Annotated in this window: 59 protein-coding genes and 2 riboswitches (2 of these 61 cut by a window edge); of the genes, 53 read left to right on the top strand and 6 right to left on the bottom strand. The window is 45.9% G+C overall.

The window, feature by feature from the left end; genetic code table 11:
* From BLHYD_RS09190 to BLHYD_RS09155, 8 genes are all read left to right on the top strand, one after another.
* A protein-coding gene (locus tag BLHYD_RS09190; protein WP_005946117.1) for a sugar ABC transporter substrate-binding protein crosses the window boundary here: on the top strand, positions 1 to 292 show its 3' portion. 761 nt of this gene lie to the left of the window's left edge; only the last 292 of its 1053 coding nucleotides appear in the window; the start codon falls outside the window, past its left edge; it ends in the stop codon at positions 290 to 292.
* Between the two features lie 73 nt (positions 293 to 365).
* Positions 366 to 1865, top strand: a complete 1500-nt coding sequence (locus tag BLHYD_RS09185) for a sugar ABC transporter ATP-binding protein (RefSeq protein ID WP_005946116.1) — start codon at positions 366 to 368, stop codon at positions 1863 to 1865.
* 2 nt (positions 1866 to 1867) lie between these two features.
* Positions 1868 to 2839: an ABC transporter permease gene (locus BLHYD_RS09180; RefSeq protein WP_005946115.1), complete on the top strand. Its 972-nt coding sequence runs from the start codon at positions 1868 to 1870 to the stop codon at positions 2837 to 2839.
* 25 nt (positions 2840 to 2864) lie between these two features.
* A complete protein-coding gene (gene hydA / locus BLHYD_RS09175; protein WP_021844721.1) occupies positions 2865 to 4271 on the top strand; it encodes a dihydropyrimidinase in 1407 nt (468 codons plus the stop codon).
* 3 nt (positions 4272 to 4274) lie between these two features.
* Positions 4275 to 5165 carry a bifunctional 4-hydroxy-2-oxoglutarate aldolase/2-dehydro-3-deoxy-phosphogluconate aldolase gene (locus BLHYD_RS09170; protein ID WP_050769851.1) on the top strand — a complete coding sequence of 297 codons (891 nt, stop codon included), beginning with the start codon at positions 4275 to 4277 and terminating at the stop codon, positions 5163 to 5165.
* A gap of 116 nt (positions 5166 to 5281) precedes the next feature.
* Positions 5282 to 6040, top strand: coding sequence for an IclR family transcriptional regulator (locus BLHYD_RS09165; RefSeq protein WP_021844723.1), 759 nt, complete (start codon positions 5282 to 5284; stop codon positions 6038 to 6040).
* 141 nt (positions 6041 to 6181) lie between these two features.
* Entirely contained in the window at positions 6182 to 7126 is a 945-nt protein-coding gene (locus tag BLHYD_RS09160; protein WP_242857476.1) for a sugar kinase, read from the top strand.
* A 673-nt stretch (positions 7127 to 7799) separates the two neighbouring features.
* A complete protein-coding gene (locus BLHYD_RS09155; protein WP_005946035.1) occupies positions 7800 to 9842 on the top strand; it encodes a HelD family protein in 2043 nt (680 codons plus the stop codon).
* A 140-nt stretch (positions 9843 to 9982) separates the two neighbouring features.
* Here the strand turns inward: BLHYD_RS09155 and BLHYD_RS09150 are convergent, their stop codons facing one another.
* Together BLHYD_RS09150 and BLHYD_RS09145 are read right to left on the bottom strand one after the other, a co-directional pair.
* Positions 9983 to 10648 (bottom strand): HAD family hydrolase, encoded by a 666-nt coding sequence (locus tag BLHYD_RS09150; protein WP_005946031.1) that lies wholly within the window; start codon positions 10646 to 10648, stop codon positions 9983 to 9985.
* Positions 10649 to 10663: 15 nt separating this feature from the next.
* On the bottom strand, positions 10664 to 11137 hold the full coding sequence (locus BLHYD_RS09145) for an Rrf2 family transcriptional regulator (RefSeq protein ID WP_005946029.1): 474 nt from the start codon (positions 11135 to 11137) through the stop codon (positions 10664 to 10666).
* Positions 11138 to 11314: 177 nt separating this feature from the next.
* Here BLHYD_RS09145 and BLHYD_RS09140 point away from each other — a divergent pair, with 177 nt between their 5' ends.
* The 4 genes from BLHYD_RS09140 (at position 11315) to BLHYD_RS09125 (ending at position 13127) form a co-directional block, all read left to right on the top strand.
* On the top strand, positions 11315 to 11596 hold the full coding sequence (locus BLHYD_RS09140; RefSeq protein ID WP_196795156.1) for a hypothetical protein: 282 nt from the start codon (positions 11315 to 11317) through the stop codon (positions 11594 to 11596).
* Positions 11557 to 12069, top strand: coding sequence for a DUF362 domain-containing protein (locus tag BLHYD_RS09135; protein WP_196795155.1), 513 nt, complete (start codon positions 11557 to 11559; stop codon positions 12067 to 12069). Before BLHYD_RS09140 ends, BLHYD_RS09135 begins: the two co-directional genes overlap by 40 nt.
* Positions 12070 to 12112: 43 nt before the next feature.
* Positions 12113 to 12610: a flavodoxin family protein gene (locus BLHYD_RS09130; protein WP_005946025.1), complete on the top strand. Its 498-nt coding sequence runs from the start codon at positions 12113 to 12115 to the stop codon at positions 12608 to 12610.
* 133 nt (positions 12611 to 12743) lie between these two features.
* Positions 12744 to 13127 (top strand): PALP domain-containing protein, encoded by a 384-nt coding sequence (locus BLHYD_RS09125; protein WP_050769850.1) that lies wholly within the window; start codon positions 12744 to 12746, stop codon positions 13125 to 13127.
* Between the two features lie 77 nt (positions 13128 to 13204).
* Here the strand turns inward: BLHYD_RS09125 and BLHYD_RS09120 are convergent, their stop codons facing one another.
* Positions 13205 to 14554, bottom strand: coding sequence for an MATE family efflux transporter (locus BLHYD_RS09120; RefSeq protein ID WP_040350290.1), 1350 nt, complete (start codon positions 14552 to 14554; stop codon positions 13205 to 13207).
* A gap of 395 nt (positions 14555 to 14949) precedes the next feature.
* Between BLHYD_RS09120 and BLHYD_RS09115 the strand changes: the two genes are divergently transcribed.
* The 26 genes from BLHYD_RS09115 to BLHYD_RS08990 all read left to right on the top strand — a co-directional run bounded on the left by BLHYD_RS09115 (position 14950) and on the right by BLHYD_RS08990 (position 36486).
* Positions 14950 to 16611: an ABC transporter substrate-binding protein gene (locus BLHYD_RS09115; protein ID WP_005946017.1), complete on the top strand. Its 1662-nt coding sequence runs from the start codon at positions 14950 to 14952 to the stop codon at positions 16609 to 16611.
* Between the two features lie 318 nt (positions 16612 to 16929).
* Entirely contained in the window at positions 16930 to 17934 is a 1005-nt protein-coding gene (locus tag BLHYD_RS09110; protein WP_005946015.1) for an ABC transporter permease, read from the top strand.
* The gene (locus tag BLHYD_RS09105; protein ID WP_005946013.1) at positions 17915 to 18787 is read left to right on the top strand and encodes an ABC transporter permease; all 873 of its coding nucleotides are present in this window, start codon (positions 17915 to 17917) and stop codon (positions 18785 to 18787) included. Before BLHYD_RS09110 ends, BLHYD_RS09105 begins: the two co-directional genes overlap by 20 nt.
* Before the next feature lie 9 nt (positions 18788 to 18796).
* On the top strand, positions 18797 to 19726 hold the full coding sequence (locus BLHYD_RS09100; protein WP_005946011.1) for an ABC transporter ATP-binding protein: 930 nt from the start codon (positions 18797 to 18799) through the stop codon (positions 19724 to 19726).
* Positions 19716 to 20348, top strand: a complete 633-nt coding sequence (locus BLHYD_RS09095; protein WP_005946009.1) for an ABC transporter ATP-binding protein — start codon at positions 19716 to 19718, stop codon at positions 20346 to 20348. The genes BLHYD_RS09100 and BLHYD_RS09095 overlap by 11 nt, the downstream gene beginning before the upstream one ends.
* 57 nt (positions 20349 to 20405) lie before the next feature.
* The gene (locus tag BLHYD_RS09090) at positions 20406 to 20693 is read left to right on the top strand and encodes a DUF8180 domain-containing protein (protein ID WP_005946007.1); all 288 of its coding nucleotides are present in this window, start codon (positions 20406 to 20408) and stop codon (positions 20691 to 20693) included.
* Positions 20694 to 20962: 269 nt separating this feature from the next.
* Positions 20963 to 21733, top strand: a complete 771-nt coding sequence (locus BLHYD_RS09085) for a class I SAM-dependent methyltransferase (protein ID WP_005946005.1) — start codon at positions 20963 to 20965, stop codon at positions 21731 to 21733.
* Between the two features lie 2 nt (positions 21734 to 21735).
* A complete protein-coding gene (locus BLHYD_RS09080; RefSeq protein WP_005946003.1) occupies positions 21736 to 22713 on the top strand; it encodes an ABC transporter permease in 978 nt (325 codons plus the stop codon).
* The gene (locus BLHYD_RS09075; RefSeq protein WP_005946001.1) at positions 22713 to 23525 is read left to right on the top strand and encodes an ABC transporter permease; all 813 of its coding nucleotides are present in this window, start codon (positions 22713 to 22715) and stop codon (positions 23523 to 23525) included. The genes BLHYD_RS09080 and BLHYD_RS09075 overlap by 1 nt, the downstream gene beginning before the upstream one ends.
* Positions 23526 to 23538: 13 nt before the next feature.
* Complete coding sequence (locus BLHYD_RS09070; protein ID WP_005945999.1) at positions 23539 to 25116, top strand: ABC transporter substrate-binding protein; 1578 nt, start codon at positions 23539 to 23541, stop codon at positions 25114 to 25116.
* A 20-nt stretch (positions 25117 to 25136) separates the two neighbouring features.
* Positions 25137 to 26114 carry an ABC transporter ATP-binding protein gene (locus tag BLHYD_RS09065; RefSeq protein ID WP_005945997.1) on the top strand — a complete coding sequence of 326 codons (978 nt, stop codon included), beginning with the start codon at positions 25137 to 25139 and terminating at the stop codon, positions 26112 to 26114.
* A complete protein-coding gene (locus BLHYD_RS09060; RefSeq protein WP_005945995.1) occupies positions 26101 to 26856 on the top strand; it encodes an ABC transporter ATP-binding protein in 756 nt (251 codons plus the stop codon). The genes BLHYD_RS09065 and BLHYD_RS09060 overlap by 14 nt, the downstream gene beginning before the upstream one ends.
* A gap of 182 nt (positions 26857 to 27038) precedes the next feature.
* Positions 27039 to 27275, top strand: a complete 237-nt coding sequence (locus BLHYD_RS09055) for a hypothetical protein (RefSeq protein WP_021844880.1) — start codon at positions 27039 to 27041, stop codon at positions 27273 to 27275.
* Positions 27276 to 27310: 35 nt separating this feature from the next.
* Positions 27311 to 27844, top strand: a complete 534-nt coding sequence (locus BLHYD_RS09050; RefSeq protein ID WP_005945991.1) for an FmdE family protein — start codon at positions 27311 to 27313, stop codon at positions 27842 to 27844.
* Positions 27845 to 28028: 184 nt separating this feature from the next.
* A complete protein-coding gene (locus BLHYD_RS09045) occupies positions 28029 to 28607 on the top strand; it encodes a DJ-1/PfpI family protein (protein ID WP_021844881.1) in 579 nt (192 codons plus the stop codon).
* Between the two features lie 290 nt (positions 28608 to 28897).
* Entirely contained in the window at positions 28898 to 29170 is a 273-nt protein-coding gene (locus tag BLHYD_RS09040) for an ArsR/SmtB family transcription factor (RefSeq protein ID WP_005945987.1), read from the top strand.
* Positions 29171 to 29340: 170 nt separating this feature from the next.
* Positions 29341 to 30732, top strand: coding sequence for a dihydrolipoyl dehydrogenase (gene lpdA / locus BLHYD_RS09035; RefSeq protein ID WP_005945985.1), 1392 nt, complete (start codon positions 29341 to 29343; stop codon positions 30730 to 30732).
* Positions 30733 to 30764: 32 nt separating this feature from the next.
* Complete coding sequence (locus BLHYD_RS09030; RefSeq protein WP_005945984.1) at positions 30765 to 31139, top strand: hypothetical protein; 375 nt, start codon at positions 30765 to 30767, stop codon at positions 31137 to 31139.
* Positions 31139 to 31432: a 4Fe-4S dicluster domain-containing protein gene (locus BLHYD_RS09025; protein WP_005945983.1), complete on the top strand. Its 294-nt coding sequence runs from the start codon at positions 31139 to 31141 to the stop codon at positions 31430 to 31432. Before BLHYD_RS09030 ends, BLHYD_RS09025 begins: the two co-directional genes overlap by 1 nt.
* Positions 31425 to 32282 carry a putative zinc-binding protein gene (locus BLHYD_RS09020; protein ID WP_005945982.1) on the top strand — a complete coding sequence of 286 codons (858 nt, stop codon included), beginning with the start codon at positions 31425 to 31427 and terminating at the stop codon, positions 32280 to 32282. The genes BLHYD_RS09025 and BLHYD_RS09020 overlap by 8 nt, the downstream gene beginning before the upstream one ends.
* Positions 32275 to 32685, top strand: coding sequence for a putative zinc-binding protein (locus BLHYD_RS09015; protein WP_005945981.1), 411 nt, complete (start codon positions 32275 to 32277; stop codon positions 32683 to 32685). Before BLHYD_RS09020 ends, BLHYD_RS09015 begins: the two co-directional genes overlap by 8 nt.
* Positions 32678 to 33088 (top strand): putative zinc-binding protein, encoded by a 411-nt coding sequence (locus tag BLHYD_RS09010; RefSeq protein ID WP_005945980.1) that lies wholly within the window; start codon positions 32678 to 32680, stop codon positions 33086 to 33088. Before BLHYD_RS09015 ends, BLHYD_RS09010 begins: the two co-directional genes overlap by 8 nt.
* 124 nt (positions 33089 to 33212) lie before the next feature.
* Positions 33213 to 34139, top strand: a complete 927-nt coding sequence (locus BLHYD_RS09005) for a lipoate--protein ligase (RefSeq protein WP_242648371.1) — start codon at positions 33213 to 33215, stop codon at positions 34137 to 34139.
* Between the two features lie 399 nt (positions 34140 to 34538).
* Entirely contained in the window at positions 34539 to 34694 is a 156-nt protein-coding gene (locus tag BLHYD_RS17520; protein ID WP_005945977.1) for a hypothetical protein, read from the top strand.
* Positions 34695 to 34910: 216 nt separating this feature from the next.
* Complete coding sequence (locus BLHYD_RS08995) at positions 34911 to 35393, top strand: hypothetical protein (RefSeq protein ID WP_021844891.1); 483 nt, start codon at positions 34911 to 34913, stop codon at positions 35391 to 35393.
* Between the two features lie 100 nt (positions 35394 to 35493).
* Entirely contained in the window at positions 35494 to 36486 is a 993-nt protein-coding gene (locus tag BLHYD_RS08990) for a choloylglycine hydrolase family protein (protein ID WP_040350288.1), read from the top strand.
* 82 nt (positions 36487 to 36568) lie between these two features.
* Here the strand turns inward: BLHYD_RS08990 and BLHYD_RS08985 are convergent, their stop codons facing one another.
* Together BLHYD_RS08985 and BLHYD_RS08980 are read right to left on the bottom strand one after the other, a co-directional pair.
* Positions 36569 to 37774 (bottom strand): FprA family A-type flavoprotein, encoded by a 1206-nt coding sequence (locus BLHYD_RS08985; RefSeq protein ID WP_005945972.1) that lies wholly within the window; start codon positions 37772 to 37774, stop codon positions 36569 to 36571.
* A 371-nt stretch (positions 37775 to 38145) separates the two neighbouring features.
* Positions 38146 to 38802, bottom strand: a complete 657-nt coding sequence (locus BLHYD_RS08980) for a GNAT family N-acetyltransferase (protein ID WP_021844893.1) — start codon at positions 38800 to 38802, stop codon at positions 38146 to 38148.
* Between the two features lie 118 nt (positions 38803 to 38920).
* Between BLHYD_RS08980 and BLHYD_RS08975 the strand changes: the two genes are divergently transcribed.
* From BLHYD_RS08975 to BLHYD_RS08905, 15 genes are all read left to right on the top strand, one after another.
* On the top strand, positions 38921 to 39739 hold the full coding sequence (locus BLHYD_RS08975) for a MerR family transcriptional regulator (RefSeq protein WP_005945969.1): 819 nt from the start codon (positions 38921 to 38923) through the stop codon (positions 39737 to 39739).
* Positions 39740 to 39887: 148 nt separating this feature from the next.
* Positions 39888 to 40010, top strand: a riboswitch (molybdenum cofactor riboswitch).
* A 488-nt stretch (positions 40011 to 40498) separates the two neighbouring features.
* Entirely contained in the window at positions 40499 to 40981 is a 483-nt protein-coding gene (gene moaC / locus BLHYD_RS08970) for a cyclic pyranopterin monophosphate synthase MoaC (RefSeq protein ID WP_005945968.1), read from the top strand.
* Positions 40956 to 41945: a GTP 3',8-cyclase MoaA gene (gene moaA / locus BLHYD_RS08965; RefSeq protein WP_313901930.1), complete on the top strand. Its 990-nt coding sequence runs from the start codon at positions 40956 to 40958 to the stop codon at positions 41943 to 41945. Before moaC ends, moaA begins: the two co-directional genes overlap by 26 nt.
* A 2-nt stretch (positions 41946 to 41947) precedes the next feature.
* Positions 41948 to 42442: a MogA/MoaB family molybdenum cofactor biosynthesis protein gene (locus tag BLHYD_RS08960; RefSeq protein WP_005945966.1), complete on the top strand. Its 495-nt coding sequence runs from the start codon at positions 41948 to 41950 to the stop codon at positions 42440 to 42442.
* Positions 42439 to 42885, top strand: coding sequence for an MOSC domain-containing protein (locus tag BLHYD_RS08955; RefSeq protein ID WP_005945964.1), 447 nt, complete (start codon positions 42439 to 42441; stop codon positions 42883 to 42885). The genes BLHYD_RS08960 and BLHYD_RS08955 overlap by 4 nt, the downstream gene beginning before the upstream one ends.
* Positions 42886 to 42955: 70 nt before the next feature.
* Entirely contained in the window at positions 42956 to 43885 is a 930-nt protein-coding gene (locus BLHYD_RS08950) for an ABC transporter substrate-binding protein (RefSeq protein ID WP_005945962.1), read from the top strand.
* 19 nt (positions 43886 to 43904) lie between these two features.
* On the top strand, positions 43905 to 44591 hold the full coding sequence (locus BLHYD_RS08945; protein ID WP_005945961.1) for an ABC transporter permease: 687 nt from the start codon (positions 43905 to 43907) through the stop codon (positions 44589 to 44591).
* Positions 44578 to 45285 (top strand): ATP-binding cassette domain-containing protein, encoded by a 708-nt coding sequence (locus BLHYD_RS08940; RefSeq protein ID WP_005945959.1) that lies wholly within the window; start codon positions 44578 to 44580, stop codon positions 45283 to 45285. Before BLHYD_RS08945 ends, BLHYD_RS08940 begins: the two co-directional genes overlap by 14 nt.
* Positions 45286 to 46518, top strand: a complete 1233-nt coding sequence (locus BLHYD_RS08935; protein ID WP_260784502.1) for a molybdopterin molybdotransferase MoeA — start codon at positions 45286 to 45288, stop codon at positions 46516 to 46518.
* A gap of 14 nt (positions 46519 to 46532) precedes the next feature.
* Positions 46533 to 48458: a molybdopterin biosynthesis protein gene (locus BLHYD_RS08930; protein ID WP_005945953.1), complete on the top strand. Its 1926-nt coding sequence runs from the start codon at positions 46533 to 46535 to the stop codon at positions 48456 to 48458.
* A gap of 11 nt (positions 48459 to 48469) precedes the next feature.
* Positions 48470 to 48910, top strand: coding sequence for an MOSC domain-containing protein (locus BLHYD_RS08925; RefSeq protein WP_005945951.1), 441 nt, complete (start codon positions 48470 to 48472; stop codon positions 48908 to 48910).
* A gap of 58 nt (positions 48911 to 48968) precedes the next feature.
* Positions 48969 to 49053: riboswitch (ZMP/ZTP riboswitch) on the top strand.
* 76 nt (positions 49054 to 49129) lie between these two features.
* Positions 49130 to 50392 (top strand): formate dehydrogenase accessory sulfurtransferase FdhD, encoded by a 1263-nt coding sequence (locus tag BLHYD_RS08920; protein ID WP_005945948.1) that lies wholly within the window; start codon positions 49130 to 49132, stop codon positions 50390 to 50392.
* Positions 50393 to 50545: 153 nt separating this feature from the next.
* A complete protein-coding gene (fdhF, locus tag BLHYD_RS08915; protein ID WP_005945946.1) occupies positions 50546 to 53380 on the top strand; it encodes a formate dehydrogenase subunit alpha in 2835 nt (944 codons plus the stop codon).
* A gap of 47 nt (positions 53381 to 53427) precedes the next feature.
* Positions 53428 to 55191 (top strand): 2Fe-2S iron-sulfur cluster binding domain-containing protein, encoded by a 1764-nt coding sequence (locus tag BLHYD_RS08910; protein WP_005945944.1) that lies wholly within the window; start codon positions 53428 to 53430, stop codon positions 55189 to 55191.
* Positions 55192 to 55211: 20 nt separating this feature from the next.
* Positions 55212 to 55382: a DUF362 domain-containing protein gene (locus BLHYD_RS08905; protein ID WP_005945942.1), complete on the top strand. Its 171-nt coding sequence runs from the start codon at positions 55212 to 55214 to the stop codon at positions 55380 to 55382.
* Positions 55383 to 55453: 71 nt separating this feature from the next.
* On the opposite strand, the gene feoB is transcribed toward BLHYD_RS08905, so the two are convergent.
* Positions 55454 to 57290, bottom strand: partial view of a ferrous iron transport protein B gene (feoB, locus tag BLHYD_RS08900; protein WP_005945940.1) — the 3' portion only. Its footprint extends 242 nt past the window's final position; the window shows 1837 of its 2079 coding nt (coding positions 243–2079); its start codon lies beyond the right edge, outside the window — the gene reads right to left on this strand; the stop codon is at positions 55454 to 55456.

The raw sequence follows: 57290 nt of genomic DNA, 5'->3' as shown, positions 1-57290 counted from the left end.
ATTGGGAGCTGCTCAGGCATGTGAAGCCTTGGGAAAAACAGATATTAAGATTGTAGGTGCGGATGGAGAGATTGATGTTTTATATGAGATCAGAGATGGAGAACAGATTATCGCTACATCGGTGGCAGATTTGGAAGCGACTACAAATAATGTAATTGAGACGATAGCGGACTTGGAAGCAGGAGAAAATGTGTCCATGTTCCATGAGATGCCGTATATTATGATTACAAAAGAAAATGTGGATGAATGGATTGAGAAAACAGAGTCTTACCTGAAAGAAAATGGTGAGTGATATTTGACGCTGTATCTGGCTGCTTTGTATAGCGCAAAGCAGCCAGAAATGAAAAAAGGGAAAGGAGCAATTTATGGCTGAACAGGAATTGGCAGTTCAAATGGTTAATATTAGTAAATATTTTGGTGGAATCTGTGCGGTCCATAATGCTAATTTGACAGTAAAAAAAGGAACAATCCACGCACTTTTGGGAGAAAACGGCGCTGGAAAATCGACTTTAATGAAAATGCTTTGCGGCCTGTTAAAATGCGATGAGGGAAAAGTGTATCTCTTTGGCAGAGAATCAAAAATTAAATCGGTGATGGAAGCACAGGTGCAGAAATTGGCGATTGTTCCTCAGGAATTGGCATTGGTTGAGTATTTTACGGTTGCAGAGAATATTTATCTGGGAAGAGAACAATGTAATAAGTTAAAAATGATAGATCGACAGCTTATGTTCGAGGAAACAGAGAAGGTTTTAAGGGATCTAAAAATTGATTTGGATGTCAGAGCAAAAGTAAGCAGCCTAAGTGTTTCCCAAAAACAAATGTTAGTGATTGCAAAAGTCTTGTCTTTAAATGCAGAAATTATCATCATGGATGAGCCTACTGCGAGGCTAGGGAAACAGGAGATTGACGATTTCTTGAAATATATGAAGTATCTGAGGAGCCAGGGAAAAACAATTATATACATATCTCATAAATTAGAGGAAATTTTTGAGATATGTGATGAAATTACGGTTTTGAGAGATGGGGAAGTTATCGCTACTTATCCAGTTGCTGAAATTACTCAGGAACAGTTGATTAAAGACATGGTGAATCGTAACTCAGAAAGCTTGGACATCCGAAAAGAAACAAAAATATTAGATGAAGTAATTTTGCAGGCAGAACATGTAAGTTGCGACAAAATGGTGAAGGATGTAAGTTTTGCTCTGCACAAAGGAGAAATATTAGGGTTTTACGGTCTGGTAGGTTCGGGGCGCACGGAGATGATACGCGCTCTATTGGGAATTGATCCTCTAAAGAGCGGAGTTGTCACCTATAAAGGAAAACAAGTGCGTTTTAAGAATATCAGAGAATCTATGAAAGCAGGCTTGGTACTAATTCCCGAGGAAAGAAGAAAACAGGGTTTAGTTATGAATATGTCCATTCGAAAAAATGCTTCGCTGACGAAACTGAAAAATTTCAGTCGATTAGGATTTATCGATCAGAAAAAAGAAAAAGAGAGCATTTTAAAATCAAAAGATAATCTTCAGTTAGCTTGTGCGAGCATAGAAAATTCAGCCGGAAGTCTAAGTGGAGGAAATCAGCAAAAAGTGGTACTGGCAAAATTTATAGACATGCCTGTGGACATTTACATTTTTGATGAACCTACGAGAGGAATTGATGTCGGTGCAAAAAGTGAAATTTATTCTCTGATCGAACGGATTTCGGGAGAAGGAGCTTCAGTTATTATTATTTCTTCAGAGATTCCGGAGGTTCAGTCTATTTGCGACAGGATTGCGATTATGAAAGAGGGCGAGGTTGTCAAAATCTTGCAGCCAGATGAATTCCGGAATGCCGAAACCATTCTGAAATATTCAATAGGAGGATAATTATGTTAAAGACAGCGGTAAAGGATAAGAAAATAAGAATTTCAGAGTATGCTACGAAGTATGGCACGATTTTATTTTTGATATTCATGTTTATTGTGTTTTCTGCATTACAGCCATCTACTTTTCTAAGCCTTGGTAATCTATTGACAATTCTGCGCCAGATCGTAATTCTGAGTATCTTAGGGACGGGGCTAACAGTAGTAATGATTACTGGAAGAATTGATTTGACCATTGGTTATGCGGCTAGCTTTCTGGGAATTGTAGCTGGGGCTTTGATGGTTGATTTTGGCGTTCCCGTATGGCTTACTGCTATCATTACTCTGATTGTAGGAGCCATTCTTGGCAGCTTGAGTGGTGTGGCTGTTGCGTTTATAGGAATTCCTGATTTCATTGCGACGTTGTCCATTGGATTTTTGATTTCTGGAGTGAATCAAGCATATACAAAAGGGCATCCCATTTCCGGTATGCCGGAAGAATTTGGAGTTTTTGGAGCACAGTTTTTTATGGGAATTCCAACGTCCATCTTCTTCATGATTATTTTTCTAATTATCGTTTTTGTTCTTCTTAATTATACGAGATTTGGCAGGCATGTATATGCAATTGGAGGAAATGAAGAGTCTACAATGATGTCTGGTGTCAATGTTAAGAAAAATCTGATCTGGTCTTATGTTGTCAGCGGAATCGGAGCAGGCTTAGCAGCGTTGATTTTGTCTTCTCGTTTGGGAACTGCACATCCAACGGCGGGTGATGACTATCTGATGGAGGCTTTAGCAACGGTATATGTAGGCGGTACGGCTTTTAAAAATGGAGAGTTTAATATTGCAGGAACTTTTGTGGGAGCTATGATTATAGGTGTCCTCACGAATGGACTGACATTGTGTAATGTACAGTACTATAATCAGGATATTGCAAAGGGACTCGTCATATTCTTGGCAGTTACAATCACGTCGATTCAGAAAACACGGAAAAAATAGAAATAGAAGAAAAAGGAGGAAGCAAATGGGAATTTTAATAAAAAATGGGACTATTTTGACAGCAGAGAACGAATTTAAAGCGGATATCTTGGTGGAAGGAGAAAAGATTGTCGCAATCGGGGAACATCTTCATGCAGATGCAGAACGAGTGATACAGGCTGAGGGGAAATATGTATTTCCTGGGGGAATCGATCAACATACACATTTTGAAGCTTTGTGTAATTCTGGTGACAGAGATACTGCGGGCTATGAGACGACGAAGGCGGTGATTGTTGGAGGGACGACGACGATTATTGATTATGCGCCTCAAGACCCAGGGTGTGGATTGATTGAATCTGCCTTGCATCGAATTCATGTACGTGCAAAAGGGAAAACGTGTGTGGATTTTGCATTACATTCTCTGATCACAGAAGTGACAGATTCTATGTTTGAGGAGATCAAAGAGCTTCCCAAATATGGAATTGCCAGTATTAAGGCTTTTATGGCTTATATTGGTTCCCCTCTGCATGTGGATGACGGCACTTTAGTAAGAGTTATGGAAGAGAGCAAAAAGGTAGGAGTAACTGTTTTTGTACATGCAGAGAATGGAGAAATTATAAAAATGCTTCAGACAGAATGTGTGAAGGCAGGAAAAACAGAACCCAAATATCATGCAGTATCCAGACCACCAATGGTAGAGACTGAGGCTACAAAAAGGGCAATTTATCTCGCAGAGCAGATAGATACGCCGGTATTTATTGTACATATTTCTTGTAAAGGAGCAGCGGATGCGGTGGCAGAGGCCAAGGCAAAGAGACAAAGAGTTTATGGAGAAACTTGTACACAATATCTGACCACGACAAAGGAAAAATTGGATAACCCTGATTTTAATGAAGCGGCAAAATATGTTTGCTCTCCCGCTTTGAGAGATGAACAGGAATTAAAGGCTATGTGGCAGGGGGTTCGTGACGGGATTTTAAGCGCGATTGTATCGGATCATTGCGGTATTGATTTAGCTGAAATGAAGCAGGAGGGCAGGAATAATTTTGTGGATATTCCCAATGGAGCTCCTGGCGCAGCAGATCGTATTAATATGATTTGGACCAATGGTGTTGCTCAGAATAAGATTTCAAAGCAGAAATTCGTAGAGGTATGTGCGACTCTTCCAGCTAAGATCAATGGTATATATCCCAGAAAAGGGACGATTGCAGTTGGCTCTGATGCAGATATTGTCATCTTTGATCCGACGTACAGAGGGACAATCCGCTTGGAAGACAATCCCAATGGCGTAGATTACAATATTTACGAAGGACGAGAACAGATAGGGCGTCCGGAAACAGTGCTTTTGAGAGGAAAGGTTGTGGTAGATCATGCGACTTTTGTAGGGAAGTTAGGTCAAGGTGAGTTTATTGCCAGCGAGGCATATGCTTATTGCTATGAGGGGAGAAAGTAAGTTTTGCAAAATTTATATTCAGATTCTGTATATCAGAGAATACAAGAATATGGCATAATACCATTGGTGACCCTGGAAAATGCACGGGATGCGTTGCTTTTAGGTCAGGCATTGATGGAATGTGGGCTACCGATTGTTGAAATTACATTCCGCACAAAAGCTGCAGAAGAGGCAATTAAGATACTAAAAAAGGAGTATCCCGAGATATTGGTGGGAGCAGGGACCGTTTTGACAAAAGCGACAGCGAAAATAGCGATTCAGGCGGGAGCAGAGTTTATTCTGTCTCCCGGTATCTATCCAGAGGTGATTCAATATTGCCAGGATCGAAATGTTTTGCCTTTTCCTGGGTGCATGACGCCAACAGATTTAGAGCTGGCACAAAGGTTGGGGTTAAAGTGCGTAAAAATATTTCCAGCTGTTCCAATGGGAGGTTTAGCTATGCTAAAAGCCATATCTGCTCCTTTTCCAGAGATGAGGTATTTGGCAACTGGAGGAATAAACAATAGTAATGTCAAAGAGTATTTGGAATTTCCCCGGATGCTTGCGTGTGGCGGAAGTTGGTTGATAAAGAAGGAAAATCTAAAAACGTCAAACATAGAGAATTTAAAAAAGGAAATCAATCAAGCAATAACCAGTATGCTGGATTTACGATGGAATTTGAGCCAGTTCAGTATTCTTGAATACATTCATAAGACACTTTCGGATACAGAGACTCTCAGGAGGTTGACGATACAAACCAGTGATTTTGGAAGGGCGATTAACTATTTTCTGAGAATAGGGTTTATGGAAGACGTGACATTTTCTGAAGTGCGTAAAGAGGGGGCGACAAATCAAGAGACTATTTTGATAAAGAGTAATTCTAAACTTGTGTTGCATTTGACTGGGGGGAATTAGAGAAATATAAGCGTAATTATAATATTCAAAATTTAGGACATTTGCAAGGGGGTCTATTGGTTGAACTTCCAAGATATGGTATAATAATGCAAAATACAATTATAGGAGAAAGATATATGTCTACGCCAACAGTACAATCAATAGACCGAGCTTTCGAAATTTTAGAAGCTTTGGGAAACAAACCGGAAGGAATGTTAGTGAAAGAATTGTCTGCACAATTAGGCTTGAATAAGAGTACTGTCAGCCGGATTCTTGCTACACTGGCGGAACACGGATATGTGGAAAAAAATAAAAATAACTATTATAGAATCGGGATGAGAATGGTAGATTTGTGCAGTCTGTATCTCAACAATTTACAGTTGAAAACGGAGGCACTTCCTTTTTTGGAAGAACTGCGTGCACAGACAGGTATGATTGTGCATTTAGGAACTATGGATGAGGGAGAAGTAGTATATCTGGAAAAAATTAGTTCTTTCAGCAACATCCGTATGTATTCACAAATTGGCAAACGCGCGTATATGCACGCAACAGGATTGGGTAAAGCAATGCTTTCTGGTCTAAGTGAAAAGGAAGTCGAGTCTATTGTACATAGACGAGGTTTGCCTGCGATTACAGAGAAGACTTGTACGGGGTACTCAGAACTGCTGCAAGATTTATATGTCACAAAACAAAGAGGATACTCGATTGATGATGAGGAAAATGAGATTGGGGTTCGATGTGTAGCGGCACCAATTTTTGATTACAGAGGGAATATGATAGCAGCAGTCAGCGCTGCAGGTTTTTTGGACATGTTTCCCAAAGAAAAAATAGAAAAAATAGGCGAGTGTGTCAAGAAATGTGCAAAAAAAATATCCAGAAGTATGGGGTATAGATAATCGTTAAAAAAATATCATACCTATTCTGTTAAGTATCAAAGAGAACTATTCTACCATTGACTGACACACAAATATAAGCTTTGTAAATCTGACAATAAGGTTGAAAGTTATTATACATAGGAGGTATGTGTGTTGATTGATGTGATAACCTTTGGAGAGGCGATGGTGGTTTTTATTGCATCAAAAGAAGGTGAGTTTAAAGATGTTTCCCGCTATTCTAGAGGGCTTGCGGGGGCGGAATTAAATGTGGCAGTGGGACTTACTCGTCTGGGGCACAAAGTGAAATATGTGACGAGACTGGGAAAAGATCCTTATGGTGAATACATTTTGGATTTTATTCATAAAGAAAAGATTGACGATAGTGGAGTGTATATGGATTCCAACTATTTGACCGGTTCCTATATAAAGTCAAAGGTCAAAACGGGGGATCCTAAAGTATTTTATTTTAGACAGAATTCTGCCGCTTCCCATATAGATATCTGCGATATGAAAAAAACAAATTTTGAAAATGCTAAAATTTTGCATGTCAGCGGGATTACGGCAGCTTTGTCGAAGAGTAGTCAAGAGGCCTGCTTTTGGGCGATAGAGAAGGCTCAACAATGTAAAATGAAAGTTACTTTTGACCCCAATATCCGGCGTAACTTGTGGAAGTCAGAAGAGGAAATGCGCAGTGTTTTAAACCGCATAGCATTCCGTAGTGAGATCATTCTTCCCGGCATTGCAGAAGGGAAAATCCTGACAAAGAAAGAGCGTGTAGAAGATATCGCTGACTTTTATTTGGAAAAAGGTGTACAAGTTGTTGTAATAAAACTGGGAGCTCTAGGAGCGTATTATAAAACTTCCGATGGAGTTGGCGCGTATGTGAAAGGATTTTCTGTAAGTCGAGTGATTGATACAATTGGAGCAGGAGATGCGTTCGCTTCCGGATTTCTAAGTGGAATTTTGGAAAATCTTTCCATACATGACTCTGTAGTGAGGGGCAATGCAATGGGAGCCATTATCGTGACTTCAAAAACGGATAATCATGATTTGCCAACGAAATTAGAATTAGAGGAATATTTAGAGCACGTCAGATTGCTTGCATAGCTGTGAGAGTGTGACGGTTGACCAAAGGTGAAAGAGGTTTTAAACGGCTTTTTAGTCATAGGTTTTTATGACTTAGAAATAGTTGTTTAAAACCTTTTTTGTGTAATAGGAAAGACTTTGTCACACTAATGCGAGAAAGCTCCTTCCTATTACAAAAACGCTCCGCTAAGGATGCGCACGCCGCAATAAGGTAGTGCACCACAAGGCGGTGTTGTGGCGGCGCGCAAAGTGGGACGCGCCCCTCAAAGATTGAGGGGATGGGGGAGCTGAAGTGGGCTTGCCCACTTTGTTCTGTAATAGGAAAGACCTTGTCACGCTAATGCGTGAAGGCCCTTTCCTATTACAAAAACGCTCCGCTAGGGATGCACACGCCGCAACAAGGTAGTGCACCGCAAGGCGGTGTTGCGGCGGCGCGCAAAGTGGGACGCGCCCCTCAAAGATTGAGGGGATGGGGGAGCTGAAGTGGGCTTGCCCACTTTGTTCTTAAAGAAAGACGTGTCACTTTGAAAATTTATGAGGAGTTGAAGATATTCGGATATGCTTGCAGGATGAAGACAGATACTATATAATGTGAAAAGTTATAGTTCACCCATTCGAGTAATTTCCAAATAGACATGGAGAAAAAGGTAGTGTAAAAATCGGAAGAGTTTCAAATATAAAGAGGAGAAATGCAATGGAAAATGTCACAGAGTATCTGAAACTAGTCTTGGAGAAGTTAAGGAGACGGATAGAGAGGATCGACAGTTCTTTGAAGGAAGGAGAGCGGGAGATCGAACAGATGCATGACTACTACTGGGAGAATTACACAGAGATGGACCAGTATGGCTACGAGGAGTTCGACAACCGCCAGGCATTGCTGAATCAGGTGAACGCAAACCAGGAACAGAAAATTCTGCGGCACCGGTTTCGCAGAATGCTGGATTCCCCGTTTTTTGGAAGAGTGGATTTTCTGTATGAGGGAGAGGAAGAAGCGGAGACCTTTTATATTGGAATTGGAAATTTTGCCGAGGAGGCGGGGAGGATACCTCTGATCTACGACTGGAGAGCTCCGGTGAGCGGCCTGTTTTACGACTATGACAAAGGGCCTGCCGCATACCAGGCTCCCGGCGGACTGCTGAGCGGAGAGATTACTTCCAAATGGCAGTATAAAATTCAAAAAGGTAAGTTGATTTACGCGTTTGAGAGTGATCTGAAGATTGATGATGAGGTCTTGAAGGCGGAATTAGGAGCCAATGGAGATATCAAGCTGAAAAATATTATACGGACGATTCAAAGAGAACAAAATGCGATTATCCGAAATACTCAGGATCGGATTCTGGTGATTCAAGGGGTGGCAGGTAGTGGGAAAACTTCGGTGGCCCTTCACCGTATCGCATATCTATTGTACCATGACCGGGAACATCTGAAATCGTCGAATATCCTGGTATTATCTCCGAATCAAGTGTTTTCCGATTACATTTCCCATATCCTTCCTGAGTTGGGAGAAGAAAATATTCAGGAGATGAGCTTTGATCTGTTTGCTTATCGGGAGCTGAGAGAAGTAGTCTCAGATTGTGAGGAGAAATACGATCAGATTGAACGGATGTTTCTGGAATCCGAGGAACAGCAGGCAGGTGATCGAAAGCAGTCGGAGGCTTTCATGGGAGAGCTGGACCAGTTCGTACTGGAACTAGAAGACAGACTAATGCGTTTTGAAAAGGTGGAGTATAGAAGTTTTCGTGTATCTGCCAACCGGGTTATGGAGATGTTTTATTATAAATTTCCGGACTTTCCCCTGCTGTCTAGAATGGATGCGGTGGCCGAGTATTTGATTGATGAGTACGAGACCAGCCTTGGACGGGATTTATCGGACGATGTCAGGGTGAATCTAGAAGAGCAGTTTCAGGGGATGTATGTGACGACAGATCTCTATGATATTTACAATTGGTTTTTGGAAGATTTTGGTTATGAGACGCTTGCCAAGGTGCCCTGGGAAAAACGCAGGTTGCAGTATGAAGATGTCTATCCAGTGCTCTATTTGAAATATCAGCTGTGTACCTGCCCAAAGCGTGGGCTGATTAAGCACCTGGTGATTGACGAGATGCAGGACTATTCGCCGATGCAGTATCGAATTTTGGAGAAAATGTTCCAGTGTAAGATGACGATCTTAGGTGATCGGGCCCAGACAATCGGTGAGCGTGCGCGGGATGTCACAAGTTTTTTGTCTAAGATCTTCGGACGGGGAATCCGTAGGATTGTGATGAATAAAAGTTACCGGAATACCGTGGAGATTGCTGGATATGCCAATAGCTTGTCAGGAATCACAGATATGGAACTATTCGAGCGCCATGGTCGGCCCGTGGAAGAAATCTGTTTTACAGACTTGGAAAGAGCCTGCGGCGAGATCTGGGAGCGGTTAAAGCTGGGAGAGGAAGAATTCGAGACGGCAGCGGTGATCACTATGACCCAAGAGGAGGCTAGGAGAGCGGCAGCGTACTTTTCAAAGAGGCTTCGCCAGGAAGAAAGATTTTTCTGCACCTATGTGGACAAGGAGAGCACGAATTTTCACAAAGGGCTCACGGTTACTACGTTCTATCTGGCTAAGGGGTTGGAGTTTGACCAAGTGTTTGCGATCTGTGGGGAATGGCAGAGCCATCCCCTGTATTGTCAGGCGAAGTATATCATGGCGACTAGAGCGCTTCATGAGCTCTATGTCTATGAGACTGTGCAGAGCTGACAAAGAGGGTGTCACAAAAGCCGTGGAAGACTTTTGTGATGCCCTCGCGCTATTTACACCAGCTTCCATCCAATGGCTTTTTCTTTCATTAATTGTTATCTGTAAAAAAAATTAGGCAAAACAAACCTGAAGATTCTTTTTTATCTCTGAGAGAGCATAGGCAGAATTTCCTGCAAGCCGGAGGCACTAGAAACTCCCTCCGGGACCTCTCTATGCTCCCGGTTGAGCCAGATTGCCTGGATTCCCACAGAAGTAGGGCATTTTACGTCACCAGAGATGGAATCTCCGATGTGGATGACTTCCTCGTGGGAGAGTCCGGTCTTTTCCAGTGCGTACAGGAAAATTTCTTTCCGGGGTTTGGAAAATTTCGCCTGCTCGCTGGTGATGATTCCAGCTGGGTGAAGGCGGTGTTTTTGGATATTGGCGAGCACGTAGTCATCATCACAGTTTGTCACAAAGTACACAGGCAGCCGGACCTCTTCTAGAAATCCGGGGACATCCGGGTAGATATCGGTGGTGCGCCAGTGTTCCTCCATCTGTGCCAGAAGCTCTCTGGGGTCTTCGGTGCTCTGAAAGTGTTCTGTGATGTGACAAAAGCATTCCATGGCCACGTCGTGTTGAGAGCGGAATTTTTCACCGTTGGCAAGGCTGAGCCGTTCCCGGAAGATTTTCCACCAGAAGCCGAGAATGGCTTCCATGGAGGCGGCAGTGCCGGTCTCATAGATTCTCTTGACGACCTTTTGGGCGATGGGGCCTAGTTCATGGGCGACGGTTCCATAGTAATCCATAAAAATTGCTTTTTGCATGTTTTTTCTCCTTGTCTAAGATTCCAGTTCGTCTTTGTCAGGTTCATAGTCGAAATGGATGTCGTCGTTGTCATGGTAACAGTCCAGAAGCTGTTGGAGAGTGATGTTCTCCATGGTCTGCTGTATGGCTTCCTCGATCTGCTGATACGGGTGAGAGAGTACCTCCGCAATCCGACGTCCTACCGGGCATTTTCCAGAAGGGTGGGGATGCAGGTTCATAAAATGTTCCAGCCCCTCCGGTTCCACAGCCTGGTAGACCTGCCAGACAGTGAGTTTCTTTGGGTCAGTGTTTAAGTGTGCACCGCCGACGCCACGAGCAATGGTGACGAAATTTTCTCTCTGCAAAGCTCCCAGAATGTTGCGGATGATGACCGGATTACACCCGGTGCTTCTGGCGAGCACTTCACTGGTGACTTTCATCTGGTCTCCGTATTCTGCGAGAAATACAAGACAATGCAAGGCAATGGAATATTTTGTGTTGAGCCGCATCTACACACCTCCTGCTGTGACTGATAAGTTTCCTTTTTTAATATGTAGTTTAGCACAAATGGGTTTTGATGTAAATATTGACATTACAACAAAGGAAAGCTATAATGGTTGTAAAAAATAAAATTACAACTGATTTCAATGGTAAATGTTGAGATTCTATGGAGGAGGAAAGGAAAAATGCTGGAAAAAGTGGATTTTTATTATTTCAGTCCCACAGGGGGAACGAAAAAGGTGGGAGAAGTGTTTGCCGGGGAAGTTGCTCGTACGGTCTGTCCCTGGGATCTGGGGAAAAAGGAGACCAGAAAAAATGAAGCTGAATTGCGGTGGTGGCTGTCCCGGTGTTCGGCGGCAGAATCCCCGGCGTTGCCGCACAGAGACTGCGAAAGCTGGGTGGTCAGGGAAAACGGGCTGTCACGCTTGTGGTATATGGAACGAGGGCCTATGAGGATGCACTGTTAGAGCTAAATGATGTGATTACAGACTGCGGTTTTCAGATCGTCGCCTCCGGAGCGTTTGTGGCACAACACTCTATGGCACCGCAAGTCGGCTCGGGAAGGCCGGATGGAGCGGACAAAGAAGAACTGAGAGCGTTTGCCGGAAGAGTTTTGAAAAAAGTTGAGAATGGACAGGCAGGGAAAGTGGAAGTTCCCGGCAACCGACCCTATAAGCCACAGATGCAGATGCCGGCGACACCCATCTGTCTGCCATCCTGTACGAGATGCGGAACCTGCGCTGCCATTTGTCCTACAGAGGCAGTTAGGGTCTGCGAGGATTTTGTTCAGACCAAAGCAGAAAAATGTATCCTGTGTATGGCCTGTACAGCGGCCTGCCCCGAAAATGCCAGGGTACTGCCGGCACCTTTGCAGGAGACTATGGAGCAGAAGCTTGGTGCACTGAAAGATGTTCGAAGAGAGAATGAAGTTTTTTTGTGAGTCAGAAAAAAAGAAGTAGGATGGATTTGGATTAGAGGCAGAGATGAAGATAGGAATTGTGTATGTCAGCAAGACAGGAAACACGGAGGTGGCCGCGGAGTTTATCGAGGACGGAATTCTAGGTAAATATCCGTTTATTCAGGTGCGGACGATGGATATCCGTGAAGGGGAAGTGGATGTAGAATTTCTAAAGGAGTGTGAGGCGGTTATCTTCGGTTCGCCGGTGTATTTTACCAGCATGAGCTGGGAACTGAAACGTTGGTTTGATAACAGTTTCCGTGTGAATTTACAAGGAAAGCTGGGAGCTGCGTTTGTAACGGCTCAGTCTTTGACAGGTGGAACTGATACAGCCATCATGGAGATGATACGCCATATGCTAGTGAAAGGAATGCTGGTCTATTCTGGTATGTCCGGAAAAAACCGGAATCACTTTCAGATCGGAGCAATGGGAATGGGTAAAAACCTAGAGGCATCCCGGGAAGAACTGGAAGCTTTCGGTGCGGATGTGGCTGAGAAGACCATTGAAATTTCCAGAAAATAAGAGTTCTCCTGCAGGGTATTGCCTGAACGGCTAGCCAGTTGGGATACAAGAGCGTTGTGTATATGCCAAAGGGAAGTGCCAAGGAGCGTCTAGAAAATATCAGGGCCCTGGGAGCAGAGGCAGCCATCACCCAGTGGTGGCAGTGACTAGCTATTTCTCAGACCCCTATCCGGGGGAAGATAAATTGACGATCGTGATTGTGGAACCTAACCAGGCCGACTGTATGTACCGGACAACCACAGCGGACGATGGGAAACTGCCCCCTGTAACTGGAGATATGGCGACAATTATGGCCGGATTGGCCTGCGGAGAACCCTGTACTATCGGAGGGGAGATTCTGTGGATATTGGGAAATCCTCTGGGAAAGAACCAGAGAGTCATCTCCGGAGAGCGCGGCGTGGTCACACTGGGCTTGGTGTGGAGATTATGCAGAGAGAAGAGTTGCTCTGGCTGCGCAGACAGCTTAGATTGGACCGTGAATCCCGGGTTCTTTGTATTTCCACAGAAGGAGATATAGACCGAGAGAACTATAGAAAAATTGTAGGGGAGGGAGCTTACACGAACCTTCCTAGATAGCAAAGGCATCTGCCCTCCTTAAAAAGGAGAGTAGATGCCTTTTTTAAAGTGCCTGAGAAGAAAGAAAGCGGCGACGGAAGCGCAGAGCTCTCCCACTGGGAAGGAGATCCACACGCCGACTGGTCCGAAAAATCGGGATAGGATAAAGCCGCAAGGGATGGTAATTAAAAACTGTCTCAGCAGTGAGATAATTAGCGAATGCTTTCCTTTTCCCAGAGCCTCAAAAGTTCCGGAGTATATGATGCCGATGGTGGAGATCAGGAACCCTAGGCAGATAATTCGCAAGGCAGTTACCCCGGCACTCATGAGTTCCTCATCTGCGTCAAACAGAGAGAAAATCTGTGTAGGAATGAGCAGTGACAGGAGCGTTCCTAGCAACATGAGGGTGGCCGCAGCCAAAAGACTGTAGCGAATTGCACTTTTTACACGCTTGGTCTCACCCGCGCCGTAATTGTAGCCGATGATGGGGCGCAGTCCCTGGACGATACCGTTGGCAGGCATGTAGATAAAGGTCTGAAGTTTAAAATAGACACCCAGCACAGCTACATAGACACTAGAGAAGGAGGCTAGAATCCGGTTCAGCACACTGATCAAAATTGAAGGCAACGTCATCATAATGCTAGAGGGGATTCCCACTCCGTATATCTGTAAAATAATTTGCTTATCGAAACACAGGTATCTCGGATGGATACGGATGGATAATTTTTTCTTGCGGTATACAACGATATACAGCAAAAACGCACAGATCTGTCCGATGACTGTGGCAATGGCAGCACCCTTGACGCCAAGAGCAGGGAAGCCCAGAAAACCGAAGATCAAAATGGGGTCTAGGATGATGTTGATGATACAACCGGAGGACAGCAGGTACATAGTCAGCTTCATCTCGCCGATACCCTGGAAAATTTTTTCCATAGTCACCTGGAGGAGAGCGCCGAAAGACAGGCAGAGTACAATGTAAGTGTAGTCACAGGCATCTGCCAGAATCTGCACGTCGTTGGTGAACAGCTTCAGGAACGGTTTCGTGACGAAAATGCCAGCCAGCAAAAACAGCAGACAATGGAAGAAAGCTAAAGCCAGACCGATGGTGGCCGAACGGTTGGCCTTTTCCTGATTTCCGGCACCCAGATGGATGGAGATGGCGGAGGTGATGCCGACGCCGATTCCCACAGAGACAGAGACGACGACGTTTTGCAGGGGATAAGCCAGAGAGACCGCCGTTAGAGCGTCCGTTCCTAGTCTTGAGACATAGATGCTGTCTACGATGTTATATAAAGATTGAATTAGCATGGACAGCATCATGGGGATGGACATGGACATCAGTAGGGGGAAAATAGGCCTTGTCTTCATGAAGGTGTTGTTCTGTTCCATTGTAAAAGCTCCTTTATCTAATGTGATATTTCCCCGTAGATCAATGGGGAGGTTTCGCGTTTTACCGCAAAAAAAAGTCATAGGCCAGAAGCCGTACGACTTTACCTTGAAAATCATATAAGAATTAAAATTATCTTACCATAAGAATTAAGTAAAAGTCAACGGTATCTTGAAAGGACAGAGAGGTTCTTGTTTTGTCACAGTTCAGTTTTCAAAAAGAACCCCTGGATAGGGATAAAAAATTTGATCAGAATAAAAAAGCGGCGGAAAACCCAGATTTTTCCAGAGTCGAAAAAAGAAAAAAAATATCCCCTGGGGTGGCTTACAAAGCCGGAAAAACTCCTTTATAATAAACCATGTCAGAAAATTAACAAAAAAGTGGGAGGTACTGGCATATGAAAAAGAGAATAAAGGTACTGACGGCTCTGCTGTGTACAGCGGCTCTGCTGGCTGGTTGCGGAGGGGCTTCAGGAGATTCCGGAACCGAATCTGCTGCAGAAGATACCCAGAAGAAGGCAGATTCTGAGGGGACAGAGGCTGAGAGTGAAGAAGTTTCAGAGGTGACCATTGGCTTTTCTAGTGAGGGAGATTCCTTTGACCCGTGTACGGGATTCGGCTATACGGGCTCTCCTCTGTATTCAAATTTGGTAAAGGTCAATGGCGATGATCAGCTGGAAAACGATCTTGCCACAGAGTATAAGGTTAGTGAGGATGCTCTGACTTGGACCTTTCAAATTCGAGATGACGTAAAGTTCACCAACGGTGATCCACTGAAGGCATCAGATGTGGCCTTCACTTTCAATACTGCAAAGGAAAAGGCAACCTATATGGATTTGACCATGATGGAAAGCTGCAAGGCTTTGAACGATACTACTGTAGAGTTTAAGCTGACAAAACCCTGTGTGACTTTTATCTACACCATCGCGCAGATGGGAATTGTTCCTGAGAATGCCTACAGCGACCAGTTTGGCCTAGAGACCGATCAGATCATAGGCTCCGGTCCTTATAAGATGGCACAGTGGGACAAGGGCCAGCAGTTCATCCTAGAGGCGAACAAGGATTACTATGGAGAACAGCCGAAGATCAAGAAAGCCATCTTCCTGATTCAAGAGGAGGATGCCAGATTTGTCTCAGCGAAAGCAGGAGATCTGGATATCGCCCTGACCTCTGCGACCCTTGCCACGACAGAGATCGAGGGGATGCATGTGGAGGAGGTAGAGTCTGTGGACAACCGAGGAATTACGCTTCCCACAGTGCCGGATGAAAGAAAGACCACAGAGGATGGCTACAAAATTGGAAACAACATCACCTGCGATGTCAATGTGAGAAAGGCATTAAGCTACGGAATCGACCGGGAACAGATCATCGACGAGGCTTTGAATGGCTTTGCGAAGCCTGCCTACTCAGAGTGTGACGGACTGCCCTGGTGGAACGAGGAAAATGTGATTGAGACAGACGTGGATTACGCCAATGAGCTTTTAGAGAAGTCTGGTTGGAAGGATACCGACGGAGACGGAATTCGTGAGAAGGATGGGGAAAAGCTGGCATTTAATCTAATGTATTTTGCGGGAGATTCCATGCGTCAGGCGGTAGCCATGTCAGTGGCGAACCAGGCAAAGGAAAATATGGGCTTTGACATCACAGTGGAGGGTGTCAGTGCAGATGATACGGTCGTAAGAATGTTCTCAGAGCCGATGATTATGGGTTGGGGGTCTGACAGTCCTATGACTTCCTATATGCTGTATCACAGCAGTAATGCCGGTAAGACGGATTTCTACAATCCGGAATTCTACACCAGTGAGAAGACTGATGAGTATCTGGACAAGGCGATGAACTCCTTGAGCATCGAAGATTCCTATGAGTGGTGGCAGAAAGCACAGTGGGATGGGGAAACCGGTACTTCTATGAAGGGCGAGGCGCCCTGGGCCTACTATGTGAATATGACACATCTTTACTATGTAAGGGACGGACTGGATATCGGAAAACAGAGAATCCACGCCCATGGGCAGGCATGGCCGCTGATTGCCAATCTGGCGGAGTGGACCTGGGCGGAATAATTCCGAACACAGGAGGTTTTTAACCTTTGATTACTCCGGGCAGTGTTGTCCGGAGTAATCGTATGTTCTGTCATAGGAAAGATCTTGTCACGCTGAAGCGTGAAAGCTCTTTCCTATGACATAAATAATCCGCTAAGGACGCGCACGCCGCAATAAGGCGGTTCACTGCAAAGCGGTGTTGCGGTGGCGCGCAAAGTGGAACGAGTCCCTCAAAGATTGAGAAGAAAGGGAGTTAAAGTGGGCTTGCCCACTTTGTTCAAGCCAGAAAAAACGGCTTGTCTGATGGGATGATATTATAGAAAATATGAGGAGAAAAAAATGAAGAACAAGTATTATCTGAAATTTACAGGTAAGTATTTTCTCCGGGTGGTCACTCTTCTGATTGCGGTCAGCATCATTAGCTTTGTGCTGGTGAGCCTCTCGCCGGTGGACCCTGTTCAACAGTATGTGGGCTCCGTGCCAAATGTCAGTATGGAGCAAAGGGCGAAGATCGCGGAATATTGGGGATTGAACAAGCCGCCTGTAGAGCAGTTTTTGGCCTGGGGAAAATCCATCCTTCATGGAGATTTTGGAGTGTCACTGATCTACCGTAGGCCAGTTCTGGACATTATTCAGGAGAAATTTGCCACCTCCTTGGTATTAATGTTGACAGCCTGGGCATTTTCCGGAATTCTGGGCTTTGCTATAGGGTGCGCTATGGGGATTTTCAATGGCCGTTGGCTGGATAGAATTCTGAAAAAGATTTGTCTGATCATGTGCTCTATTCCTACTTTCTGGATTGGCATTGTGTTTTTGATGTTCTTTTCTGTGAAGCTGGGCTGGTTTCCCATGGGTATGAGTGTGCCAAAAGGGGTTCCAGCTGATGAAGTCACGATTCTTCAGAGAATCCATCATTTGATTTTGCCAGCGCTGACCCTGAGTTTCCTTTCCTTTGCCAATGTGGCGCTGCACACCAGAGAGAAGTTGGTAGATGTGTTGGAGAGTGATTTTGTTCTGTTCGCAAAGGCGCGGGGGGAATCTACTTGGAGTGTTTTAAAAAGACATGGATTAAGAAACATCATGCTTCCTGCGATTACCATGCAGTTTGGTTCCTTTAGTGAGCTGTTCGGTGGTTCTGTGTTGGCGGAGAATGTGTTCTCCTATCCGGGACTGGGGGCGGCGGCTTCCGCGGCGGGGATGGGTTCGGACATTCCGCTTCTGTTGGGAATCACACTATTTAGTGCGCTGTTTGTATTCGTGGGAAATATGCTGGCGAACATTATCTACGGAGTTGTAGATCCGCAGATCAGGGAGGGATATCACAATGAATCAAACAGGAGCTGAGGCAGCAGTTTTCCAGGCCGGAAAACGAAGGAGTTTTATGAACCGGAGAACGAAAACCATTGTGTTTGCGGTTCTCATTTTTCTGGTGCTTTTCGGTGTCTTTTTGGCGGGAAGGCTTTTAAGCGACGACCGGATCGCGGCGGATTTTTCACAGAAAGCCCTGAAGCCTTCTTTGGAGCATCCCTTTGGGACAGATATGTTGGGAAGAGACATGCTGGTGCGGACCATCAAAGGCCTCTCTGTGAGTATTGTGGTGGGAACTGTGGCGTCTTGCGTCAGTGCGGTGATTGCGCTGATTGTGGGTGTTGCGGCAGCTACCGGCTCCTCCTGGCTGGATCATTTTATTAACTGGGTGATCGACCTGGTAATGGGAATTCCCCACACGGTTCTGCTGATCTTGATTTCGTTCGCCTGCGGAAAAGGACTGAAGGGTGTACTGATCGGTGTGGCGGTGACCCACTGGACGGGATTGGCCCGTATCATTCGCAGCGAGGTGCTTCAGATACGTTCCCAGCAGTACATCGAGGTGTCCAAAAAGTTGGGACATTCTAGCTGGTGGATTACCGTTCACCATATCCTGCCTCACATGGTGCCGCAGTTTGTCATCGGATTGATTCTAATGTTTCCCCATGCAATTATGCATGAGTCAAGTTTGACGTTCTTAGGCTTTGGACTGCCCCCGGAGCAGCCGGCCATTGGAATTATTCTGTCAGAGTCCATGCAGTATCTGTCTACCGGAATGTGGTGGCTGGCATTTTTCCCGGGCCTGATGCTGGTCATTATTGTTCTTTTGTTTGACCGGCTAGGGGAGAACTTAAAGAAAATCATAGATCCCTACAGTGCTCATGAATAGGAGAGAGAAATGAGAAAAGACGTGATTTTATCAGTAAAAGATTTGTCGGTATCCTTCCGGATGTATGACAGAGGCCTGGAGCAGTATGATCTCCAGGTGATTTCCAACCTGACGCTGGATGTGCGCCCGGGAGAGATTGTGGCCATTGCAGGTTCTAGTGGTTCTGGAAAAAGTCTTTTGGCTCACGCTGTCATGGGTCTGCTTCCGGGGAACGCTACGATCTCAGGAGAGATTACCTATCAGGGAAAAGTGATTAATCAAAAGCAGAAGGAGCAGCTGAGGGGGAAAGAACTGGCTTTGGTACCTCAATCGGTGGCTTATCTGGACCCGTTGATGCGAGTGGATGTTCAAGTCAGGGGAGCAAAACCTGACCAGCAGATTGTGCAGGCACAAAAAGAAATTTTTCGGAGATTCCATCTGGATGAAAAGACGGAGAAGTTATACCCCTTTCAGCTTTCTGGAGGAATGGCAAGGCGTATTTTAGTCTCTACCGCAGTGCTTAGTGGCGCTCAGGTTATTATTGCCGATGAACCGACCCCGGGACTGGATTTGGAGATGGCCCTGGAGGCTTTGAAAATCTTTCGGGAGTTGGCCGATGAGGGGAAAGCCGTCATTTTGATTACCCATGACATTGATCTGGCTTTTCATATTGCGGACCGAATTGCTGTGTTCTATGCGGGAACCACCGTGGAGATGGCGGCGGCCCAGGATTTCATAAAAGGACCGAAGGCTCTGCGCCATCCTTATTCTAAGGCGCTGTGGGAAGCGCTTCCCCAGAATGGCTTTAAACCAATTCCAGGCTTCCAGCCCTATGCCAGAAATCTGCCCAAAGGCTGCCTGTTTTCCCCCAGATGTCCCCACAAGACGGCGGAGTGTGAGAAAATAATACCCATGACAGAGGTTCGTGGGGGATATGTGAGGTGTATACATGCAGATTGAAGCCAGAAACGTAAGTTTTCGCTATGGAGAGAAATCTCCGTGGATTTTAAAGGATGTGAGCTTAAAGGTGGAGGAAGGGGAGAGAGTTGGCCTGATAGGACCCAGCGGTTATGGAAAAAGCACTCTGGTAAAAATCTTGGCCGGATATTTAAGGCCTTTGGAGGGTGAAATACTCCTGGATGGAAAGCCACTTCCGGAGAAAGGTATCTCACCGGTGCAACTGATCTATCAGCACCCGGAGAAGGCCATCAATCCCAGATGGAAAATGAAGAAGGTGCTAGAGGAGTCCGGTATGTGCAGGGAGGAGGTTATGGATGCCCTGGGGATTGAGCGAGAGTGGCTGCAAAGATATCCCAGAGAACTGTCTGGCGGAGAATTACAGCGATTCTGTGTGGCCAGATCACTGTTTCATGGTACACATTTTCTCTTTGCAGATGAGATGAGCACGATGCTGGATGTGATTACTCAGGCACAGATTTGGAATCTGATGCTGAAGGAAGTGACACAGAGGCGGCTGGGACTTTTGATGGTGACCCACAACAGCAATCTGGCAAAGAGGGTCTGCACGCGGATGGTCGATTTATCTGAGATTAACCATAAAGAAGAGAGAACGTCCATGTAATTATTTATCATTTTTCTACAACCATAAAAAAGTAATATTCAGCAAGGAGGAAAAACTATGCATCTTGTACACGATGAGAACGGAAATTTAATCGTGCATGGCGATCACAATCATGAGGACCATCACGATCATACCCATCATCATGAGCCCAAAGATGAGAATCTAGCGGTGCTGACCTATATGCTACAGCACAACGAGCACCATGCGACGGAACTAGTACAGATGGCCGAGAAACTGGAGAAGGAGGGTTTTTCGGACACTGCGGCAGAGATCAGAGAAGGTGTGGAGAATTTTCACAAGGCAAACGCCCATCTGAAAAAGGCTTTGGAGGCATTAAATAAATAGGTAGAGAAGCGGGACGGCTTGAGTATGGCCGTCCTTGTTTCTGCAATGAGGAATTTCACCGCAAAGCAGTGTTGTGACGGCGTGCAAAGTGGGATGTGCTCCTCAAAGATTGAGGAGAAGAGGAGTTGAAGTGGACTTGTCTACCTTGTTTCTTTTTCAGGAAATATTCAGGAAATATCCCCCATGGGGGCTTATAAAAAGCTGTGTGGAATAATATAATGAATATGTTTTGAAAATGTAAATTATGTATTTAGAAATGAGGTTTCGAAATGAATATAGGTTTGAACAGACAGATGAGATTTGAAGATGTACAGGAAGCTTCCATGAATAATTATTGGAATGAACGTTCTTCTAGCTACAGTGAGATGAATATGCGGCAGTTTTATAGTGAACAAAAGAATACCTGGGAATGGATGATTTTCTCTCGGGTGAAAGAAGACAGGCCATTGAATGTACTGGATATTGGGACGGGACCAGGATTTTTTGCTATTTTGGCCGCCCTTCGTGGACACAAGGTGACAGCGGTGGACATGAATGGAAAGATGCTTGTGAATGCGAGAAAAAATGCCAGGAGGGCTGGTGTGCAGGTGAATTTTCAGCAGGTGGGGCACGAACTTCCATTTCCAGAAAAAAGCTTTGATTTAATTCTATCTAGGGATGTGACCTGGACATTGACGGAGCCGGAGAAGCAGCTGAGGACTTGGGTTAGAATTCTAAAGGAAGAGGGGACCCTGCTTTATTTTGATGCGGAATGGAATTTTCATTTGAGAAACCAGGAGTGTTTTGACAAGTGGCAAGAGGCCAAGAAAGCGATGGAAGAAAAAGGACTGGAATTCTATTCAAAGGCAGAAGAGTTAGATCAGATTGCAGCCACGTTGCCGATGACCTACCGGAAACGCCCAGAGTGGGATGCTCAGTTTTGGAGAGGAGAAAAAATGCAGTGCAGTGTTCATGAGAATCTAAATTCTGTCATTTTTAATGAGGAAGAACAGCTGCGTTATCAGCTGCACCCGGTATTTCTGGTGGAAGTAAGGAGGTAGGTATGGAGCGAGCTAAGACAGTGGGCTATAAGCTTCTTATGCAGTTACTCCATTTCGCGATAGTGCTGATCGGAATTTCTTTTCTGACCTTTTCCATTATGTTTTTATCTCCCAGAAATCCAGCAGAGCTATGGTTGGCCGGCTCAGACGGCAATCTGGGAACGATCTCTGAGGAAGCCATTGAGAGGCAGGAGCATATTATGGGCTTGGACAGACCTTTTCTGGTACAATATGGTACCTGGCTAGGCAAAGCGCTGCAAGGAGACCTGGGAACTTCTTTTACCTACAATACACCAGTGACAGAGGAGATTGGAAAGCATATGGAGCCTACCCTTTGGATGACGGCTATTACCTTGTCTGTTTCCATCCTTTTGGCAGTTCCGTTGGGAATTTTGTGTGCGGTGTATAAGGACCGGCTGTTGGATAACGTGATGAGGGGCTTTTCCTTTTTCGGAATCTCTCTTCCTTCTTTTTTAGTATCTATTATTTTCCTGTGGTTTTTTTGTATTAAGCTGGGATGGCTGCCAGTGGTGTCAGAAGGGGGAGTAAAGGGAGTCATCTTGCCATCGGCAGTGTTGATTTTACAGTTTGTGGCGAAGATGACCCGGCAGATTCGAGCAATCGTCCTGGAGCAGCTGGAGCAGCCCTACGTGGACGGAGCGGTGATTCGGGGCGTGAAGTATCGAAATATTTTATTTTCTCATGTTCTAAAGAACAGTGCGGCGCCAATTTTGACCTGTATCAGCATTTACGTAGGATTAGCTTTCGGCGGTTCCACCGTGATTGAGGGGATTTTTTCCGTGGACGGTCTGGGAAGAATGGTCGTCAGTGCTGTGGCTCGTCTTGACATCTATGTAATTCAGGGCTTTGTACTTTGGGTGGCGTTGATCTATTTGGGAGTTAATTTCCTCGTGGATATTCTGTCGGCTGTGATTGATCCGAGAATCAAATATAATCAGGAGACAGGAGGGAAAAGCTAATGGGGAAAAAGAAAAATACAAAGAAGAATTGGTCTTTCCATATTTTAGTAGGGATGATAGTGCTGCTGTTTTTGATTGCAATTCTTGCGCCAGTTCTCGCACCAAACGATCCTTATAGTACAGATTTAACGGTGGCACAGATTGGTCCATGTAGTCAATATCCATTGGGAACGGACAATCTGGGCCGCTGTATGCTGTCGAGAGTTTTGTATGGGGCGAGAATCTCCATATTTTCTAGTCTGCTGATTACGTTTTTCGTATTTTGTATCGGTGTGACCATTGGCTCCTTGTGTGGGTATTTCGGCGGGGCTGTGGATGCGGTTCTCAACAAGATTATTACAATCATGCAGGCTTTTCCTCAGATTGTCCTAGCGATTGCGATTACTGGAATCCTGGGAATCGGAATTCGCAACACGATTATTGCTCTATGCATGGTGTTGTGGGTGGACTATGCGAGACTGTCCAGGAGTTTTGTGTATTCTATTAAGGGGAGGACTTTCATTAAGGCAGCTAGAATCTGCGGAGAATCCCACCTGCGAATTCTTTTCAGAAGGATTGTACCGAATATTGTCTATCCGCTGATCGTGAATGCCAGTCTGGGAATTGCCTCGACGATTATGGAGATCGCTGCGCTTTCCTATCTAGGAGTTGGTGTGGAAGAACCTCAGGCTGAGTGGGGTGCGATGATTAATCTGGGAAGAAATTATATACAGACAGATCTGAAGATGGTATTGATTCCGGGAGTGGCGATTTTTGTGACGGCGGCTGTATTCAATCTGTTCGGGGAAAAACTAAGAGATAGAGTAAGGTAGGAGGAAGAATAAAATGAAAAAAAGATTTGCGGTTTTGTTGGCAATGACACTTGCGGCCACGACACTTTTTGCAGGCTGCGGAGGTTCCGAGGAAGAAAAAGCTGGTCAGAAAGCCGATACCGAAGAAAAGAGTAGCGATACCGCAGGAGACAATATTGTGGTGGTGGCGGATACTCAGGCTTCTACGAGCCTGGACTTAGCGCAGAGCTGGGACAGCTGGTACACGACTCGTTGGGGAATCACAGAAACTTTATATATGTTGGATGAGAATCTAGAGCCGTATCCATGGCTGGCAGAAAGCTGTGAGATGAAGGATGATACCACCTGGGTGATTACTCTGCGTGATGATGTCACCTTCCAAAACGGCAACAAGTTGACAGCGGAAAGCGTGAAAAAATGCTGGGAGAGGACAGCCGGAATCAACGCCAGATTTAACGAAGTCTTGTATATTGATAAGATGACAGCCGATGGACAGACTCTGACGGTGACTACGACCAAAAAGGTTCCGGCTTTTTTGAATGGCCTGTGTGAACCTCTGACCGGCATCATTGATGTGAGTGCGAAGGAGGACCTAGCTGTCAGCCCTGTAGGCACCGGTCCGTTCAAGGCAGTGAGCTACGATGTGAAATCCAAGTGCGTCGTGGAAAAGTACGCGGATTACTGGGGCGGTGAGCCGAAAGCGGATGGAGCGCAGATTAACATCATCGGGGATACTAGTACCCTAGCGATGGCGCAGCAAAATGGAGAAAGCGATGTTTCTGTGAGTATGCCGGGTTCTAGCATGGAGCTGTTCTCTGACAAAAGTAAATACAAGGTGGACGGTGTTCCAGGCTCTAGAGGTCAGATTATCTATTTTAATTATGACAATGAGGTTTTGCAGCAGTTGGAGGTGCGACAGGCTATTAGCATGGCGATTGACAAGGAGAGTTATGCTTCTGTGATTAATAAAGACGCATCGGTATCCACGATTGGACTGTATCCAGACTTTATGGCTTATGGAGCTTCTAAAGGAGAAGGGTATGAGTATGACCTAGAGGGAGCTCAGAAGCTGCTGGAGGATGCGGGAATCAAAGATAGCGACGGTGATGGCATTCGTGAGTACAATGGCGAAAACATTTCTTTGAGGCTGGTGACTTACAGTACGAAGGCGGAGCTTCCGATGTTCTGTAATGAGCTTAGTTCTTCCGCAAAAAAAATTGGGCTTGATATCCAGGTGGAGGTGTACGAATCGGTTGTAGAGCAGCAGGAAAGCGGGGACTTTGATTTGATGATGATTAGCAGCACCATGTGCCCTACCGGTGATCCGCAGTACTTTGCAGATATCACACTGAAATCAGGAGGTAGTGGCAACTACGGCGGATATTCCAATGAGAAAGTGGATGAACTTATTGAAAAACTGGATGTGGAGACGGATGAGAATCGGAGGACAGAGTTGGCGAAGGAAATTCAAAAAGAGGTGCTGGCGGACGCAGGATATGTTGTGATCGGACATGCGAAGTATTACTATGTCATGGGTGCAGATGTGAAGGGATTAAAGACCAACCCGTCTGAATACTATCTACTCAATAAAGATGTGTATGTGGAAAACTGATTTCCAAAGAGGAAAGCTACATGGTACAATCTGAAAATATATTAAAAGTAGAGAATTTATATGTATCTTATGACAATGTAAATATTGTGAGAAACATCAGCTTTGATTTGAAGAAACAGGAATTTCTGGGAATCGTGGGTGAGAGCGGCTGTGGAAAGACGACGCTGCTGCGTGCACTGATGATGCTGAAGCGCAGAGGGAATTCCATGAAAGGAAGGCTTCTTTTTCAGGGGAAAGACTTGACTAAATTCAGTGAGGAGGAGCTGAGAATTCTCCGGGGAGAGGGCATCTCAATGATTCCCCAGAATGCGTTTGCGGCGATGGATAGCACAAAGACGATTTCTTCTTTTTTCCATGAGACGGTTCAGATGCACAGCTCCCAGAAGGTTGCGCGCAAAGACAGCGATAGACTGGCGTCAGATCTGATGAAGAAGCTGCTACTTCAGGATACAGAGAGAATCTTGAAATCCTATCCCTTTGAGTTAAGCGGAGGGATGTGCCAGAGGGTCATGATTGCAGCTGCGATGCTGAACAGTCCTAAGCTGATTTTGGGAGATGAACCCACCAGTGCGTTGGATGTCACCAGCCAGCTTCAGGTGATCCGCGAATTGGAGTTGCTAAAGAGAGAGTATGATATTTCCATGATTATGATCTCTCACAATGTGGGAGTGATTTCTAGGATTGCAGATACCATAGCGATTATGTATGGAGGACGGATGGTAGAGTATGGAACACGTGACGATATCATAAAGGATTCCGTGCATCCTTATACGAAAGCTCTGCTGGCTGCGGTTCCGGACCGAGAAGGAAATATCTCGAAAGGGCTTCCTGGTCTTCCACCTGTGTTTGAGGAAGGCATGTCTTCTTGTCCTTTTGCGCCCAGGTGTGCTTACTGTCAGAAACGATGCGAAACGCAGCTTCCTGAAGATGTGACACTGGGAGGCAGACACAGAGTACAGTGTTTTAGAGCAAAGGAGCTGCAAAATGGAACTGCTTAAAGTGGAAAATCTGACGAAGAAATTTAAGAAGAAGGGAATTTTATTTCCAGCGGTGAGTCAGGTGAGTTTTACGTTGGAAAAAGGAGAGTGCCTGGGAATTGTGGGAGAGAGTGGCTGCGGCAAAAGCACGACAGCGAATATGATTGCACGTCTGCAAAAAGAAGATGAAGGAGAAATCTATTTTGAAGACAGGAAGATCAGTGGCGGTATGCTGCTGAAACCTGTGGGAAAAGGACTGCAGATGATTTTTCAGAATCCTCAGGACTCCTTTGATCCCAGAGACAGTGTGATAGAAGGGATTATGCAGGGTGCAGCGGCATATGGAATTTATAGCCGCAAGGAATTAACGGAAAAAGCCTTGGAGCTTTTCTCTTATGTGGGCTTGAAGGAAGAGTATCAGAATCGAAAGATCAGACAGCTAAGCGGCGGAGAATGCCAAAGAGCGGCGATAGCGCGCGCTCTGATCTGCGAGCCGAAGCTATTGATTTGTGACGAGGCTACCAGTGCCTTAGATGTGTTGGTTCAAGCTCAGATCATTGATCTCCTAAAGAGACTGAAGGAGGAAAAAGGGATGTCCATGCTGTTTATCACACATGATTTACCGCTGGCTGCTGCTTTTTGTGACCGGGTAGCGGTGATGCATCAGGGAAGAATCATTGAGATTGGCGCATCTAGAGAGGTTTTGAAAAATCCTAGACAGGAAGAGACACAAAAGTTATTGCAGGCTGTGCTGACGATTTGAGGGAAAATAGAAGAGAATTTCTGGATGATGTCAGAAAAATCCCCTGGGGTGGCTTGTGAAGGAGAAAGTCTCCTGTTATGATAAACATATCTCATTATTGTGGTTTCCACGAGAAAGCGTTTGGAAGCTCTGCGATAATAGGAACCGGAGTTCAAGAGGCTGAGAAATCAGGGAGGGTATGTATGAGATATGATTATAAGCAAAAAGAGACAAATGGTGCGCCGGTTACGCTGACAGACTGCGTGCGAGTTTTGGATGAGTGCAGCGTACAGAATATGAATTACCTGAGAGAACTGATAAAGTTGTCAGAAAAATGTGGTTTGGATGAAATGACCGGATATTTGAGAAAAAGTATGAATGAAATGGAACGGAGTGTACTGTGGATGCGGGCGGCAGCTTCCTTTTTGGAGGGAATCTGAGTGTGGAAAGTAAATTTTGTGATAAGGAGACGTAGATGTCAGAAAAAGAAGAGATGTGGCTGACCAGGTGTATTGAATTTCACGGCCATGAGTGTGGCGGACTCTGGATTGGATTTAAAGCGGCTTTGTATGTGAGAAAGTTGTTGGATGTAGAGCATTCTTCGGATGAAGAATTGGTGTGCGTGGCAGAAAACGATGCCTGTGGAGTGGACGCAATTCAAGTTATGCTAGGTTGCAGTGTAGGAAAAGGAAATCTTTTGTTTAAACTTAGAGGAAAGCAGGCCTTCAATTTTTATTGGAGAGATGGTCGAAGAGCAGTGCGTTTGCTGTTGAAGGAGACCATGTCTATGGGCAGAGAGGAAAAATTGGAATATTTGAAAAAGACTCCGCCGGAGGAGCTATTTTCGGTGGAAGAGCTTCACGATACACCGCCCTCTGAGGCCAGAATTTTTTCGTCTGTGAAATGTGACGGCTGCAAAGAGCTGACGGCGGAGAACATGCTTCGTCTACAGAACGGGAAGAAGCTTTGTCTGGATTGTTATCGGCCATACACAAGATTTATCCTATAGCAAAATGGTTCTCAGATTTTTTCTGGGAACCATTTTTATGATGGGATTTCACAACATGGATATCCCCCCACGGGGCTTGTTGACATTTCTGCATTTTGATAAGATATTGTCAGTCAAAAGCTGCGAAAGCGAGGAAAGTGAGATCGGCAGGGGTAACCTAGTGAAATGGGAGGAGTGGGATATAATGAATGTGAATGTATTTCTGTTTGATGATTTCAATTCAATGGATGTGTTTGGGCCTGTGGAGGTCTTTGGAAAACTGCCAGAGCATTTTCATATAAATTACTGGTCTGTGAGTGGAAACATCATAAACAGCAGCCAGGGAGCAAAACTCTGGACAGAGCCTGTGGATGAAGAGATGGAAAATGGAATTCTGCTAATCCCGGGTGGAAGAGGCGCTCGCCGGGTGATTCATCATGAGAGGGAGACCATTGAACTGCTACAGAAGCTGGTGAGCAATGCAGATACCTGCCTGATGGTTGCAGATGGCTCTGGGTTTCTGGCCCAGACCGGGGTACTGTACCGGCGCAATATAGCGGAGTACAAAATGAATGAAAACTGGAAACGGATGTTTACAGCGGCGGTCTATTGGATACCTAATGTTTCCTGGGTGGCCGATGGAAAGTTTTATTCTTCTTCCAGCTCTTTGTATGGAATTGATATGGCTCTTGGGGTTGTGGCAGATCTGATAGATATCGATGCAGCCAATAAGGCAGCGGAGGCAATGGGCTATACATGGAAGCAGGAATTGGGATTTTTTTAAAAAATATCCCCCAGGGGAGCTTGTGAAGAAGTTAACGATGTGCTAAATTATATATAAGTCAACTTCCTATCAGATGAATTCACCCAATTAGATAAACCTCCAGCTATCCTTATATTATCTATTTCAAACTCTGATAGCAGACTTAAAAAGGGCTTCGGCATATTTGTGTCGGAGTCCTTTTGCAGCACGGAAATCGTCAAACAAAGTGTCGTAGGAAATATATTGACATCTATCTATATAATGTTATAATACACATATAGATCAATGTCGATAAGAAAGAGGAAGAATGAATGGAGAATAATTATGAGGAGTATGCGTCTGTGTTTAAGGCGTTATCCGATGTGACTCGATTAAAGATTGTAAAGATGCTTGAAAGTGGAGAAATGTGCGCCTGTAAGATATTAGATGGATTTCATATCACACAGCCTACTTTGTCCTATCACATGAAAATTTTAACAGAGTGCGGTTTAGTGACAGGAGTTAGAAACGGGGCATGGATGAGATATACTTTAAACTATGAAAAACTGGAACAAATAAAGGCTTTTTGGGACACATTTGGGTAAAGAAAATTTTATTTTGAGAGCAACCTAAAAAACACATCTTTCGGATGTGATTTTTTAGAAATATGATATAGATAATCGTAAATGTGATAGAAAAAAATCTATATAAATACAATAGAGAAATATGAAACATATACAGCTATTTCTAAATGCTTTTGGAAAGGTGAATATTTATGGAAAAGGAAGAGATAAAAACACAGATTGCAGTTTTAGGCGGTGGTCCTGCAGGCTATATCGCAGCAATCCGCGCAAGACAGCTAGGCGCCAAGGTCATCCTTGTAGAAAGGGAGAAGTTGGGAGGCGTTTGTATGAATGCAGGGTGTATTCCTACAAAGGCGCTGCTTGAGAGCGCGAAAATGACCCAGCATATAAAAAAGGCGAGAGAATTTGGGATAGAAGCAAGTCTTGATACGATTGATTGGGGGACTGCAGTGGAGCGAAAAAACAGGATCGTAAAAAATTTAAACATAGGGTTGGAAAGCCTGCTGCAAAAAAATGGAATTTCTGTTTTGAAAGGAAAAGGAATTGTGACTGCGCTCCATGAGATTCAGGTAGAAACCAAAGAAGGAAATATTCAAGTGACGTGTGAGAAGATGATTCTTGCGTCAGGCAGCAGACCTTTCATACCGGAGATTCCGGGAATCCATTTAAAGGGTGTGATTACAAGCACAGAAGCATTAAATCTATCACAGATACCTGAAAGCATGGCGATCCTGGGAGCCGGTGTGATAGGCGTGGAATTTGCCACGTGCTTTGCAGCGTTAGGGACAAAAGTTACTTTACTTGAAAAACAGAAGGAGTTTTTGCCGGAAACAGGAGAGGAAGCGCCAAAGGAGATTTTGAAACATTTAAAGAGGCTGGGAATAGGGTTCCGCTTCCAGAGCCAGATCATAAAGATTGAGAAAGGAGATCAGGGACTGTCGATTACCTATGACACAGGAGAGAAAAAGGAGCAGCTTTCTTGTGAGGTGATTCTGGTCGCAGCTGGGAGGAGGTTAAACCTGGAAGACTTTACCCAGCTCTCTTTGAAAACAAAAAATCATGCAGTCTGCGTGGATGAATTTATGCAGACCAGCGAAAAAGACGTGTATGCAGCCGGGGATATTACCGGAGGTCCGCTGTTGGCGCATTTTGCGTATGCCCAGGGCAGGGTGGCGGCAGAGAATGCCCTTGGAAAAAAGAGTACACTTGATCCCATGACAGTGTCTTCCTGTATTTATACCATCCCTGAATTTGCCCGTGTAGGACTTACGGAAGAAGAGGCGTTGGCAAAAGGAGTTCCAATCAAAAAAGGATATTTTTCTTTCCGACAGAATGGAAGGGCGCTGACTTTAGGGAAGAGGGAAGGCTATGTTAAAATCTTGTTGAATGAAAAGGAGGAGGTAATTGGAGGAGAAATTTTGGGGACGGATGCTTCTGAAATGATAACAGAGATCAGCATGGCGGTTGCCGCAAAAATAAAGGCGGAGTTTTTGGCGGATATGATCTATCCCCACCCTACACTGAACGAAGCCGTATGGGAGGCGTACCGGGATGCCATCGGAAGTTCCATACATAAGGGCTGAGCCAAAAAGACAAGAATAGGAGGATGTGATATATGGAAAAGAAATATGGTTTTGTTATGTGCGTCTGTACCGGAAAATGTCCGGGGTTTCAGGCCATGGATATTTGGGACTTTATTAACCAGGTAAGGGTGGAGCTTCCGGTTGAGTATGGCTTCATCCATCCGCAGCTTTGCGAGGAAGATGGGGACCGTTTTTGGGCAGACTTTTTAAAAGCGAACCGTAAAGTAATCATCGGAGCCTGCGCTCCTAATATGCAGAAAAAAATGTTCCGTCAGGCGTTTAAGGACGCTGGAATGGATATGGAAAAGGATTGCGTGATGCTGGACATCCGGGATATGACCAATGAGAAAGCCTTTGAGAAAGTAAAGGCGGCATTGATCGAACTGGGATATGAGGAGGAACTGTGATGAGCGAGAATACCTTTATGGGAGTACCGAGAGAAAAAATTGACTGGTGTCCTACAATTGATTATAGTAAATGCAATTACTGTATGGAGTGCGTGAAATTTTGTCCACATCATGTCTTTGAAACAGTGGAAGGGGCGGAAAAAAAGCTGATCGTGAAAAGTCCTTATAATTGTGTGGTTTTTTGCAGAGCTTGTGGAAAAACCTGCGGATTGGACGCCCTTTCCTTCCCGGATAAAGGGAAAACCACAAAACAGATCAAAGCAGTGCGTAAGGAGGGGGAGAAGAATGAGTAAAGGCTATGCAGTCTTTCCATGCAATGGATTAGATAAATGTGCAGGCTGTATCACCCACGAAATGGCGGTGGAATTGTCAAGGGAACCGGAAAATGAAGTCGTATGTCCGGTTGTTTATAGGATTGCTAAGGCGAGGTATCAGAAGGTACTTGAGGAGAAAAAACTTCTCGTGCTTGACGGGTGCGCCACAAGGTGCGCCAGCAAGCTGGCTACGGAAAAGAGCCTGCGGATTGATGAAAAGCTCAACATCAGCGAGGAGGCAAAGAAGAGAGGCTATTCATTAGACACTTCTTTAGAGATAGGAGAAAAAGAGCGAAGGCTGATTTCTGAACTTTTAGGGCAGTTAAAGGAAGGGAAAGAAAAAACTGGAACAGCGGGAACGCTGATGGACTTTCCGGAAGATCTGGAATATGAAACCTATAAAAAGGATAAATTTGTGTTCCGGGTTCCTATCGCGCCGGAGTTTTACTTCAACGAAAATGATGTGTGGGCTTATGTATCTGGAAACCATGCGCGGATTGGGGTAGCAGATTTCGTACAAAAAAGTCTTTCCGATATTATGTTCTTTACGCCGCCTTCCCTAGGGATAGAAATAGAACAATTTGACGAGGCAGGAACCGTGGAATCCGGGAAAGCGGTTTTTGAAGTGATCTGCCCGGTCAGCGGAGTAGTCACGTCCGTAAATGAGAAACTGGTCAATGAACCGGAATTGATCAATCAGGACCCCTATGGGGAAGGGTGGATTGCGGAATTGGAGCTGACAAATTTTGAGGAGGACAGAAGTCTTTTATATGAATTTGAGGAATATTTTCCAATTATGAAACGAAAGGTGGAGGAATTTCATGTCTGAAAAAATAAAGGTAATTGCCTGCAGCGGAATCGGAAAGGTATTCGGACTCATGGCAAGGGAGGCAGCGTTGGAAGCAGCGGAAAGGGAGCCTGAATTGGCAGAAAATGTGTGTCTGGCGCACCTTGTAACGGGAAAAGAAGCAGCGGAAAAAAAGGTAAAGGGTTGTTCCTGTATTACTATTGACGGTTGTCCGGCGCTTTGTTCCGCAAAAAGTGTGGAGGAAGCCGGAGGAGTTGTAAAAGCGAAATTCCGGTCTGTGGATATTATGAGAAAGCATCGGGGAAAGGATGCCGGAACCGGCTCAGTACTAACAGAAGATGGCTGGCGGATCACTGGCGAGCTGGCGGAAATGGTTACGGATGAAGTGAGAAAAATGGCAGAGGAGGAGAAGGAGAATGTCTGAGATACTGGTTGGCGTTCTCTCCTGCAGCGGAGAGGAATATCTGGGAGGAACCCTGGCAAGGATGGCGACGAGGAAAGTCATGGAAGAATTAAGACCTGGAAAAGTAGTGACCCTGTGCCTGCCCCTTTACATAGCGGGAGGGGAGGAGGAACGGAGATTTGCGGAAGAATATCCGGTGATCGCAGTGGACGGCTGTAAAGAGGGCTGCGCAAAATGCGCCACAGAGAAATACAGCGGGCAGGTAAAGGACCAGCTTATCATCGCCGAGCTTATAGGAGAGACAACCGCGCTTTCCAAGACAGTTTCCATGAAAAAGCTGACAAAAGAACATGAAAAAATGGCCTGCCGAATTGCAGAAGAAATCTGCAAAAAGGTGGATAGAATTCTAGAGGAATATCAATAACCTGCATAAAGTGGGAAGCTGGCCAAGGAGCTTCCCACAGTTTGGCAGAAAGGAGCCTTTCTTGATCCAGATCAACAACTCATCAACAAATCCCTTTTTAAATTTAGCTTTGGAAGAATATTTATTGAAACAGAAGGATTTAAAGGAGAAAATCCTGATTTTATGGAGAAACGAGCCTGCGGTGGTGATTGGAAAAAACCAGAACGCTTACGGGGAAATCAACCTTCCATTTGTCGAGAAAAATCAAATTCATGTGGTAAGGAGAATGTCGGGCGGAGGAGCCGTGTACCATGACTTGGGAAACCTAAATTTTACGATCTTGGAGCAGGAAGATCATAGGCAGAACCAGATGCGTGTTTTTTCGGCGCCTATCATACGGTGCCTTCGGAAATACGGGATCAGAGCGGAATTTAGCGGAAGAAACGATATTCTTGTGGAAGGGGAAAAAGTATCGGGAAGTGCCCAGTATTTTTGGAAAAATCGGGTGCTCTGCCATGGCACGCTGTTGTATGCGACAGATTTAAAGAAGCTGTCTAACTCTCTGAAAGTAGACAAAAGAAAGATAAGAGCTAAGGGAATTGCTTCGGTGAGAAGCCGAATCGAAAATATAGAAACGTTCATGGCAAAAAAAATATCCTTGGAGGAGTTTGCCGAAGTCCTGGCCGAGACTTTTTTTGAAGAAGTCGGGGAGAAAAGATGCGTGGTGGACTTATCAGAAAAGGATCACGAAAAGATCGCCGCCCTAAAAAAAGCAAAATACGAAACCTGGCAATGGAATTTTGGACAGTCTCCGGCAATCGACCAGGTACGGGAGGAGCGCGTCAGAGCAGGGCAGATAGCTGTCGCCGTGAAAGCTGAGGGAGGAATCATAAAGAGCTTTAAAATCACGGGGGATTTTTTTGAGCGAAATCCCATAGAGGTGCTAGAAGAAAGGCTGACAGGACAAAGATTTGAGAAAAAAGAAATAGAAGCCGTGCTGAGAACTATTCCGGTATCCGAATATATCTTTGATCTGTCCAATGAAGAATTGATTCAGATTTTGTTTTCATAAACATGGGACAGGGAACGTTCAGGAAAGGAGGAGACTATGATAGGGAAAGAATTAAAAAGAAAAGGCGTATATCTGGACAATGCCGCAAACCAAGACTGTTCCATTGCCGAAAGCCGGGAGATATTGTTTTTACAATGAATGTCACGGAAGCGTTGAATTTAGCTTTATAAGAGATTTTAATGGAAGGAGATCATGTTATTACCAGCAGCATTGAACATAATGCGGTATGGAGATGCCTGAAAACCCTGGAACGAGGCAGGGGGAATTGAATTTTCAACTGTAAAAGCTGATTCTAAAGGGAATACAAAGAGTAAAGATGCAGAAAACGAGATCAGGGAGAATACAAAACTGGCGCTGATCCAATATACCATAGACCGTTTAAGTAAAATAGAAGGCGTTATGGTATATGGAAATGAAAATGCAGAAAATCGCACAGGCACTGTTGCCTTTAATCTGTCTGGTGTATTACCGGAACGGATAGGAAACTGGTTGGATCAGGAATATAACATTGCGGTGCAGACAGATTTGCAGTGGCGTTTGCAGGGAAACTTTTAGTAGGCAATGTAAAATTGAACAGATGTGAAATGCTTTCAAAAGAAAAAGGAATATTTCAGCGAAAAGGATCAATCTATTTTATAGAAGAGGGGCCATGTGGAGAGTAATCGGATTGCACAGCTCAAAAGTCTATTTGCCCTGATGGTGATATTTTTTTCATAAAATTCACATTTGAAGTGTTTTTCCATATGCTAAGAAAAAAAGGATTCTTTTATAATGGTCTATTCTTCTTACCAAAAAATAATCGGAACAATTCAGAGTATTCGAAGCGGAAATTCCTGCTGCACCCAGATGATATCAGTGAGGACGGAATCAGAAATGGTGGATTTTGTTGTGTCTCAGGATACAGAGGTGATTGATAATGTCAGGTTGAGAAGAGGTATGAGAATTGCAGCTTTCTATGATACGAATCTTCCGGCACCTGCGGTCTTTCCACCGCAGTATCAGGCAGAGTTAATTACGTCTTTGCGCAGAAACCAGGAAGTGACATTGAAATACTTTGATGAGAATCTCACGGCAGAGGACGATTCCTTGAAATTGAATCTGTCTCCACTCACGAATATTGAGACTAGGAATGGGCAACGCTTCTTTTGCAGTCCCGGAAATGCAGATCTGTTGGTCTATTATACGAATACTACTTACAGTCTTCCGCCTCAGACGACTCCCCAGAGAATCATCGTGATGTGCCCTATAGAGTGAAGCAAAGATGAACATAGGGGAGGATGTACCCTGTCTTAGCGGTCAATTTCTGAAAAGGAACATATGATATACCAGGATGCGAGACAGAGAGGATATTCGTATGTGCACAGCGATAGTTTTCACAGGGAAAAAAGGAGAAGCTTTTTTTGGCAGAACCATGGATTTTTCTTATCCGCTTCATCCGCAGCTATTTGCAGTCTCAGCGGGGTACCAGTGGAAGGGCAGCCTGGGACAGAAAATGAGCAGTGAGATAGGATTTCTTGCTATCGGGCAGGAGTTTGAGAATCTGCGAATTTTAGTGGATGGAGTGAATGAGAAGGGAGTGGCGGGAGCCGCTTTGTATTTTGCAGGGTATGCAGATTTTGAGAAGACGGCACCAAAGGACGGCAAAAAAACGATACGAGGGTCTTTGGATGTACTGCCGGATATTTTAGGAAATTGTAGCTGTCTCGAAGAAGTAGAGGACAGAGCGAGAAAGCTTGCAATTGTGGGAGCGGCGGACCCGGTTACAGGAATGGTGGCTCCGCTACATTGGATGTTTACAGATAGAACCGGGAGAAGCCTGGTGATGGAAAAGACAGTCTGGGGACTGGACTTGTATGAGAACCCCGTGGGAGTGTTGGCCAACAGTCCTGATTTTCCCTGGCAATTGACAAATTTGAGAAACTATACCGGTGTGACTTCTACACAGAAGGAAGAGGCTGAATGGGATTTTCTGAAGCTGGTTCCCTTTGGCCAGGGAGCGGGGACGTTTTCTCTACCAGGTGGGTATACCTCCCCAGCACGCTTTGTGAGGACTGTGTTTTTGAAGACTCACGTAAAAATACCGGACAGCAGACAAAAAATAGTACCGGAATGCTTTCACATTATGGAAAGCGTATCAATACCGAAAGGAACGGTGATGACAGCTAGAGGAACTGCGGATTATACGCAGTATACGGCATTTATGGATTTGCAAAGCGGGGATTACTACGTGAAAACCTATGATAACTATCAGTTGTTGAAGGTTCGGATGTGTGAACATCTGCCTAAAGACGGCACCTATCAAAAATTAGGGGATTTGGAAATTCCCATGGAATACGCATCTATGTAAAAAATTTTAATACGAAACAGCTCTCGCCCCTCAATCCTGAGGGGCGAGAGAGTTAAATGGGATTTCCCATTAGGTGTTAAGTTTATGAATTCAAGGAAGCTACCAAGGCATCCTTTAACTGGGAGAGACTATCTCTAGAATCTTTCTTAAGCGCAGATTTAACTGTTGCGACAGGTTCCAGAATGGTCATGTTTTTCATTCCTTCCAGCAGAGTTCTCATGGATTTGCCTGCAGAAGGAGCCCAGGTGCCGTTTTCAATCAGTCCGACAGTACGATTCTGAATATTCAAAGCAGCCATGTCGTGGAGCAGATTCAGCATCGCAGGGTAGATACCGGCATTATAAGTAGGAGAAGCCAGGACTAGATGACTGCTGCGGAAGATCTCAGAGATCAGCACAGACACGTGGGTACTGGAAGCGTCGTAGACGCGGATATTTTTTACGCCTGCTTCAGCTAGCTGGGCAGCCAGAACGTTCACAGCGTTTTCTGTGTCCCCGTACATGGAGCCGTAGATGAGAACGACGGATTTATCTTCCGGTTCGTAAGTACTCCAATGGTTGTATTTATCCAGGATATAGGCCAGATCAGTTCTCCAGACAGGTCCATGCAGCGGGCAGATGGTCTGGATATCCAGGGCAGATAACTTTTTCAGAGCTGCCTGTACCTGAGAACCATATTTGCCGACGATGTTACTGTAGTAACGGCGGGCATCGTCCAGCCAGTCGCGGTCAAAGTTCACCTCATCGTTGAACAGAATTCCGTCTAGAGCGCCGAAGCTGCCGAAAGCATCCGCAGCGAAGAGGATTTTCTCTGTCTCCTCGTAAGATACCATGACTTCAGGCCAATGTACCATTGGGGCAAAGAAAAAGTTCAGGGTGTGGCGTCCAAGTTCCAGCTTGTCTCCTTCTTTTACAGTGATGGTGCGACCTTCCAACTCCATATCATAGAATTGGCGAATAAAGTTAAGAGTTTTGGCGTTCCCGATGACTTTCATCTCGGGGAAACGGAACATAAGCTCCTCTATATTTGCGCAATGATCCGGCTCCATGTGATTGACAATTAGGTAATCCAGACTTCTGCCATCTAATGTGTGGTAGATGTTTTCCAGAAACTGGCGTGAGAGGGAAGAGTCCACCGTGTCGACGAGAGCAGTCTTCTCATCTGCAATCAGATAAGAGTTATATGCGACACCTCTGGAAATCGGAAAGAGGTTTTCAAACAGTGCCAGTCTGCGGTCGGAACCACCGACCCAGGTAATGTTGTCAGTTATCTTTCTGGTACAATACATAGATCAATTCTCCTTTCAGTATTTTAACGGTTGCGGCAGGCAAATTTTCCGCAACGAAATTATTAGCAAATGATAACTGTTGATATTGTACACCTTTCTTCTCTATTTTTCCAGTTCTATTTCGAATTTCTTGGATTTTCTATAACTATTAATTTTCTACAAGGATCCTCACAATGAGAATGGTTTTGAAAAAAGTCTTTGACGGATAGAGCAATTTTCTGAGAGGCTTTGGGTAAAGAATCTGGTGGCAAAAGGCTCTCAGTTTATCTACGGTGTGTTGCCAAAGGATTTCAGGAAGAACAGGCAAAAAGACACAGGCGGGAACCCCTGTTGCTTGTCTGTAGCCAGGAGAGCTGTCATGAGCCAGATGGTCAGACATTCCGACAGTTTGGAATTTTTTTGGAGACGCTGATATCGTACAAGTAGAACTCCATAGTTTCCTTTTGCCCCTTCATGTGGAATACTTTTTGGTATTGCTGTTGTCGTTTCATTCCCTGGTGCTCATAAAAACCGAAATTACAGCTAGTGTCTGTGTACAGATAGACATCTTCGATTTCTTCTTTTTTCATGTAATCCATCAAGCGGAGGAAGAGTTTTTTTCCTATGCCTAGTCCACGGTATTCAGGGTCAAGCGCAAATAGAGCAACCTCGCCTTTGTAGTCTTTTTCACACTGGCTTAAAAGTTCGCGGTCTATGTGGTCAATGTTTTTGAAGACTCCCAGTATGTCCCTCCCTTCTTTGGAGGCCAAAAGCCGGCAAAGGGCTGTGATCTGTCGCCAACGGTATCTGAGAGGACAGCGGTGTTTCTCAATATTTTTGCCGAGTATGATTCCCACAGGTTTTCCATCTACTTCCGCTGTCAGGGCGTAAGTCTGATTGGCAAGACAGGAAGCTAGATAGGCTTTCGCCAGCTTTTTCGCCGTCTTCGAGGAGGTGAATTTGTCATAATTCCAGGTCTTTCGGATAACGTCTTCCAGTGATTTTAAATCGGCATTTCTCAAATCCCGCAGGATCATCTTAGTTTCCATATTTTTTTCCTTTCCAAATGCTTTGAAATTTGTAAACAAAACAGGCTTGACTGTTTTACTCACAGGTGCTATACCTGAAGAATAAACGATACAGTAAGTGTAAAGTCAAGAGGTTTTTATGAAAAAAGATATAGCGAGACTTACCGTCTCTCAGTTTGCGAAACTGCACCATGTGAACAAGAGAACTTTGCATTATTATGACAGTATTGGGCTGTTTTCGCCTAAATTTAAAGGCGATAACGACTATAGATACTATGACTATTCCCAAAGTATGGATTTTGAATTTATCCTGATGCTCAAGGAAGTCAACCTGAGTATCGAAGAAATCAAAGCATTTGTTCACGGATTTGATGAGGAAAAATTTTTAGAGATGGCAAAAGCGAAACAAAAAGAAATCGGGGAGAAAATTGAGAAACTAAGAAGAGTAAAAGCAGTTTTATCCCAAAAACAGGAACAGCTTCTGCTCTGTCAGAATATCAATGACATGGATATACGAATAGAAAATTTCAGGAAGGAAGAATTGTTGACGGTTCCCTACAAATTTGAAAATGATGATTTTATGGAGGTATTCCGATATGTGCAGGATACTTGGAGTCCGGAACAGTATAGGAATGGAATCGGTAGCTATATCTCCCTGGAAAAAGCCAGTGAAGGGCAATTTGAGAGCTATGATGGTCTTTATTCACCGGTTCTAAAGCGAGAGAAAAATGGTCAGGTAGTAAAAAGACCCGGAGGGAAATATTTGTGCGGATACCTAAAAGGTCCTTGGAGCCGGCTGCCAGTTTTGTATGATAAAATGTTTTCCTATGCGAGAGAACATAGTCTATTGTTGACAGGTTATGCCTACGAGAAGGGAATGAATGATTTTATGATAGGCAGCGAGGAGAACTATGTGACACAGATAGCGATCAAAATTCACAATATTCCAGATAGTTAGATAGGTGGGAGGTGAGAGAGGCTTGCCCACCTTGTTCTGAAAATAGTATGTCAATTTTGGAAAGAATAGCATTTTCTGATGATTTTCTGTAATTATATAACAAAATAAATATCAGGGAAGAGATTGTAAAAATTTAATGTCTGTTATATAATGAGAAAGAATCCGAGTCCTGTAAAGAGGAATCAGGACCAGCCGACGCTCGTTCGGCGAGGGTATTGACCGCTTGAATCAATGCCTCCCGTGTTTGGAAAGGATTTTTAACCAGGTTATTCTATAGAAAAAACTGGAAAAGGAAAATCATGCGATAGTTGGGAACTGTATGGACAGAAAGGGTCTGTGATCGTTTCGAATTATAGTCTTGGAGTGTTTAGACGGGACTTGGAGTCAAAATTTTTAACTTAACAATAGAGACAGGAAGATCTGTGCTGCTGAGAATTATGGTATGTGCAGGAACTTTCTTAGAATTGACTCTGGTCATATTACGAAAGCTTTTCATGTTTATGGAAAGGAGATTATGGTCCCGTTAGTCCGCAATGCGGATGGACGAATGAATATATTATGAGCAGGGTCGCCGGGTGGCGGCTTTTTTTGTAATAGGAAATACTTTGTTACACTAATGCGTGAAAGCTCTTTCCTATAACAGAAATACTCCGTAGGATCACACTGCGGCGGAGATGAAAATGTTGCTGATGCAACCCGCCGCAGGCGGAGAATCCTGCGGGGCAGGATTCTTTTTTATTAGTTAGGAGATAAGGGAAAATGGTTGAAGAATTTACACATTTTGATGAGGACGGCAATGCGGTTATGGTGGATGTGACTGGGAAAAACAAATCGGTCCGAACTGCTGTGGCAAGAGGAGAAATTCGCGTGAGCAGAGAAATCCTGGAGGCGGTGAAAGAACACTGCGTGGAGAAAGGGGATGTCCTGAGTGTCGCCACAGTGGCGGGGATCATGGGAGTGAAGCAGACAGCCTCTCTGATTCCCATGTGCCATCCTCTGAATATACAAAACTGTGCATTGAAATTCAGTTTGGATGAAGAAAACAGTCGTATTGAAGCAGAGTGCACTGTGAAAATAGATGAAAAGACGGGGGTGGAAATGGAAGCTCTCACGGGAGTATCTGTTGCTCTACTGACTATCTATGATATGTGCAAGGCAATCGACAAGCGAATGGAGATCGGTGGAATTCACTTGGTGCGAAAGACTGGAGGAAAGAGTGGGGATTTCAGATATGGTGGATGAATACGGAAGGACCATAGACTACATTCGGATTTCGGTTACTGACCGCTGCAATCTGAGGTGCCGGTACTGTATGCCAGAGGATGGAATTTCTCTGGCAAGCCACCAGGAAATTCTGAGATTTCACGAGATAGAACGTCTCGCGGAAATCTTTGTGTCAGTGGGAATCCGAAAAATCAAACTGACAGGCGGAGAGCCTCTGGTGAGACTGCAGATTGAAGAACTGGTCAAAGATCTGAAAAAGATCGAAGGGATTGAGCAGGTGACTCTGACCACGAATGGAACACTTCTCAAAGAAAAAGCGGCTTTGCTGGCAGAAGCAGGAATTGATGGAGTGAATTTAAGTTTAAACAGTTTAAAGCCGCAGGAGTATGCCCGGATAACGAGAAGAGACGAATTTAGCAGAGCCTGGGAGGGATTTCAGGAAATGCTGAGATATCCCCGGATTTTGCTGAAAATCAACTGTGTCTCCATAGGGCAGTCCCCGGAAAGCCTATGCCGGATGGCAGCATTGGCCCGGGATTACCCGGTGCATGTACGATTTATAGAAATGATGCCCATCGGACTGGGTGAGTCCTGGACAGGACGCTCAGAGGAGGAGCTACTGACGATTTTTGAGAGAGAATTCGGGCCGGGACAGCCGGTGACGGAGAGGCTTGGAAACGGGCCAAGTCATTATATGCAGTTCAAGAACTTTCAGGGAAAAATCGGCTTCATCAGTGCGGTAAGCCACAAATTCTGTGATAAATGCAACCGAGTGCGCCTGACTTCACAGGGTTATTTGAAGACCTGTCTTCAGTATGACAGAGGAATCGATTTGAGAGAGCCTCTGCGGGCAGAGGATTCGGATGAGGCATTAAGAGCACGGATTCAGAGAGCAATTTTGGATAAGCCTCAAAGCCATGCCTTTTTGGAGGGCGCGCCAAAGGAAAAGGAAAAGAAATTTATGGCGCAGATCGGAGGATAAAAATGGAAAGAAAAAGAGTGATGATTATTGTCTCCAGTGACAGCGGGTACCGGGGGGAGAGAGAGGATTTCAGCGGCCCCGTGATCCGGGAAACTATGGAAAAGCTGGGATACGAGGTTGTGGGAATACAGATTCTTCCGGACGATTTGGAAGTACTGAAAGCTGCGTTTTGTGACACTGCGGACAACAAGGCCGCAGAGTTAATATTGACCACCGGAGGAACAGGATTTTCTCCCAGAGATTGGACGCCGGAGGCCACGAAAGCAGTCTGTCAAAGGGAGGTGCCGGGCATACCGGAGGCTATGCGGGCATACAGTATGCAGTTCACCGGACGGGCGATGCTGTCCAGGGCTGCCGCGGGAATTCGGGGAACGACGCTGATTATCAATCTTCCAGGTAGTCCCAAGGCTGTCCGTGAGTGTCTGGAATACGTAGCGCCTTATCTGGAACATGGGTTAGAAATTTTAACAGGGGAGGCTCAAAATTGCGCGAGATGAGAGAAGAAAAAGTTGGGATTGTAAAAGCAGTCTGTATCAGTGAAAAGAAAGGCACCCAGAAGAAAAATGTGGGAAAGGCCAGATTTATCGAGGATTTTGGGCTTGAAAACGATGCTCATGCAGGGAACTGGCACCGTCAAGTCAGCCTGCTGTCTTACGAGGTGATCGAGCAGTTCAAAGCGAAGGGAGCCCCGGTGGAAGACGGAGCTTTTGGAGAGAATTTGATTGTCACCGGCTTTGATTTCAAGAACTATCCAGTGGGTACGAGGTTTGCCTGCAATTCTGTAATTTTGGAGATGACGCAGATCGGAAAGACCTGTCACAAAGGCTGTGAGATACAGAGACTGATGGGAGATTGCATTATGCCCAGAGAAGGAGTTTTCGCGCGGGTTCTGCGCGCAGGGGAAATCTCTGTGGGGGACGAGATGCGGAGGATTCTGTGATTGTCCAGGAAATGGTTTTCAAAACAGATAAGTTGTTTTGAAATAGAAAGATTCAAGGGAGGAAACAAAAATGAAGAAACAAGCTTTAGCGATGCTGCTGGGAACTGCGCTGGTTTTTGGAACACTTGCAGGCTGCGGAGGCAGTGAGGAGTCGAAGGAGCAGCCAGCTACAGAGGACGCGGCAGAGAGTGAAGATTCACAGGATGCCCAGAAAACGGACGAGTCAAAAGAAGGTGAGGAGAAAGGCCAGCTGATGATGGCGACGACGACCAGTACGGCTGACACGGGGCTTTTGGATTATCTGGCGCCTATTTTCCAGGAGGATACCGGCTATGAGCTTTTGTGGGATGCGGTTGGCACCGGGGAAGCTTTGAAGATGGGTGAGAATGGAGATGTAGACATTGTTCTGGTACATGCGAAAGCAAGCGAAGAACAATTTGTAGCGGACGGCTACGGTGTAGAGCGTTTTCCTGTCATGTACAACGACTTTATCGTGGTCGGCCCGACGGAGCCGGTTGCCGTTACCCAGGACATACAGGCTGTGTTTAACCAGATTTTGGAGGAACAGCTTCCATTTGTGTCCAGAGGGGATGACTCCGGCACAGATAAGAAGGAAAAACAGATCTGGGAAGATCTGGGTCTGGACCCGGCTGCTGACCCCAATTATCTGGAATCCGGGCAGGGAATGGGAGCTACCCTGACAATGGCCGATGAAAAACAAGCGTATTGCCTGACTGACAGAGGAACCTATCTGAAGATGAAAAAGGACGCGGATGTATCCTTGGGTCTGGAGATTGTCTGTGAGGGGGATGCCAATTTGCTGAACCAATACGGAGTGATTGCAGTGAATCCAGAGAAATATCCAGAAGTCAACAATGAAGCTGCAAACGCGTTCATCGAGTGGATTTGTTCTGATGAGATTCAGAAGCTGATCGGTGAGTACGGAGTTGAGGAGTACGGAGAGGCTTTGTTTGTTCCCAACGCCGGTACAGACGCATAAGATTCTTTGGAGATTTTCCATGCTGAAGACAATGATCGAAGAGATTTTTTCGGACGTAGGAGTTTACGACGCCATTCGGGTTACTTTTCGAATGGCGGTAACTTCTACTTTTATTTCTGCTGTTCTAGGAATTGTTTTAGGACTTGCTTTGGAGAGATTTTCTTTTCCAGGAAAGAGGGTAGTCGTTCGTATAAACAGAACTTTGATGGGAGTGCCCCCGGTAGTCGTGGGGCTTATTGTATATATGTTGACCATGCGCAGAGGCCCTCTGGGAAAGTTGGAACTTTTGTTTACTGTGGAAGGAATGATTTTAGCCCAGACAATCATTATCACACCAATTATCTGTGGAATGATTTACACTTACGGAAACAAAACAGCGCCTGCGGTCCGGGTTTTTGCGAAGACGATGGGAGCTGGAAAACTTCAGACAAATCTGTTGATTTTAAGGGAGATGAAACACGAGATCTATTTTGCCATCGTCAGCGGATTTGGCCGTTCCATCAGTGAAGTGGGAGCGGTGATGCTAGTGGGCGGAAATATCAAAGGGCATACCAGAACGATGACGACAGCGATCTCCCTGCTGAAAAGTCAGGGGATTTTCACAGAAGGCCTAACTTTGGGAATTTTGTTGCTAGTGATGGCGTTTCTTCTCCAGTGTCTGGCAGATTTCTTTCAGAAGGAGTCGAAAGAAAATGAAAATTATTAACTTGGAAAAAAGAGTTGGTCAATTTGTCCTTCAGATTGACCATTTAGAGATAGAAGAAGGGTGTATCCACGGATTGATCGGAGGGAACGGCAGTGGAAAAACCACCCTCATGAAACTGATTATGGGAATCTTGTCCCCTGACAGCGGGCATATTGAGTATGAAGGATTGAATATGAGGGAGATCACCATGACGAGCCAAAGACCCTATCTGCTGCATGATACAGTCTATGAAAATATTGTTTATCCGCTGAAAATAAGGGGAACACGTCCTGATCGGGAAAAGATTGGGGCCTATTTGGAAAGCTGCGGTATGGCAGGGAAAGAGCGGCAGGCTGCGAGAAGTCTTTCCAGCGGGGAACAGCAGAAAGTGTCCATGATAAGAGCTCTCTGCTTTCATCCTCGTTTTGTAATGATTGACGAGACACTGTCGAATCTAGATCCTGATAGCGTAGAGTTTTTTGAAAAACAGATTTTAAGGACCCGGGAAATAGAAGGAAATACCTGGATGCTGATCAGTCACAGTCTGAGCCATATTGCAAGGCTCTGTGATAGAGTTCATGTTTTTTACAAGGGAAAGGTTGTGCAAAGCGGGCCGGCCAGGGAGGTGTTGTTTCACTCTGAGGTCCCTGAGGTGCGGCATTTCCTGAGAGGAGAGATTTTGAGCGAAAGCGCGTTTGACAGGAGGAATGAGTAGATGAAACTTCTGAGAGTGGACAGCCTGGAGCAGGCGAGAGAAAAATTATTGAAACAGATCACCTGGGATATCAAAAAGACGGAGGTCATTCCCATCGAGGAGGCGGCCGGCAGGGTGCTTTCTCGTGATGTTAAGGCAGAGGTCCCGTTGCCTTCGTTTTTGCGCTCCACGGTGGACGGTTACGCGGTGATTGCGGCGGATACCCAGGGGGCCAGCGATGGAGTGCCAGTATTCTTAGATATCATGGAAGAGATTGAGATCGGAAAACCGGCAAAAAAGAGGGTGGTCAGCGGGACCTGTTCCTATGTTCCCACTGGGGGGATGATTCCTGAAGGTGCAGATGCAGTGGTGATGGTGGAGTACTGTGAATTGTTCGACCAATCCTGCACTGCGGTCTATCACGCGCTTGCGTCCGGCGGGAATGTGGTGCAGATCGGAGAAGACGTAGAAAAAGGAGAGACGATTCTTCCCAGAGGAACCAGATTGGCTGCGGCACAAATCGGGGCGCTGGCGGGAAACAGCAGACGTACCGTGGAGGTCTATCGTCCTCTAAAGGTGACAATTCTCTCCACAGGGGATGAGCTTGTGCAGGTAGGTGGAGAGCTTGGCTTAGCGCAGGTATATGATATCAATACACCTGCACTGCGGCAGTTGGCCCGTGAGATCGGATTTGAAGAGGTGAAGACCCAGGTGCTTCCTGACCAGGAAGAACTTTTGGAGAAGGCTTTGCGCCTTGGAATGGAAGACAGTGACCTGGTTGTGATCTCAGGGGGCAGCTCCCAGGGAAAGAAAGATATCACGGCGAAGCTGCTGGATCGTCTGGCAGACCCTGGGGTGTTTACTCACGGTCTTGCCTTGAAGCCGGGAAAGCCGACAATCTTAGCCGTGGATGAGCCCTCGCAGACCATATTGATGGGTCTGCCTGGACATCCGGCGGCCGCCCTCATGGTTTTCAGACTTTTGGCAAAGTGGCTGGAACAGTGGAGGACCGGAGAGGCAGACAGTTTGAAAATACCGGCCTCTATGCAGAGCAACATTCCGGCAGCGCCAGGCAAGGACACCTGTGTCATGGTTGAACTGTTCCCAGGAGATGGAGAAGGCTATACGGCCAGACCGGTCCTGGGAAAATCTGGCTTGATGCGCACGCTGACGAAAGCGGACGGTTATGTGAGGATTCCCATGGGAAAGGAAGGCTTAAAGACCGGCGAATTAGTCTGGGTAGAACTTTTTTGAGATGTGAGGTAAAGATGAAGAAGAGAAATCTGTATTTAAAGACGATATCTGTGGAAGAAGCATTGGAAAAATATAAAAAAGTTTTGGAGACGGTGATCGAGGTAAAATGGGAACGGATACCTGTGACCGAAAGTCTGAACCGGGTGACCCGCTCCGCAGTCTATGCGAAATACTGCTCCCCCCTGTTTAATTCTGCGGCCATGGACGGCATTGCGGTAGTCACGCAGAGAACGAAAGGTGCCTCGGAGGTCAGGCCGGTGGAGCTGACAGAAGGGGAGGATTATCAGGTTGTAGATACGGGAGATCCGGTGAGTCCTCCTTATGACGGGGTGATTATGGCGGAGGATCTCTTGGAGACCGGGAAAGAAGGACAAGTGCGGATTGTGGAGGCGGCTGCGCCGTGGCAGCATATTCGCCCTATTGGCGAGGACATCGTGGCAGGAGAGATGATTCTGCCCGGACACCACAAAATACGTGCCATTGATGTGGGAGTTTTACTCTCCGCAGGCATCACTGAGATAGAAGTCGCGGTGCAGCCGTCCGTGGCAATTTTCCCCACAGGTACAGAAATTATCGAGCCGGGGGAGACTCCTGTGGAGGGCAGTATCATTGAATCGAATTCCCGTATGTTTGAGAATTTGGCGCGGGAGCAAGGAGCAAGGGCTAAGCGTTTTCCGGTGATTCCCGACGACTATGAGAAAATTCGCAGGGCGGTCAAAGAGGCGGCTCAAAAATACGATCTGGTAATTATAAACGCTGGTTCCAGCGCAGGGACAGAAGACTATACCGTCCATGTGCTCAGAGAGCTGGGAGAGGTGGTGGTTCATGGGGTTGCGATCAAGCCTGGAAAACCAGTCATTCTGGCTGTCGTGGATGACTGTCCAGTGATTGGCCTGCCGGGATATCCGGTGAGTGCCTATATTGGATTTGAAAATTTCGTGATACCAGTACTTTCGATGCTGGGAGATTTTACATGCAGAAAAAATCCTGTTGTAGACGCAGTAATTTCCAAAAGGCTTGTCTCCAGTCTCAAACACAGAGAGTATATCCGGGTGAAAGTCGGCAAGGTGGGAGAGAAGCTGGTGGCGGCACCGCTGGCTAGGGGGGCCGGAGCAGCCATGTCTATGGTGCGTGCAGACGGCTTCTGCGTGATTCCCCAAAACAGCGAAGGTGTGGAGGCATCAGAGACGGTGAGCGTGGAGCTTTACCGGGATATTCAGGAAATAGAAAATACTTTGGTGGTGATAGGCAGTCATGATCTGATTTTGGATGTGATGGCGGATTTGATGCCGGAGGTCAGCAGAGGGATGTACTTGTCTAGCACGCATGTGGGAAGCATGGGCGGACTGATGGCTCTGAAAAGGAGAGAGGCTCATATCGCGCCGGTACATCTTCTGGATGAAGACACCGGCGTCTACAATCAAAGTTATCTGAAGCGAATTTTTAAGGAGCCAATGGCTCTGATTCGAGGAGTCGGCCGGGTGCAGGGATTGATGGTGAAAAAAGGCAACCCCATGGGTATTTGCGGGATTGAGGATTTAAAAAGATGCCGCTATGTAAATCGGCAGAGGGGAGCAGGGACAAGGATTTTATTAGATTATCTGCTAAAAAAAGAACAGATTTCGCCGGAGGAGATTTCCGGGTATGACTGTGAAGCCACGACGCATATGGCTGTAGCTGCTCAGGTTGCCTCAGGGGGAGCAGATGCGGGAATGGGAGTGTTTTCAGCGGCGAAGGCCATGGGGCTGGATTTCTTGCCGGTGGGAGACGAATCCTATGATTTTGCTCTCTATCAAGAAGACTTAGAGCTTCCGCTGGTGAAATGCTTCCTTCAAATTTTAAAATCTGAAAGGTTCCATGAAAAATTAAGGGAACTGGGAGGTTATTCCTGGGAAGAGGCGGGACAAATCGTGAGGATAGACAGCCGGTCAATGAAGTGAGGAGGTATTCTATGGGGCTAGGAAAAATATCGAAAATCTTTATCTATGAGAAAAAGGGTGCAGCGCCGATCTCCTGTGATGCCTGTGAGCTGACCGTGGAAGACGGTATCAAAGGCGACTGGCACGGGAGCGACCTTCAAAGACAGATTTCCATTCTCCCAGTAGAAGTCAGAGATTTTCAGGAGGAAGGCTTCTGTCTGAAAAAGTTCAAAGAAAACGTACAGGTGGAAGGGATTGACTTTTCAAAGACTTCCCCGGGTACTTTTCTGAGGATGGGAGAGGTGGTTTTGCAGATTACCGAAGTTTTTAAAAAATGTTATCCTGAACTGTGTGAACTAGCGAAGTCAGGGCAGGACTGTTCTTTGCGAAGACAGGCAGTGTTCGCCAAGGTCGCCAGGGGCGGATGGCTGCGGACAGGAGATGATGTCAAGATCAATACTGGACAGAAATAGGAAAAGTTCACAAAATATTGACAAAAAAACCGGGAAGTGGTATGCTAAATTAACAAAAAACAGAGCTGACGACTGACGGATTTAATGTGGAGAACCACGTGGGAGTCTGTCTCTGTGGCATGCCGACCGTCTGGGCAACATTTACTTAAGAGGGTGAATGTTGCCTTTTTTGATATAATCATATAAATCTTGTCACAGAAAAAATAGAGGAGAAAAGTAATGGACAGAAAGGACGTCTATTCCCTCCTGCTTTTGGCAGGCGGGAAGAGTCTGAGAATGGGAAAAGATAAGGCGCGGCTTTTGTATGGCGGAAAGACCTTCGCGGAGCTGATTATCGACAAGGCAAAAGAAGTTGGGATTGACCGGATTTTTGTGTCGGGATTTGAGCTTGAGGGGGACGTCGGGGAGGTTGTATGGGACCGGTATCCGGACCGCGGGCCGCTCGGAGGACTCCATGCCTGTATGAAAGAGATGGAGACGCCTTTTTGTCTGGTGCTTCCAGTGGATGTGCCGAGGCTTTCGCCAGAAATTTTAGAGGAGCTTTTGGTGTATCATGAGAGACACCGAAGGGGATTGACGAGGGGGAGGGAGATTCCGCTGCTGTGGGAGCATGGTGTGCGTAAGGAACCGCTGATCGGTGTTTATCCGGTGGCTATGGCAGAGACGATAGAAGAGATGATAAAGGAACGTGCGCTTCCGGTATTCCGGGTACTGGACCGATGGGGATATGAGTGCTTTTTGAGGGATATCCCGGAAGATCAGATTCTGAATGTAAATACTCCGGAGCTCTATAAAAGACTGTTAGAGAGCCGGCCAGATGGGACGACAGAAGGACGAGGAGGGAAGATGGAAAAAGAAAGAGTACAGATTTTAAAAATTACAGGGAATCAATTTCAAGAAAAAGAGGATGACGTGGCGCTGGAATACCAATACGGCCTCAGACTGAAAGATGGAAGAGAGATTTCCATTTCGTGCACACCGACACATATGGAGGAATTATCCCTGGGAAGAAGATTTTTGTTGGGAGACTTAGCAGGAGAAATCAAGCCTGTACATGCGGACCCAGTGGAAAGTATAAGCCTGAAAAAAATTTTCCAGGCTGCCAAGGAAATGTTTGAAAATCCGGGAACTCTTTTTTCAGATACTGGATGCGCTCACAGTTGTGTGCTCATGATGGAAGGTAGGGTGCTTTGCTCTATGGAGGATATTGGCAGGCATAACGCTTTGGACAAGGTCATTGGCTATGCGCTGAAATATGAAATACCGATCCCAAAATGTGCGGTGTTCAGTAGCGGGCGGATATCGCAGGACTATCTTCAAAAAGCAATTCAGGCTGGGTTTTCGGTGGTATTGTCCAGGGCTGCGGTGACTGGCAGTGCAGTGGCTCTTGCCAAAAAAGAGGACATTACACTGTTGGGATTTATCAGAAAAGAGACAGGAAATATTTATCATATGGGTCATGTGAAGATAAGTGAAAAATAATTTGGAATTATTTGGATATTGAAATAACAAATAATATAAAAATTGATTTTTTTCAAAGAATTATATAATATATAATTGAGTATGGGATAATCATTTTTAAAAATGAGAAAAGTCAGACATGTCCGATGTTTGATTTGGATAAGGAGGAAGGGTATGATAACACTAAAAATCAACGACAGAGCTGTCGAAGTGGAAGAAGGCAGTACGATTCTACAGGCTGCTAAGAAAATAGGGGTGTTCATCCCCACATTTTGTTTTGACGATTTGGAAAGAATGCCGGCAAAACACTGTAGCAATTGCAGTGAGTACGGGGACTGCAAAATATGTTCCTGCGAGGTGGAAGGGGAGGTCAGCCTCTTGACTGCCTGCAACACGGAGGCTCGGGAGGGAATGGTGGTCTGGACAGAGTCAGAAGAGGTTAAGAAAGCCCGCATCGGGATTTTAAACCGGATGATTGCCACTCATCCCTTGGACTGTATGAACTGTAGGAAGCTGGGCGCCTGTAAGTTGCAAAAGTACTGCGAAATGTACGGGGTGAAGGAAGCCCAGTATGTGGTGCCTTACGAACACCGGGAGAAAGATACTTCCAACCGTTTTTATTACCAGGAGATGGATAAGTGTATCCGCTGCGGAAAATGTGTGAGAACCTGTAGGGAGCTGGTGGGAATCAATGCGCTGGCAATGGCTCAAAGAGGAGCTGTAGCCTATGTGGTTCCCAATGGGGGAGACACCATGGCAGAGACAGCCTGTGTCTCCTGCGGCAACTGTGTGTCTGTCTGTCCTGTGGGGGCGCTGATGCCGAAATCCCTCCACGAATTCCGGGAGTGGGAGACACAAAAAGTCCGGACGACCTGTGCATACTGTGGTGTCGGATGCCAGATTGATTTTTCTGTCAAGGATGGAGTGATTGTGGACGCGAAGCCGGCCAATGGCCCTTCCAATCAAGGACTTCTCTGTGTAAAAGGTAAGTTTGCCTATGAGTTTATCAATCATGAAGACCGACTGAAATATCCGATGATTCGCAGAAACGGGAAGTTGGAGAGGGTTTCCTGGGAAGAAGCCTTGGATTTTGTGGCAGAGAAAATTCTGAAAATAAAGAAAGAATTTGGCCCGGATGCGATTGCCGGTTTTTCCTCCGCCAGAACAGTAAACGAGGACAGCTATCTGTTCCAGAAATTTATACGGGCAGCGGTGGGGACGAACAACGTCGATCACTGTGCACGTCTTTGTCACAGTTCCACGGTTGCAGGGCTGGCGGCGACCCTCGGAAGCGGAGCAATGACCAACTGTATCGCGGAAATCAAAGACGCGGATGTGATTTTTATCACTGGTTCCAACACAACAGAAACCCATCCGGTGATGGGAATGTATGTGCGTCAGGCACACCGTATGGGCAAGAAAATCATCGTCGCAGACCCAGTACGCATTCCTCTGGCTGAGATCGCGGATATCTATCTGCAAATCAATCCGGGAAGCAGCGTGGCTTTGAGCAACGGGATGCTGCATGTGATTTTTGAAGAGGGACTGGAAGACAAGGAATATATAGAAAAATATACCGAAGGTATTGAAGAGCTGAGAGAGATTGTAAAGAAATACACGCCGGAGAAGACGGCAGAGATCTGTGGGGTCGATAAAGATCTGATTATTCAGGCGGCAAGGCTCTACGCGAGCACACATAAATCCTATATTGCTTATGCGATGGGAATCACCCAGCATGTCAATGGAACGGACAATGTATCCAGTCTGAGCAATCTGGCGCTGGTGACCGGGAACATTGGCAAGAAGGGCAGCGGCGTGAATCCTCTGCGTGGACAGAACAATGTACAGGGGGCTTGCGACATGGGGGCACTGCCAACCGATTACCCAGCGTACCAAAAAGTATTTAATCCTGAGGTACAGGAGAAGTTTGAGAAAGCTTGGGGTGTGAAGCTCAGTCCGAATAAGGGATATACGGTGACAGAGACGATACCGGCAATACTGGAAGACAAAGTAAAACTTCTGTATATTATGGGTGAAAATCCAATGGTTTCTGACCCAGATTCCAATCATGTGAAACATGCTCTGGAAAAGGCTTTTGTCGTGGTACAGGATATTTTCCCCAATGAGACCACGGAATATGCAGATGTGGTGCTGCCATCGAAGGCTTTTGCGGAAAAAGATGGTACTTTTACAAATACGGAACGTCGTGTACAGAGAATACGAAAAGCTGCCAGTGTAAAAGGGGAATGTAAGGACGACTGGTGGACGATTATGGAGGTTATGAATCGAATCGGCTATCCCTGCCACTATGACACGGTGGAGGATGTCTTCAATGAGATGAGAACGGTGACGCCTTCTTATGCGGGAATTACTTATGAGAAAATTGAGAAGGAAGGGGTTCAGTGGCCCTGTCCTACCCTGGAGCATCCGGGTACGCCGATCCTGCATGTGAACGGACCGGGCAGAGGCCGCGGGCTTTTGAAAGCTCTGGACTGGATACCGTCGCCGGATACCTGCAATCCTGAGTATCCGATTGTGCTGACTTCCTGCCGGATACTCTATCATTACCATACGAGGACCCAGACGGACAAGACACCGGGTATCCATTTCACAGCTCCCAGAAACTGGATTGAGATAGACCCAAGTGATGCAAAAGATCTGGGAATTCAGGGCGGCGATTGGGTGAAAGTATCCTCGCCGAGAGGCTCTGTGTATGTGGAGGCAAGAATTGCGGATACTCTGAGACCGGGAGTGGCCTGGATGCCTTTCCATTATGCAGGAGGAGCCAATGTTCTCTCAGACTCAGAACATCTCGACCCAGTCAGCAAAATTCCGGGCTTTAAACAGATCGGTGTAAAAATAGAAAAGGTTGATGGAAAAAAAGCGAAGGAGCTCACGGAAAAAGCGCGGAACAGAGAAATTGAGTATTATGACCGGGAAGACCCCATCAGCACCGCGTATCGGGAGCACACTGCGGAAAACCTGACAGGCTCTGTCCAGGCGCAGTGAATATGGGGGTAGGAAAGTAATGGATGCTCAGAAAGGAATGAAAAGTTATGTATGAAGTGTATGGCGGAATGCTGAAAGAGGACATTGTCTGTACGATTGACGGTAAGAAGGTAGTCTGTCCACCAGAATCATCTATTTTGGAGGCTGCCAGATCAGCAGGGATTGAAATTCCCACCTTGTGTTATCTAAAAGGCTTGACTCCCACCGGTGCCTGTGGAATCTGCGCGGTGGAAATCGAGGAAGAGGGAGGCAGGATTATTCGTCGTTCTTGTCGTGTGCGCGCGAAAGACGGCATGGTTATTTACACCAACACTCCAGCGGTGGATGCATACCGAAAGGAGAGGCTGAGAGAGATTTTGGAGAGACACCCCAACGATTGTTTGACCTGTCAGAAAACAGGGGGAAACTGTCAGCTTCAGAATGTCTCATACCTGTTCGGAATCAATCCCGAGAAACGCAATGTACCTGGAAGGGGAATCGACGATTCTAGCCCGGCAATGGTCCGGGATATGGACAAGTGTATTGCCTGCGGACGCTGTGTGACTGTGTGCGAGGAAGTACAGAAAATCGGAATCTATGAGATGAAATGCAATGAGGAGACGGGAGAACGCTATGTGAACACGAAGAAGGATGTGAATCTGTCTGCTACGGCTTGTATCAATTGCGGCCAGTGCGTGAAAGTCTGTCCGGTTGCTGCGCTGACAGAGAAAGACAGTATACATAAGGCGATAGCAGCCTTGGATGATCCCAATACGACAGTGGTATGGCAGATGGCTCCAGCGATTCAAAACACACTGGGAGAGGAATTTTGCCTTCCGCCGGGAACCGATGTGACGAAAAAGATTTCGGCAGCTATGAAGCAGTTGGGAGGCTATGCGTTTACCACGGATTTCAGCGCAGATGTGACGATTATGGAAGAGGGGACAGAGTTTATTCAGCGTGTGACAAAGGGTGGCGTGCTTCCAATGATGACTTCTTGTTGTCCTGGATGGGTAAAATATATGGAGTATCATTACCCGGATCAGTTAGACCATCTTTCTACCTGTAAGTCGCCGCAGCAGATGTTTGGAGCTTTGGTCAAAAACTATCTGCCCGAGAAGATTGGTGTGCCTGCTGAGAATATTTGCCAGATTTCCATCATGCCTTGTGTCGCGAAGAAATTTGAGCGGGACAGGACAGAGATGGAGAGCGAAAATGGCCGAGACGTAGATATCGTACTCACGACCAGAGAGGCAGCGAAATTATTCAAGCTTCGTGGAATCAACCTTGCCGCGATTCAGGAAGAAGAGTTTGATGACTTTATGGGCGAGGGTTCCGGCGCTGGCCGTATCTTTGGCACGACAGGAGGTGTCATGGAAGCCGCGCTGCGCACGGTGGTGTGGAAACTGACCGGAGGAAAGATTGACCAGATTGACTACCAGGAAGCAAGGGGCTACAAGGGACTGAAAGAGGCATCTGTGAAGATTGGGGATTTGGAAGTAAAGATTGCTATTGTCAATGGAATCGGAAATGTAAAGCCGGTGATGGAAGACATCCGGGCCGGGAAATCTCCTTATCATTTTATAGAAGTTATGGCCTGTCCCGGCGGCTGCTTAAATGGCGGCGGAGCTCCCTTGACCGCTTCACCGGATATGATTGCCAGAAGAATGGATCAGATGTATGAGAGTGATAAAAACAGTGCGATCCGAAGATCCCATGAGAACAAAGAGGTACAGAAGCTCTATGAGGAGTATCTCAAAGAACCCTGTGGTCATATTTCGCATCACCTGCTGCACACTGCCTATATGGACCGCAGTGGCGAAGTAAGGTAGGAAAGGCAAGGTGAGAATTTATGGCTTTTGTTATAACAGACCGCTGTGTAAAGTGTGGGGCCTGTGAATCTGAGTGCCCAAACAAGGCGATTGTAGAAGAAGAAAAAAAATTCTGTATCAATTACAGGAAGTGTTTACAGTGTGGGAACTGTATAGATGTCTGCCCCAATAAGGCAATTGACGAGATTTAGATTATAATAGGAAAGAGGCGCCTCGGTTTGTCCGGGGAGCCTCTTTTTAGGCTGACTTTTGGACGGAAAAATCAAAGAACCCCCATCAGGAAGTGAGCACAGGCTGTGAATAAGAAGCACAGGCTCATTCCCATCAGTGTGGGTACTAAGATGGAGACGAAGGTCCATTTCAGACTCTGTGTCTCTTTGTGGATGGTCATAAGAGTAGTCCCACAGGGCCAGTGCATCAGCGAGAATAACACAGTGCTTACAGCGGTAATCCAGGTCCAGCCGTTGTCCACGAGCAGTTGGCGCATGAGGTTCAGGTCCTCCATCTCTAGCAGACTTCCTTTTGCCAGGTAGGTCATCAACATAATGGGAATCACGATTTCGTTGGCAGGCATTCCCAGGAGGAAAGCCATTAAAATTACTCCGTCCAGGCCCAAAAGTCTGGCAAAGGGGTCGAGAAAGTTTACACAGTGATTTAAGACGGCGGTGCCGCCGACGGTGATGTTTGCCGTCATCCAGATCAGCAGACCGGCAGGGGCAGCTATGAGGATGGCTCTGCCAAGCACAAACAAAGTACGGTCGCAAACGGAGCGGATGATTACTTTTCCAATCTGCGGCCGTCTGTATGGAGGCAGTTCTAGCGTAAAAGAAGAAGGCATTCCCTTTAGGAGAGTTTTGGATAACACTTTAGATGCCACTAAGGTCATGCAGATTCCCAGGAGAATGACTAAGGCCAGACAGAAAGCCCCAAGGAGTGAGGCAGATAGCCCTGTGGCACCGCCGGCTATGAAAAGTGAGAGGATGGTTAGGATTGTGGGAAATCTGCCATTACAGGGTACCAAGCTGTTGGTGAGGATGGCTATGATGCGCTCTCTGGGGGAATCTATGATTCTGCATCCAGTGACGCCCACGGCGTTGCAGCCAAAGCCCATACACATCGTCAGGGCCTGTTTTCCGCAGGCACAGCATTTTTTGAAGCAGCGGTCTAGATTAAAAGCTACCCGGGGGAGGTATCCGAAATCTTCTAGAAGTGTAAAAAGCGGAAAAAAGATTGCCATAGGGGGCAGCATCACGGAGACGACCCAGGCTAGGACCCGATACATTCCAAAAATCAGCGGGGAGTAGATGGCTTTGGGAAGCTGAATCGAAATTGCGAAATCTACAAGCCGGTCCTCGACCCAGAACAGTCCGGATGACAGAAGGGAAGAAGGAAAGTTTGCTCCGCTGATGGTGAGCCAAAAGATCAGAAAAAGCAGCAGAAACATGATCGGAAATCCTGTAGCTTTACTGGTGAACAGGTGGTCTAGCTTCCGGTCGAACTTTGCATACTGTACATCTTCAAAAGTGACTGCTTTTTTACAGATGGTCTCGCAGCGGTGAATGAAACTCTCAGCAATGACATCCCGAATCACCTCGGTCGTGTAACCCTGTGTTTCCAGCTCTTTTTTTACTTCCGTGAGAAGGGAGATGATCTCAGGATACTCAGACAGAGAAATCTCAAGTTTTTGTTTCAAAGTAAGTGTAAAATTATCATAGTCCTCTAAAAGACGGATGCAGGCCCAGCGGGCGTTTAATTGGGAGCCGAGTGTTTGTTGAAGGGGTTCTAGGAGTTTTTGGATGGCATGTTCCAGAGGGAGCGGATAGTGTACCGCTTCTTTTTTTCCGTATTTTCCGGTTTTTAGCAAGGCGATGCCTGTGAAAATATCTCCCAGTCCTTTTTGTTGCCGCGCCGCGGTTCCGACGACGGGAATGTTCAGCTCTTGCGAGAGCAGGTCCAGGTCTACTTTTACTTTTTTCTTTTTGGCCTCGTCCAGCAGGTTGACACAGAGCACTAGCTGCCTGGTAGTTTCCATAATTTGCAGAACTAGGTTTAGATTCCTCTCCAGACAGGTTGCGTCGCAAACGGCGACAACGGCTTGT

Source organism: Blautia hydrogenotrophica DSM 10507 (assembly GCF_034356035.1).
Taxonomy (GTDB): Bacteria; Bacillota; Clostridia; order Lachnospirales; family Lachnospiraceae; genus Blautia_A; species Blautia_A hydrogenotrophica.
The sequence above is the reverse complement of the archived record's forward strand: the minus strand, read 5'-3'. Positions and strand labels throughout refer to the sequence as shown.

Excerpts from the sequence above, each read along its gene's own strand:
- BLHYD_RS08935 (WP_260784502.1), top strand. The coding sequence starts at position 45,286 with ATGAAACTTCTGAGAGTGGACAGCCTGGAGCAGGCGAGAGAAAAATTA.
- BLHYD_RS08945 (WP_005945961.1), top strand. The coding sequence starts at position 43,905 with ATGCTGAAGACAATGATCGAAGAGATTTTTTCGGACGTAGGAGTTTAC.
- BLHYD_RS09095 (WP_005946009.1), top strand. The coding sequence starts at position 19,716 with ATGCAGATTGAAGCCAGAAACGTAAGTTTTCGCTATGGAGAGAAATCT.
- hydA (WP_021844721.1), top strand. The coding sequence starts at position 2,865 with ATGGGAATTTTAATAAAAAATGGGACTATTTTGACAGCAGAGAACGAA.
- BLHYD_RS09185 (WP_005946116.1), top strand. The coding sequence starts at position 366 with ATGGCTGAACAGGAATTGGCAGTTCAAATGGTTAATATTAGTAAATAT.
- BLHYD_RS09150 (WP_005946031.1), bottom strand. The coding sequence starts at position 10,648 with ATGCAAAAAGCAATTTTTATGGATTACTATGGAACCGTCGCCCATGAA.
- BLHYD_RS08925 (WP_005945951.1), top strand. The coding sequence starts at position 48,470 with ATGGGGCTAGGAAAAATATCGAAAATCTTTATCTATGAGAAAAAGGGT.
- BLHYD_RS08905 (WP_005945942.1), top strand. The coding sequence starts at position 55,212 with ATGGCTTTTGTTATAACAGACCGCTGTGTAAAGTGTGGGGCCTGTGAA.
- BLHYD_RS09025 (WP_005945983.1), top strand. The coding sequence starts at position 31,139 with ATGAGCGAGAATACCTTTATGGGAGTACCGAGAGAAAAAATTGACTGG.
- BLHYD_RS09140 (WP_196795156.1), top strand. The coding sequence starts at position 11,315 with ATGCTGGAAAAAGTGGATTTTTATTATTTCAGTCCCACAGGGGGAACG.
- BLHYD_RS09100 (WP_005946011.1), top strand. The coding sequence starts at position 18,797 with ATGAGAAAAGACGTGATTTTATCAGTAAAAGATTTGTCGGTATCCTTC.
- BLHYD_RS08910 (WP_005945944.1), top strand. The coding sequence starts at position 53,428 with ATGTATGAAGTGTATGGCGGAATGCTGAAAGAGGACATTGTCTGTACG.
- BLHYD_RS09050 (WP_005945991.1), top strand. The coding sequence starts at position 27,311 with ATGTCAGAAAAAGAAGAGATGTGGCTGACCAGGTGTATTGAATTTCAC.
- fdhF (WP_005945946.1), top strand. The coding sequence starts at position 50,546 with ATGATAACACTAAAAATCAACGACAGAGCTGTCGAAGTGGAAGAAGGC.
- BLHYD_RS08955 (WP_005945964.1), top strand. The coding sequence starts at position 42,439 with ATGAGAGAAGAAAAAGTTGGGATTGTAAAAGCAGTCTGTATCAGTGAA.
- moaC (WP_005945968.1), top strand. The coding sequence starts at position 40,499 with ATGGTTGAAGAATTTACACATTTTGATGAGGACGGCAATGCGGTTATG.
- BLHYD_RS09075 (WP_005946001.1), top strand. The coding sequence starts at position 22,713 with ATGGGGAAAAAGAAAAATACAAAGAAGAATTGGTCTTTCCATATTTTA.
- BLHYD_RS08985 (WP_005945972.1), bottom strand. The coding sequence starts at position 37,774 with ATGTATTGTACCAGAAAGATAACTGACAACATTACCTGGGTCGGTGGT.
- BLHYD_RS09180 (WP_005946115.1), top strand. The coding sequence starts at position 1,868 with ATGTTAAAGACAGCGGTAAAGGATAAGAAAATAAGAATTTCAGAGTAT.
- BLHYD_RS08995 (WP_021844891.1), top strand. The coding sequence starts at position 34,911 with ATGGTCTATTCTTCTTACCAAAAAATAATCGGAACAATTCAGAGTATT.
- BLHYD_RS08975 (WP_005945969.1), top strand. The coding sequence starts at position 38,921 with ATGAAAAAAGATATAGCGAGACTTACCGTCTCTCAGTTTGCGAAACTG.
- BLHYD_RS09080 (WP_005946003.1), top strand. The coding sequence starts at position 21,736 with ATGGAGCGAGCTAAGACAGTGGGCTATAAGCTTCTTATGCAGTTACTC.
- BLHYD_RS08950 (WP_005945962.1), top strand. The coding sequence starts at position 42,956 with ATGAAGAAACAAGCTTTAGCGATGCTGCTGGGAACTGCGCTGGTTTTT.
- BLHYD_RS08960 (WP_005945966.1), top strand. The coding sequence starts at position 41,948 with ATGGAAAGAAAAAGAGTGATGATTATTGTCTCCAGTGACAGCGGGTAC.
- BLHYD_RS09110 (WP_005946015.1), top strand. The coding sequence starts at position 16,930 with ATGAAGAACAAGTATTATCTGAAATTTACAGGTAAGTATTTTCTCCGG.
- BLHYD_RS08920 (WP_005945948.1), top strand. The coding sequence starts at position 49,130 with ATGGACAGAAAGGACGTCTATTCCCTCCTGCTTTTGGCAGGCGGGAAG.
- BLHYD_RS08930 (WP_005945953.1), top strand. The coding sequence starts at position 46,533 with ATGAAGAAGAGAAATCTGTATTTAAAGACGATATCTGTGGAAGAAGCA.
- BLHYD_RS08990 (WP_040350288.1), top strand. The coding sequence starts at position 35,494 with ATGTGCACAGCGATAGTTTTCACAGGGAAAAAAGGAGAAGCTTTTTTT.
- BLHYD_RS09070 (WP_005945999.1), top strand. The coding sequence starts at position 23,539 with ATGAAAAAAAGATTTGCGGTTTTGTTGGCAATGACACTTGCGGCCACG.
- BLHYD_RS09145 (WP_005946029.1), bottom strand. The coding sequence starts at position 11,137 with ATGCGGCTCAACACAAAATATTCCATTGCCTTGCATTGTCTTGTATTT.
- BLHYD_RS09010 (WP_005945980.1), top strand. The coding sequence starts at position 32,678 with ATGTCTGAGATACTGGTTGGCGTTCTCTCCTGCAGCGGAGAGGAATAT.
- BLHYD_RS09045 (WP_021844881.1), top strand. The coding sequence starts at position 28,029 with ATGAATGTGAATGTATTTCTGTTTGATGATTTCAATTCAATGGATGTG.
- BLHYD_RS09130 (WP_005946025.1), top strand. The coding sequence starts at position 12,113 with ATGAAGATAGGAATTGTGTATGTCAGCAAGACAGGAAACACGGAGGTG.
- BLHYD_RS09085 (WP_005946005.1), top strand. The coding sequence starts at position 20,963 with ATGAATATAGGTTTGAACAGACAGATGAGATTTGAAGATGTACAGGAA.
- BLHYD_RS09105 (WP_005946013.1), top strand. The coding sequence starts at position 17,915 with ATGAATCAAACAGGAGCTGAGGCAGCAGTTTTCCAGGCCGGAAAACGA.
- BLHYD_RS08980 (WP_021844893.1), bottom strand. The coding sequence starts at position 38,802 with ATGGAAACTAAGATGATCCTGCGGGATTTGAGAAATGCCGATTTAAAA.
- lpdA (WP_005945985.1), top strand. The coding sequence starts at position 29,341 with ATGGAAAAGGAAGAGATAAAAACACAGATTGCAGTTTTAGGCGGTGGT.
- BLHYD_RS09115 (WP_005946017.1), top strand. The coding sequence starts at position 14,950 with ATGAAAAAGAGAATAAAGGTACTGACGGCTCTGCTGTGTACAGCGGCT.
- BLHYD_RS09065 (WP_005945997.1), top strand. The coding sequence starts at position 25,137 with ATGGTACAATCTGAAAATATATTAAAAGTAGAGAATTTATATGTATCT.
- BLHYD_RS08940 (WP_005945959.1), top strand. The coding sequence starts at position 44,578 with ATGAAAATTATTAACTTGGAAAAAAGAGTTGGTCAATTTGTCCTTCAG.
- BLHYD_RS09015 (WP_005945981.1), top strand. The coding sequence starts at position 32,275 with ATGTCTGAAAAAATAAAGGTAATTGCCTGCAGCGGAATCGGAAAGGTA.
- BLHYD_RS17520 (WP_005945977.1), top strand. The coding sequence starts at position 34,539 with ATGGTATATGGAAATGAAAATGCAGAAAATCGCACAGGCACTGTTGCC.
- BLHYD_RS09120 (WP_040350290.1), bottom strand. The coding sequence starts at position 14,554 with ATGGAACAGAACAACACCTTCATGAAGACAAGGCCTATTTTCCCCCTA.
- BLHYD_RS09030 (WP_005945984.1), top strand. The coding sequence starts at position 30,765 with ATGGAAAAGAAATATGGTTTTGTTATGTGCGTCTGTACCGGAAAATGT.
- BLHYD_RS09165 (WP_021844723.1), top strand. The coding sequence starts at position 5,282 with ATGTCTACGCCAACAGTACAATCAATAGACCGAGCTTTCGAAATTTTA.
- BLHYD_RS09155 (WP_005946035.1), top strand. The coding sequence starts at position 7,800 with ATGGAAAATGTCACAGAGTATCTGAAACTAGTCTTGGAGAAGTTAAGG.
- BLHYD_RS09060 (WP_005945995.1), top strand. The coding sequence starts at position 26,101 with ATGGAACTGCTTAAAGTGGAAAATCTGACGAAGAAATTTAAGAAGAAG.
- BLHYD_RS09040 (WP_005945987.1), top strand. The coding sequence starts at position 28,898 with ATGGAGAATAATTATGAGGAGTATGCGTCTGTGTTTAAGGCGTTATCC.
- BLHYD_RS09090 (WP_005946007.1), top strand. The coding sequence starts at position 20,406 with ATGCATCTTGTACACGATGAGAACGGAAATTTAATCGTGCATGGCGAT.
- BLHYD_RS09020 (WP_005945982.1), top strand. The coding sequence starts at position 31,425 with ATGAGTAAAGGCTATGCAGTCTTTCCATGCAATGGATTAGATAAATGT.
- BLHYD_RS09055 (WP_021844880.1), top strand. The coding sequence starts at position 27,039 with ATGAGATATGATTATAAGCAAAAAGAGACAAATGGTGCGCCGGTTACG.